This window comes from Streptomyces sp. NPDC098101 (assembly GCF_044760185.1).
Taxonomy (GTDB): domain Bacteria; phylum Actinomycetota; class Actinomycetes; order Streptomycetales; family Streptomycetaceae; genus Streptomyces.
Genome location: NZ_JBIWAS010000001.1, coordinates 388,092 through 443,541, shown reverse-complemented (window position 1 = coordinate 443,541; position 55,450 = coordinate 388,092). Strand labels below are relative to the sequence as shown.

54 protein-coding genes (1 of these 54 running past the window's edge) are annotated in these 55,450 nt (G+C 73.5%); 17 read left to right on the top strand and 37 right to left on the bottom strand.

The features are described from left to right. The 3 genes from ACIQVI_RS01800 to ACIQVI_RS01790 form a co-directional block, all read left to right on the top strand. Positions 1-153 carry the 3' portion of a hypothetical protein gene (locus ACIQVI_RS01800; protein WP_351969267.1) on the top strand. 600 nt of this gene lie to the left of the window's left edge, so only the last 153 of its 753 coding nucleotides appear in the window; its start codon lies beyond the left edge, outside the window; its stop codon occupies positions 151-153. A 123-nt stretch (positions 154-276) separates the two neighbouring features. Beyond that, entirely contained in the window at positions 277-1,539 is a 1,263-nt protein-coding gene (locus tag ACIQVI_RS01795; RefSeq protein ID WP_403589893.1) for a hypothetical protein, read from the top strand. 104 nt (positions 1,540-1,643) lie between these two features. Beyond that, positions 1,644-3,200, top strand: a complete 1,557-nt coding sequence (locus ACIQVI_RS01790) for an alpha/beta fold hydrolase (RefSeq protein ID WP_403589891.1) — start codon at positions 1,644-1,646, stop codon at positions 3,198-3,200. Positions 3,201-3,240: 40 nt separating this feature from the next. Here ACIQVI_RS01790 and ACIQVI_RS01785 read toward each other — a convergent pair whose 3' ends face one another. From ACIQVI_RS01785 to ACIQVI_RS01745, 9 genes are all read right to left on the bottom strand, one after another. Next, a complete protein-coding gene (locus ACIQVI_RS01785; RefSeq protein ID WP_351969270.1) occupies positions 3,241-4,101 on the bottom strand; it encodes an amino acid ABC transporter permease in 861 nt (286 codons plus the stop codon). Next, positions 4,098-4,742 carry an amino acid ABC transporter permease gene (locus tag ACIQVI_RS01780; protein WP_121833145.1) on the bottom strand — a complete coding sequence of 215 codons (645 nt, stop codon included), beginning with the start codon at positions 4,740-4,742 and terminating at the stop codon, positions 4,098-4,100. Before ACIQVI_RS01780 ends, ACIQVI_RS01785 begins: the two co-directional genes overlap by 4 nt. Before the next feature lie 19 nt (positions 4,743-4,761). Then, on the bottom strand, positions 4,762-5,679 hold the full coding sequence (locus ACIQVI_RS01775) for a glutamate ABC transporter substrate-binding protein (protein WP_351969271.1): 918 nt from the start codon (positions 5,677-5,679) through the stop codon (positions 4,762-4,764). A 13-nt stretch (positions 5,680-5,692) separates the two neighbouring features. Then, the gene (locus tag ACIQVI_RS01770; protein ID WP_121833147.1) at positions 5,693-6,439 is read right to left on the bottom strand and encodes an amino acid ABC transporter ATP-binding protein; all 747 of its coding nucleotides are present in this window, start codon (positions 6,437-6,439) and stop codon (positions 5,693-5,695) included. Positions 6,440-6,596: 157 nt separating this feature from the next. Continuing rightward, the gene (locus ACIQVI_RS01765) at positions 6,597-7,043 is read right to left on the bottom strand and encodes a DUF6278 family protein (protein ID WP_403589889.1); all 447 of its coding nucleotides are present in this window, start codon (positions 7,041-7,043) and stop codon (positions 6,597-6,599) included. 95 nt (positions 7,044-7,138) lie between these two features. Continuing rightward, positions 7,139-7,918 (bottom strand): exodeoxyribonuclease III, encoded by a 780-nt coding sequence (locus tag ACIQVI_RS01760; RefSeq protein WP_403589888.1) that lies wholly within the window; start codon positions 7,916-7,918, stop codon positions 7,139-7,141. Positions 7,919-7,969: 51 nt separating this feature from the next. Next, entirely contained in the window at positions 7,970-8,602 is a 633-nt protein-coding gene (locus tag ACIQVI_RS01755; RefSeq protein ID WP_351969274.1) for an MBL fold metallo-hydrolase, read from the bottom strand. A 9-nt stretch (positions 8,603-8,611) separates the two neighbouring features. Further along, on the bottom strand, positions 8,612-9,871 hold the full coding sequence (locus ACIQVI_RS01750; RefSeq protein ID WP_351969275.1) for an alpha/beta fold hydrolase: 1,260 nt from the start codon (positions 9,869-9,871) through the stop codon (positions 8,612-8,614). 138 nt (positions 9,872-10,009) lie between these two features. Further along, the gene (locus tag ACIQVI_RS01745; protein WP_403589885.1) at positions 10,010-10,369 is read right to left on the bottom strand and encodes a zinc ribbon domain-containing protein YjdM; all 360 of its coding nucleotides are present in this window, start codon (positions 10,367-10,369) and stop codon (positions 10,010-10,012) included. Between the two features lie 178 nt (positions 10,370-10,547). On the opposite strand from ACIQVI_RS01745, the gene ACIQVI_RS01740 reads away from it, so the two are divergent. The 3 genes from ACIQVI_RS01740 to ACIQVI_RS01730 all read left to right on the top strand — a co-directional run bounded on the left by ACIQVI_RS01740 (position 10,548) and on the right by ACIQVI_RS01730 (position 13,145). Beyond that, positions 10,548-10,889 carry an ArsR/SmtB family transcription factor gene (locus ACIQVI_RS01740; protein ID WP_403589883.1) on the top strand — a complete coding sequence of 114 codons (342 nt, stop codon included), beginning with the start codon at positions 10,548-10,550 and terminating at the stop codon, positions 10,887-10,889. Between the two features lie 56 nt (positions 10,890-10,945). After that, positions 10,946-12,616, top strand: coding sequence for a SulP family inorganic anion transporter (locus ACIQVI_RS01735; RefSeq protein ID WP_403592191.1), 1,671 nt, complete (start codon positions 10,946-10,948; stop codon positions 12,614-12,616). A 118-nt stretch (positions 12,617-12,734) separates the two neighbouring features. After that, positions 12,735-13,145 (top strand): STAS domain-containing protein, encoded by a 411-nt coding sequence (locus ACIQVI_RS01730; RefSeq protein ID WP_351969287.1) that lies wholly within the window; start codon positions 12,735-12,737, stop codon positions 13,143-13,145. Positions 13,146-13,212: 67 nt separating this feature from the next. On the opposite strand, the gene ACIQVI_RS01725 is transcribed toward ACIQVI_RS01730, so the two are convergent. Both ACIQVI_RS01725 and ACIQVI_RS01720 read right to left on the bottom strand, forming a co-directional pair. Beyond that, positions 13,213-15,531 carry an FG-GAP repeat domain-containing protein gene (locus tag ACIQVI_RS01725; protein WP_403589880.1) on the bottom strand — a complete coding sequence of 773 codons (2,319 nt, stop codon included), beginning with the start codon at positions 15,529-15,531 and terminating at the stop codon, positions 13,213-13,215. 117 nt (positions 15,532-15,648) lie between these two features. Further along, positions 15,649-17,946 (bottom strand): FG-GAP repeat domain-containing protein, encoded by a 2,298-nt coding sequence (locus tag ACIQVI_RS01720; protein WP_403589878.1) that lies wholly within the window; start codon positions 17,944-17,946, stop codon positions 15,649-15,651. Positions 17,947-18,196: 250 nt separating this feature from the next. On the opposite strand from ACIQVI_RS01720, the gene ACIQVI_RS01715 reads away from it, so the two are divergent. Further along, positions 18,197-18,952, top strand: coding sequence for a hypothetical protein (locus ACIQVI_RS01715; RefSeq protein ID WP_403589876.1), 756 nt, complete (start codon positions 18,197-18,199; stop codon positions 18,950-18,952). Between the two features lie 76 nt (positions 18,953-19,028). Here ACIQVI_RS01715 and ACIQVI_RS01710 read toward each other — a convergent pair whose 3' ends face one another. Next, a complete protein-coding gene (locus ACIQVI_RS01710; protein ID WP_403589874.1) occupies positions 19,029-19,913 on the bottom strand; it encodes a winged helix-turn-helix transcriptional regulator in 885 nt (294 codons plus the stop codon). Between the two features lie 135 nt (positions 19,914-20,048). Between ACIQVI_RS01710 and ACIQVI_RS01705 the strand changes: the two genes are divergently transcribed. Further along, on the top strand, positions 20,049-21,305 hold the full coding sequence (locus tag ACIQVI_RS01705; RefSeq protein ID WP_403589872.1) for an MFS transporter: 1,257 nt from the start codon (positions 20,049-20,051) through the stop codon (positions 21,303-21,305). A gap of 34 nt (positions 21,306-21,339) precedes the next feature. Here ACIQVI_RS01705 and ACIQVI_RS01700 read toward each other — a convergent pair whose 3' ends face one another. The 7 genes from ACIQVI_RS01700 to ACIQVI_RS01670 form a co-directional block, all read right to left on the bottom strand. Then, positions 21,340-21,528, bottom strand: coding sequence for a hypothetical protein (locus ACIQVI_RS01700; RefSeq protein WP_403589870.1), 189 nt, complete (start codon positions 21,526-21,528; stop codon positions 21,340-21,342). A 36-nt stretch (positions 21,529-21,564) separates the two neighbouring features. Further along, the gene (locus ACIQVI_RS01695; RefSeq protein ID WP_403589868.1) at positions 21,565-22,551 is read right to left on the bottom strand and encodes a TerC family protein; all 987 of its coding nucleotides are present in this window, start codon (positions 22,549-22,551) and stop codon (positions 21,565-21,567) included. Between the two features lie 115 nt (positions 22,552-22,666). Continuing rightward, a complete protein-coding gene (locus ACIQVI_RS01690; protein WP_351971937.1) occupies positions 22,667-23,197 on the bottom strand; it encodes a hypothetical protein in 531 nt (176 codons plus the stop codon). A gap of 41 nt (positions 23,198-23,238) precedes the next feature. After that, the gene (locus ACIQVI_RS01685; RefSeq protein ID WP_121832477.1) at positions 23,239-24,414 is read right to left on the bottom strand and encodes an ROK family glucokinase; all 1,176 of its coding nucleotides are present in this window, start codon (positions 24,412-24,414) and stop codon (positions 23,239-23,241) included. Positions 24,415-24,451: 37 nt separating this feature from the next. Beyond that, the gene (locus ACIQVI_RS01680) at positions 24,452-25,246 is read right to left on the bottom strand and encodes an ATP-binding cassette domain-containing protein (protein ID WP_351971938.1); all 795 of its coding nucleotides are present in this window, start codon (positions 25,244-25,246) and stop codon (positions 24,452-24,454) included. 14 nt (positions 25,247-25,260) lie between these two features. After that, on the bottom strand, positions 25,261-26,313 hold the full coding sequence (locus ACIQVI_RS01675; protein ID WP_403589866.1) for an ABC transporter permease: 1,053 nt from the start codon (positions 26,311-26,313) through the stop codon (positions 25,261-25,263). Continuing rightward, on the bottom strand, positions 26,310-27,329 hold the full coding sequence (locus tag ACIQVI_RS01670) for a sugar ABC transporter substrate-binding protein (protein ID WP_351971929.1): 1,020 nt from the start codon (positions 27,327-27,329) through the stop codon (positions 26,310-26,312). Before ACIQVI_RS01670 ends, ACIQVI_RS01675 begins: the two co-directional genes overlap by 4 nt. Before the next feature lie 251 nt (positions 27,330-27,580). On the opposite strand from ACIQVI_RS01670, the gene ACIQVI_RS01665 reads away from it, so the two are divergent. Next, entirely contained in the window at positions 27,581-28,579 is a 999-nt protein-coding gene (locus ACIQVI_RS01665; protein WP_403589864.1) for a Gfo/Idh/MocA family oxidoreductase, read from the top strand. 53 nt (positions 28,580-28,632) lie between these two features. Here the strand turns inward: ACIQVI_RS01665 and ACIQVI_RS01660 are convergent, their stop codons facing one another. Then, complete coding sequence (locus ACIQVI_RS01660; protein WP_351971931.1) at positions 28,633-29,304, bottom strand: response regulator transcription factor; 672 nt, start codon at positions 29,302-29,304, stop codon at positions 28,633-28,635. Further along, positions 29,301-30,512 carry a histidine kinase gene (locus ACIQVI_RS01655; RefSeq protein ID WP_351971932.1) on the bottom strand — a complete coding sequence of 404 codons (1,212 nt, stop codon included), beginning with the start codon at positions 30,510-30,512 and terminating at the stop codon, positions 29,301-29,303. The genes ACIQVI_RS01660 and ACIQVI_RS01655 overlap by 4 nt, the downstream gene beginning before the upstream one ends. Positions 30,513-30,657: 145 nt before the next feature. Here ACIQVI_RS01655 and ACIQVI_RS01650 point away from each other — a divergent pair, with 145 nt between their 5' ends. Continuing rightward, positions 30,658-30,879 carry a hypothetical protein gene (locus ACIQVI_RS01650; protein ID WP_030219746.1) on the top strand — a complete coding sequence of 74 codons (222 nt, stop codon included), beginning with the start codon at positions 30,658-30,660 and terminating at the stop codon, positions 30,877-30,879. Positions 30,880-30,888: 9 nt separating this feature from the next. Here the strand turns inward: ACIQVI_RS01650 and ACIQVI_RS01645 are convergent, their stop codons facing one another. The 3 genes from ACIQVI_RS01645 to ACIQVI_RS01635 all read right to left on the bottom strand — a co-directional run bounded on the left by ACIQVI_RS01645 (position 30,889) and on the right by ACIQVI_RS01635 (position 32,999). Next, complete coding sequence (locus tag ACIQVI_RS01645) at positions 30,889-31,257, bottom strand: hypothetical protein (protein WP_403589861.1); 369 nt, start codon at positions 31,255-31,257, stop codon at positions 30,889-30,891. A gap of 11 nt (positions 31,258-31,268) precedes the next feature. Beyond that, positions 31,269-32,282: a DMT family transporter gene (locus tag ACIQVI_RS01640; protein WP_403589859.1), complete on the bottom strand. Its 1,014-nt coding sequence runs from the start codon at positions 32,280-32,282 to the stop codon at positions 31,269-31,271. 108 nt (positions 32,283-32,390) lie between these two features. Further along, positions 32,391-32,999 (bottom strand): dihydrofolate reductase family protein, encoded by a 609-nt coding sequence (locus ACIQVI_RS01635; RefSeq protein ID WP_351971935.1) that lies wholly within the window; start codon positions 32,997-32,999, stop codon positions 32,391-32,393. Positions 33,000-33,228: 229 nt separating this feature from the next. On the opposite strand from ACIQVI_RS01635, the gene ACIQVI_RS01630 reads away from it, so the two are divergent. Next, positions 33,229-33,969, top strand: a complete 741-nt coding sequence (locus ACIQVI_RS01630; protein ID WP_351971936.1) for an SDR family oxidoreductase — start codon at positions 33,229-33,231, stop codon at positions 33,967-33,969. 240 nt (positions 33,970-34,209) lie between these two features. On the opposite strand, the gene alc is transcribed toward ACIQVI_RS01630, so the two are convergent. Next, positions 34,210-35,328 (bottom strand): allantoicase, encoded by a 1,119-nt coding sequence (alc, locus tag ACIQVI_RS01625; protein WP_403589857.1) that lies wholly within the window; start codon positions 35,326-35,328, stop codon positions 34,210-34,212. A 3-nt stretch (positions 35,329-35,331) separates the two neighbouring features. Continuing rightward, on the bottom strand, positions 35,332-36,666 hold the full coding sequence (gene allB / locus ACIQVI_RS01620) for an allantoinase AllB (RefSeq protein WP_403589855.1): 1,335 nt from the start codon (positions 36,664-36,666) through the stop codon (positions 35,332-35,334). A gap of 358 nt (positions 36,667-37,024) precedes the next feature. Between allB and ACIQVI_RS01615 the strand changes: the two genes are divergently transcribed. Further along, entirely contained in the window at positions 37,025-37,831 is an 807-nt protein-coding gene (locus ACIQVI_RS01615; protein ID WP_121832443.1) for an IclR family transcriptional regulator, read from the top strand. Between the two features lie 70 nt (positions 37,832-37,901). Here the strand turns inward: ACIQVI_RS01615 and ACIQVI_RS01610 are convergent, their stop codons facing one another. Together ACIQVI_RS01610 and ACIQVI_RS01605 are read right to left on the bottom strand one after the other, a co-directional pair. Continuing rightward, on the bottom strand, positions 37,902-38,582 hold the full coding sequence (locus ACIQVI_RS01610; protein WP_403589853.1) for an ABC transporter ATP-binding protein: 681 nt from the start codon (positions 38,580-38,582) through the stop codon (positions 37,902-37,904). Between the two features lie 67 nt (positions 38,583-38,649). Then, positions 38,650-39,729 (bottom strand): ABC transporter permease, encoded by a 1,080-nt coding sequence (locus ACIQVI_RS01605; protein WP_403589851.1) that lies wholly within the window; start codon positions 39,727-39,729, stop codon positions 38,650-38,652. Positions 39,730-39,841: 112 nt separating this feature from the next. Here ACIQVI_RS01605 and ACIQVI_RS01600 point away from each other — a divergent pair, with 112 nt between their 5' ends. Next, positions 39,842-41,038: a sensor histidine kinase gene (locus ACIQVI_RS01600; RefSeq protein ID WP_403589849.1), complete on the top strand. Its 1,197-nt coding sequence runs from the start codon at positions 39,842-39,844 to the stop codon at positions 41,036-41,038. Further along, positions 41,035-41,661, top strand: a complete 627-nt coding sequence (locus ACIQVI_RS01595; protein WP_403589847.1) for a response regulator — start codon at positions 41,035-41,037, stop codon at positions 41,659-41,661. The genes ACIQVI_RS01600 and ACIQVI_RS01595 overlap by 4 nt, the downstream gene beginning before the upstream one ends. A gap of 33 nt (positions 41,662-41,694) precedes the next feature. Here ACIQVI_RS01595 and ACIQVI_RS01590 read toward each other — a convergent pair whose 3' ends face one another. Then, on the bottom strand, positions 41,695-42,021 hold the full coding sequence (locus ACIQVI_RS01590; protein ID WP_351974112.1) for a DUF5955 family protein: 327 nt from the start codon (positions 42,019-42,021) through the stop codon (positions 41,695-41,697). A gap of 197 nt (positions 42,022-42,218) precedes the next feature. On the opposite strand from ACIQVI_RS01590, the gene ACIQVI_RS01585 reads away from it, so the two are divergent. Both ACIQVI_RS01585 and aceB read left to right on the top strand, forming a co-directional pair. After that, entirely contained in the window at positions 42,219-42,857 is a 639-nt protein-coding gene (locus ACIQVI_RS01585; RefSeq protein ID WP_403589845.1) for an NTP transferase domain-containing protein, read from the top strand. Positions 42,858-43,083: 226 nt separating this feature from the next. Beyond that, the gene (gene aceB, locus ACIQVI_RS01580; RefSeq protein ID WP_403589843.1) at positions 43,084-44,706 is read left to right on the top strand and encodes a malate synthase A; all 1,623 of its coding nucleotides are present in this window, start codon (positions 43,084-43,086) and stop codon (positions 44,704-44,706) included. 130 nt (positions 44,707-44,836) lie between these two features. Here aceB and ACIQVI_RS01575 read toward each other — a convergent pair whose 3' ends face one another. Then, the gene (locus tag ACIQVI_RS01575) at positions 44,837-46,633 is read right to left on the bottom strand and encodes a hypothetical protein (RefSeq protein ID WP_403589841.1); all 1,797 of its coding nucleotides are present in this window, start codon (positions 46,631-46,633) and stop codon (positions 44,837-44,839) included. An 81-nt stretch (positions 46,634-46,714) separates the two neighbouring features. Continuing rightward, positions 46,715-47,686: a fibronectin type III domain-containing protein gene (locus ACIQVI_RS01570; RefSeq protein ID WP_351973430.1), complete on the bottom strand. Its 972-nt coding sequence runs from the start codon at positions 47,684-47,686 to the stop codon at positions 46,715-46,717. A gap of 143 nt (positions 47,687-47,829) precedes the next feature. Here ACIQVI_RS01570 and ACIQVI_RS01565 point away from each other — a divergent pair, with 143 nt between their 5' ends. After that, complete coding sequence (locus ACIQVI_RS01565; RefSeq protein ID WP_403589839.1) at positions 47,830-48,423, top strand: hypothetical protein; 594 nt, start codon at positions 47,830-47,832, stop codon at positions 48,421-48,423. A gap of 40 nt (positions 48,424-48,463) precedes the next feature. Here ACIQVI_RS01565 and ACIQVI_RS01560 read toward each other — a convergent pair whose 3' ends face one another. The 6 genes from ACIQVI_RS01560 to uraH all read right to left on the bottom strand — a co-directional run bounded on the left by ACIQVI_RS01560 (position 48,464) and on the right by uraH (position 55,423). Beyond that, on the bottom strand, positions 48,464-49,102 hold the full coding sequence (locus tag ACIQVI_RS01560) for an aspartate/glutamate racemase family protein (RefSeq protein WP_403592188.1): 639 nt from the start codon (positions 49,100-49,102) through the stop codon (positions 48,464-48,466). 239 nt (positions 49,103-49,341) lie between these two features. After that, on the bottom strand, positions 49,342-50,790 hold the full coding sequence (locus ACIQVI_RS01555; protein ID WP_403589837.1) for a nucleobase:cation symporter-2 family protein: 1,449 nt from the start codon (positions 50,788-50,790) through the stop codon (positions 49,342-49,344). A gap of 378 nt (positions 50,791-51,168) precedes the next feature. After that, entirely contained in the window at positions 51,169-52,560 is a 1,392-nt protein-coding gene (locus ACIQVI_RS01550) for an 8-oxoguanine deaminase (protein WP_403589835.1), read from the bottom strand. A gap of 48 nt (positions 52,561-52,608) precedes the next feature. Continuing rightward, entirely contained in the window at positions 52,609-54,015 is a 1,407-nt protein-coding gene (locus ACIQVI_RS01545; RefSeq protein WP_351970388.1) for a nucleobase:cation symporter-2 family protein, read from the bottom strand. Between the two features lie 74 nt (positions 54,016-54,089). Then, a complete protein-coding gene (gene pucL / locus ACIQVI_RS01540) occupies positions 54,090-55,013 on the bottom strand; it encodes a factor-independent urate hydroxylase (RefSeq protein ID WP_351970389.1) in 924 nt (307 codons plus the stop codon). Between the two features lie 5 nt (positions 55,014-55,018). Beyond that, a complete protein-coding gene (uraH, locus tag ACIQVI_RS01535) occupies positions 55,019-55,423 on the bottom strand; it encodes a hydroxyisourate hydrolase (protein ID WP_030219689.1) in 405 nt (134 codons plus the stop codon). Positions 55,424-55,450: the final 27 nt, after the last annotated feature.

Below are 55,450 nucleotides of genomic sequence, written 5' to 3'. Positions count from 1 at the left end.
CGCGGCGGCTCGTTCGTGCTGCTCCTGAAGGTGGTCAACTCGGAGGCGTACGGCCCCGACGTGGTGGAGCTGGTGGCCGACGTGACGCGCGCGGCCCGTACGGCTCCCCCGGCGCCCGAGCCCTCCGCCGCCGAACCGGCGGCAGCGGCCTGACCGGAGGGGTCCGAGGGGGTGAAGACGTCACCATCATGACAGGTCAGAGGCGTTTTTCGTAGGACCGAACGCACAGTTCGCGCGCCTTGTCCGGCCCCTCCCCCGGCTTCCAGAATCTCCGTCATGAATCACTCCGGGAACATCAGTCAGAACATCGATCAGGACGCGGTCCTGCGGGCGAGGACGATGCTGCTCGGATCGGGGCGGCTCGGCCTGCCCCAGGAGGTCGAGGCGTACCGGGTCCTCGCGAAGGTGAGCCCGGCGGCGTATCTGCCGAAGCTGGTCGGGGCGCTGGGCCGGTACGGGTACGAGGTGGGGCGCAGGCGCGGCCCGGAGCGGGAACTGGTGCTGTACGCGGAGGCCGTGGACGCGGCCCGCCGCATCCGCGCCGACCACCCGAGGAGGACGGTCCTGCTCCTCGGGGCCCTGGGGGACTACGAACGCACGCTCTTCGAGCTGGGTCGGCGGGCCGAGGGGCGCGCGGTCTGCGAGGAGATGGCCGAGGCCGGGCGGGTCGGCTTCGAGCGGGGACAGGCGGCGCACCCGGTGCACGGAAGCGGTCGGCTGGCCGTCGTACTGGCCGAGGAGGGGCGCCACGGGGAGGGGGCGGGCCTGCGGATGCGGTATGCCGGTGCGGAGACGGAGGTCTCCTTCTGGTCGGCGGTCGCGCGGACGGCGGAGCTGGAGGCGGCCGGGCGGCGCGAGGAGGCGGCGGCGGTCTTCACCGGGCTCGTGGACGACACGCGGCGGGAGACGGAGAGCGACTCCGCCGCACTGGCCCACCTGGTGTGGGAACTCGTCCACCGCTCCCGGATGCTGGACGCCGCCGGACGGCACGGGCAGGCCGGTGCGGACCGGCGGGAGGCCCTGACGGTCCTCGACCGGCTCGCGGAGTCCGGCGAGCCCAGGAGCTGGAGCAACATCCTCTCCTGGTGGACCACTCTGTACGCCCTGTCGGCCCGGACGGTGGAGCCTCCCGCGTCGCCGGAGGCCCCGGCACCGGCGTTCGGCATCCACCTCCACCACTGGTCGCGGGACGTGCGGAAGGCCTACTTCGACGGCATCCCCGCCCTGGAGGCCGAGGCCGCGCGCCTGGCGGAGGCGGGACGGCTCACCGAACTCGCGGCCGCGCACCACCGGCTGACCGTGCGGTCCGCCCTCTTCCACGAGAACCGCACCCATCGGATCGAGGAACCCCTCCGCCCCCTCTTCGACGAGGAGGTGGCGCTCGCCCGGCGCGTAGCAGAAGGACTCCCCCGGGCCCTGACCGACCGGGCGATGTTCCTCGTCGCGGCCAAGCGGTACGAGGAGGCGCGGGCGGACTTCGCGGAGGCCGTGGGCCTGCTCGACGGCGCCGACCGGACGCCAATCGTTACCGCCACGTAACTTACCGGGGAGTTACCTCGGGTAAGTCCCCGCCGTTACCGTCGGGTCACTTTCACTGCCCCCCATCGCCGACCACCCATCGGCGTCCCCAGTGAGGAGTGCCCGTGCGCACATCCCTGGTCCTCGCCGTCTCGGCCGCCCTCGTGGCCGGGACGGCCCTCGGGCTCGCCCCCGCCGCCCAGGCCGTGGAGACCGCCGACTCCACCGGCATCCGTTTCGTCGACATCGCGGGAGAGGGCGGCACCGTCCTCAAGGCGAACGTCCTCGCTCCCGCCGGGGCCGCCGGCGCCCGCCACCCCCTGATCGTGCTGCCCACCAGCTGGGCCATGCCCCAGATCGAGTACCTGGTCCAGGCGCGGAAGCTCGCCGACTCCGGCTACGTCGTGGTGAGTTACAACTCGCGCGGCTTCTGGCAGTCCGGCGGGGAGATCGAGACCGCGGGCCCCAAGGACGTCGCCGACGCCTCCAAGGTGATCGACTGGGCCCTGGCCAACACCGCCGCCGACCCCGACCGGGTGGGCATGGGCGGCGTCTCGTACGGCGCCGGGATCAGCCTGCTCGCCGCCGCGCACGACCCGAGGGTCAAGGCCGTCGCCGCGCTCAGCGGCTGGGCCGACCTCATCGAGTCCATCTACAGCGGCCGGACCCAGCACCTCCAGGCCGCCGCCCTGCTCGGCGGCGCCGGGGCCCTCACCGGCCGCCCGGGGCCCGAACTCAAGCAGATCCTGAGCGACTTCCTCTCCTCGAACCTGGCCAAGGAGGAGGACATGATCGCCTGGGGCCGCACCCGCTCCCCGGCGACCTACCTGGACCGCATCAACGCCAACGGCGCCGCGATCATGCTCGGCAACGCCTGGGGCGACACCATCTTCCCGCCCAACCAGTACGCGAGCTTCTACGAGAAGCTCACCGGCCCCAAGCGCCTGGAGTTCCGTCCGGGCGACCACGCCACCGCCGAGCTCACCGGCCTCTTCGGGCTGCCCAACGACACCTGGACCAACGCCCGGCGCTGGTTCGACCGTTACCTCAAGGGCGCCGACAACGGCATCGACCGCGAGCAGCCCGTCCAGCTCAAGTCCCGCTCGACGGGCGGCTACGAGGGCTACCCGGACTGGAAGTCCGTGCACGCGAACCAGCGCAAGTTCGACCTCGGCGGCACGCAGCGGGTGTGGGCGAACGTCGACTCCGGCGCCAACGGCGGGATCACCCTGCTCACCAACGCCCTGGACCAGTTCCTCCGCACCCCGCCCGTGGTCTCCGTACCCCTCCTCCCCCGCTCCTTCGCCGGCGTGTGGCAGTCCGAGCGGTACGACGCCCCGCAGCGGGTGCGCGGCACCGTGAAGGCGCACACCACGGTCGCCTCCACCAAGGAGAGCGGCACCCTCGTCGCGTACCTCTACGACGTGGGCCCGCTCGGCGTCGGCAAGCTGGTCACCAACGCCCCGTACACCTTCCACGGCAAGACGCCGGGGCAGCCGTTCGCCGTCGACCTGGAGCTGTTCTCCACGGCGTACGACGTGCCCGCCGGGCACCGGCTGGCGCTGGTCGTCGACACCGTCGACCCGCTCTACATCGAGCACAACCCGACCGGCGCGCAGCTGACCTTCTCCTCCCCGGCCGCCGACCCGTCGTACGTGTCGGTGCCGCTGCGGAAGGAGTGATCTCCGGCTGCCGCCGGGCGGGTGCGGCCCGTGCCCCCCGTTACCGCCCTCCCGGCGGCGGCCCTCCCGGTCCGGCCGGAGCGACGTCCACGGCCTTCGCCCTCGGGTCGCGGCGCTCCCGGCGGGCCACCCGGGTGGCACACCAGGAGAGCACCATGCACATCCCGATGTAGATCGGCGAGATGACGAGCACGACGGGGATGAACGGCAGGTCGTAGTCCAGGTTGGACGCGATCAGCTTGCCCGCGTGCAGGAACTCCTCGTAGGTGATGAGGAATCCGAGCGAGGTGTCCTTCAGGGCCACCACCAGCTGGCTGATGATGGCGGGCAGCATCGCGCGGACGGCCTGGGGCACCAGGACGTGGGTCATCACCTGCGTCTTGCGCATTCCGAGCGCGTACGCGGCCTCGCCCTGGCCGCGCGCCACGGAGTGGACGCCGGTGCGGAACACCTCGGCGAGCACGGAGCCGTTGTAGAGGGTCAGTCCGGCGACCAGGGCGGGCAGCGGCTGCACCTTCAGCGCCACGAAGATGAAGAAGATCATCACGAGGACGGGCATGGCGCGGAAGAACTCCACGAAGAGGGTGGAGACCCAGCGCAGGACGCGGTGTTCGGAGAGGCGGCCGGCGGCCAGGACGGCGCCGAGGGCGAGCGAGAGCACCGACGCGCAGGCGAAGGCCTTCAGAGTGTTGCCGAGACCCCTGAGCAGCAGCTCCTGGATGCCCTCGTAGAGGAAGGGCGACCACTTGACGGAGGTGAACTGGCCCGTGTCGAAGAGGAGGTAGAGGATCCAGCCGGCCAGGGCGAGGATCACGACGGTGGAGAGGAGGCCGTAGAGGAGGTGGCGCCGCCGGGCGCTCGGCCCGGGGATGTCGTAGAGGGCGGTGGACTCGGTGGTCATCGGGCGACTCCCCAGCGCTTCTCCATGACGTGGAAGAGGGCGCTGATGGTGAGGGTGATGATCAGGTAGCCGACGGCGATCCAGACGAAGGTCCAGACGATGTTGTAGCCGAGCTCGCTCAGCGTCTTGTAGGTGCCGAGGAGTTCGGTGACGCTGAACGCCCCGGCGATCGCCGAGTTCTTGGCGAGGGCGATCAGGGTCGAGCCGATGGGCGGGATGACGGTGCGGAAGGCCTGCGGCAGGACGACCGTGCCGAGGGTCTGGGCGAAGGTCATGCCCAGGCTGCGGGCCGCCTCGCCCTGGCCGCGCGGCACGGTGTTGATGCCGGAGCGCAGCACCTCGCAGACGAAGGCCGAGGTGTAGCAGCCGAGGGCGAGGACCGCGAACAGCTGGAAGGGCAGGACGAGTCCGAAGCGGGGCAGCCCCAGCATGACCGCGAAGAAGAGCAGGGTCAGCGGGGTGTTGCGCAGGACGGTCACCCAGACCGTGCCGAAGACCCGGAAGGAGCCGACGGGCGCGACCCGGAAGGAGGCCATGACGAAGCCCAGGACGAGGGCGAGCGCCGAGGCGTAGACGGTGAGTTCGACGGTGCCGAGGAACCCCTTTCCGTAGAGCGAGAAGTTGTCGGTCAGGACGTCCATGTCGGGAGGCTCCTGCGGATCAGCCCGCGGGGTAGCGGTCGATGGCGGGCGGCGGCGGGGCGGGGACCCCGGAGAGGCCGAGGGTGGCGTCGTAGGCCTTCTTCCAGTCGCCGTTCTTCTGGTGGGCGGCGATGGCGTCGTCCAGGGCGAACCGCAGGGCGTCGTCGCCGCGCGGGACGCCGATGCCGTACGGCTCCTTCGAGAACGGCTTCCCGGCCACCTTGAGCTCGTCGGGGACCTTGGCCGCGTAGCCCATGAGGATCGTGTCGTCGGTGGTGACCGCGTCGACCTGGAAGGTCAGCAGGTTGTCCACGCAGACCGAGTACGTGTCGTAGGCGACGAGTTCGGCCTTCGGGTAGTCCTTCTCGATCCGCTGGTACGGGGTGGAGCCCGCGGCCGAGCAGACCCGCTTGCCGTCCAGGTCCTGGGGTCCTCCGATGCCGTCCTCGTCGGTGCGGACCAGGAGGGACTGGCCGGCCTGGTAGTAGGGCCCGGCGAAGCCGACGAGCTTCTTGCGGTTGTCGTTGATGGTGTAGGTGCCGACGTAGTAGTCGATCTGGCCGTTCTGCAGGGCGGTCTCGCGGTTGGCCGAGGCGATCGTGCGGAACTCGACACGGGCCGGGTCGAAGCCGAGGGAGGCCGCCATCATCTTGGCGATCTCGATGTCGAAGCCGGAGTAGCGGCCGGAGGCGGGGTCCTTCTCGCCCATGTAGGGCTGGTCCTCCTTGGCGCCGACGACGAGCCGGCCGCGCTTCTTCGCCCGGTTCCAGGTGGCGGAGCCGGGCAGGGTGAAGTCCGCTCTCACCCGGTAGACCGGGAGTTGGTCGGGCTGCGGGCCCTTGACGGGCGGGCTGCCCTCCCGGCCACAGCCGCCGAGCGCCGCCGTCGCGGCGAGCAGCAGGGCGAGCGCGGCCAGGGTCCGGTGCGTACGCTGCATGGTTCCCGTCCGGTCAGTGCTTGAGGATCTTGGAGAGGAAGTCCTTGGCGCGCTCGCTGCGCGGGGCGGTGAAGAACTCCTCCGGCGCGCGGTCCTCCACGATCTTCCCGTCGGCCATGAAGACGACGCGGTTGGCGGCGGAGCGCGCGAAGCCCATCTCGTGGGTGACGACCACCATCGTCATGCCGTCGCGGGCGAGTTGCTGCATGACCTCCAGGACCTCGTTGATCATCTCGGGGTCGAGGGCCGAGGTCGGCTCGTCGAAGAGGAGCGCCTTGGGGTCCATGGCGAGGGCGCGGGCGATGGCCACGCGCTGCTGCTGGCCGCCGGAGAGCTGGGCCGGGAACTTGTCGGCGTGCCCGGCGAGTCCGACCCGGGCGAGGAGTTCGCGCGAACGCCGGTCGGCCTCCTCCTTCTTGCGCTTGCGGACCTTGATCTGCGCGAGGGAGACGTTCGCGAGGACGGTCTTGTGCGCGAAGAGGTTGAAGGACTGGAAGACCATGCCGACCTCGGCCCGCAGCCGGGCGAGCGCCTTGCCCTCCTCGGGGAGCGGCTGTCCGTCGATGAGGATCTCGCCCGACTCGACGCTCTCCAGGCGGTTCATCGCCCGGCAGAGGGTGGACTTGCCGGAGCCGGAGGGTCCGATGACGACGACCACCTCCCCGCGGCCGACGGTGAGGTCGATGGACTGGAGGACGTGCAACGTGCCGAAGTGCTTGTTGACGCCACGCAGTTCGATCAGCGGATCGACGACGGCCATACGCTGCCCTGCCCCATTCCTCAGCGGTGTCGCGGTTCCCGTGGGTGTCGCGGTCCACGCAAACTATCCACCGGAAAAAGGACTTCAGGGACGACACGCATGAAACAGGTATTAGCCGTATTTACTGCGGAAGGGGGGCGGCCGACAGGCGTACGGGTCAGTACTCGGCGGCCTCCGCGTACACCTGGGAGAGCTGCGGCGCACCCGTCATCGCCCAGTCGAGACCGGCCTCGACGACCTGGATCTCCCGGCCGGAGGCGAGCCGCACCACCGGGCCGCCGCCGGGCCGCATCTGCCAGCGGGCGGCCGGGACGTCACGGACGATCACCGTGCCGAGGTAGAGCCCCGCGTCGTTCCCGAACCAGGGCAGCTCCTCCGGGTCGTCCCGCCAGCGGGGCGGCAGCTGGTCGAGCTCCTGGAGGGAGCGCGGGGTGTCGTCGAGCACCACCCCGGCCTCCGCGGCCCGGGTGCGCAGCAGCTCGCACTCGGCGAACAGCTCGGCCATCCCGTCCGGGGCGCGGTCGAAAGCGGCGGCGGCCGGCGGGTCGGCCGGGGGGTCGAGATGGTGCCGTTTGCGCCAGCTGTCCAGAAACGGGATGTTCATCCGAACAGCGTCGCACCGCCACCCGCCGGTCCACCACTCGGCGCGCGGAGATCGTTTCCGGGCGCCGGGCCCCGGGCGGCGGGCCCCGGGCCGGGCTACACGTCGAGGTCGACGACGACGGGGGCGTGGTCCGACGCGCCCTTGCCCTTGCGCTCCTCGCGGTCCACGTAGCTGTCCGTGACCGCGTCGGCGAAGGGCTTGTTGCCGTAGACCAGGTCGATGCGCATCCCCTTGTTCTTCGGGAAGCCGAGCTGGCGGTAGTCCCAGTAGGTGAAGGGGTGGTCGTACTTGAGGGGGCGCGGGACCACGTCGCGCAGGCCGGTCTCGCGCAGGCTCGCGAGCGCGGCCCGCTCCGGCTCCGTCACGTGCGTGGCGCCCTCGAAGACGGCGATGTCCCAGACGTCCTCGTCGGCCGGCGCGATGTTGTAGTCGCCGAGGACCGCGAAGGGGCGGTCGCCCGCCGCGTCCTCCCCGACGGCCGCCTTGAGCGCCTCCAGCCAGCGCAGCTTGTAGGCGTAGTGCTCGTGGGCCACCTCGCGGCCGTTCGGCACGTACACCGACCAGACGCGGACCGGGCCGCAGGTCGCGGAGACCGCCCGGGGCTCCTGCGCCCCGTCGTACTCCGGGCCGCCGGGCAGGCCCGTGACCACGTCGTCGAGGCCGACCCGGGAGAGCAGCGCGACGCCGTTCCACCGGCCGGTGGCGTTGACCGCCGACTCGTAGCCCAGTTCCCGCAGTTCCCCGGCGGGGAACTGCTCGGCGGTGCACTTGGTCTCCTGGATGCACAGCACGTCGGTGCCGCTGCTCTCCAGCCAGGCCAGGAGACGGGGCAGCCGGGCGGTGATCGAGTTGACGTTCCAGGTGGCGATGCGCATGGGCGCAAGCCTACTGGCGGGCACCGACAACGGCCGGTCCTCCGGGCCGGCTCAGACGTCGGCGGAGTGCCCCGGGGCGAGCCGGGAGTGGTCGGTGCCGCCGAGTTCGCCGATCTGGCGGTCGTAGATGGGCCGGGCGAGGTCGGTGAGCAGGGCGTCGTGGATGTCGTACGCCCGGCGCGGCTTCACCTCGCGCACGTAGTCGATGACCTCGGAGATCTTGTTCCAGGGGGCCATGACGGGCAGCAGGAGCGTGTCGACGGGGTGGTCGGGCACGGTGAGCGCGTCGCCGGGGTGGAAGACGGAGCCGTCGACGAGGTAGCCCACGTTGGTGATGCGCGGGATGTCCGGGTGGATCACCGCGTGCAGCTCGCCGTGGACCCGGACGTCGAACCCGGCGGCCGTGAAGGCGTCGCCGTGGCCGACGGTGTGCACCCGGCCGGGGAAGGCCGCCGAGATCCGCTCGGCGACGCTGCGCAGCGTCCAGATCTCGGCGGCCGGGTTCGCCTCCAGGGCGGCCCGCAGCCGGCCCTCGTCGAAGTGGTCGGGGTGCTCGTGGGTGACGAGCAGCGCGTCGGCCCCGACGACCGCGTCCTCCTCGGTGAACCCGCCGGGATCGAGGACGAGCGTCCGCCCGTCCTTCTCCAGGCGGACGCAGGCGTGGGACTTCTTCGTCAGCTTCACACGACCAGGCTACGCCGGGGGCGTGGTCTCCTCCGCGATGACGCGGGTGACGACCCGCAGGGCGGTCTCGGCGGCCGGGAGGCCGCAGTACACGCCCGCGTGGAGCACGATCTCGCGGATCTCGTCGGGCGAGAGGCCGTTGCGGAGGGCGGCCCGGGTGTGGTCCGCGAGGGCCTCCCGGTGGCCCCCGGCGAGGAGGGCGGTGAGGGTGACGGCGCTGCGGGTGCGCCGGTCCAGGCCCTCGCGGCTCCAGACCTCGCCCCACTCGTAGCGGTGGACGAGCCCCTGGAGGGTGCCGTCGGGGTCCTCGGCGAGGGCCCGGTCCACCTGGGCGTCGCCGAGCACCTCGCGGCGCAGCCCGAGCCCCTTCTCGTACGGGTCGGGGCGTCCGTCCCCGGCGGGCTCGGCGGCCGGGGCGGGGGCCGCGGGCTCGGCGGCGGGCGCCGGTCCGGCGGGGAGCGGCGGCACGGTCAGGGTGCCGCTGGTGTCCTGGACGGTCCCGGCGAAGTGGTCGAGGAGCAGGTCGGTGACGGCGGCGGGCTGCTCGACGGGGGCCAGGTGGGAGGCGCCGGGGACGACGGCGAGCCGGGCGTCGGCGATGCCGGCGACCAGGGTGCGGGCCTCGGCGGGCCCGGTGACCTGGTCCTCGGAGCCGACGAGCACGAGCGCGGGGACGCCGACGCGGCCGAGGGCCTCGCGGACGTCGAAGACGGCGAGGGCCTCGCAGGCGGCGATGTAGCAGGCGGGGTCGGTCGTACGGACCATCTGCACGGCCCAGTCGACGATGGCGGGCTGCGCGCCGGCGAAGAGCGGGGTGAACCACTGCTCGGGGGCGGTGCGGGCCATCGGCTCCAGGCCGTTGGCCCGCACGATGACGCCCCGCTGCCGGAACTCGTCGGCGGTGCCGAACCGGGGCGAGGTGGCGACCAGGGCGAGCGAGGCGACCCGGTGGGGCGCCCGCAGCGCGAGGTCGAGCCCGACGGCCCCGCCGAGGGAGCAGCCCGCGTACCCGAAGCGCTGGATCCCGAGCGCGTCGAGGGTGGCGAGCAGCCGGTCGCCCAGCTCGGCGACGGAGCCGAAGGGCTGCGCGGGCGCGCCGCCGTGTCCGGGGAGGTCGAAGCGTACGATCCGCCAGTCCCGCGTGAGGTCGGGGATCTGCCGGTCCCACATGTGGAACGTGGTGCCCAGGGAGGGCCCCAGGACCAGGACCGGGGCGTCCTCTCGCCCGTCGACGCGGTACTGCAGGGTGTTCGGTGGTGTCTCGCTCACCCGCTAGACCCTCTCATCTCTCACGGTTGCTCACGGCGCCGGGTCGAACCTAGCGGGTCCCGGCCCCGGCCGGGCGCCGGATCCGGAACACGGTCGCCCCTGCCGCGGGTCCGTGAGGGCCGTCCCCCGTGTCCTCCGTCAGGCCTTCTTGACGACGCTCGACTTGAGCTGCATGGAGCCGAAGCCCTCGACGCGGCAGTCGATGTCGTGGCCGTCGACGCCGTCGACGAGGCGGATGTTGCGGACCTTGGTGCCGGCCTTGATGCCCTGGGGGCTGCCCTTGACCTTCAGGGCCTTGATCACGGTGACCGTGTCGCCGTCGGCGAGGACGTTGCCGACGGCGTCCTTGACGACCTTCGCGCCCGCGTCCCCGGCAGCGGCGCCGTCGGCGGCCGGCGCCCATTCGTGGCCGCACTCGGGGCACACGAGCAGGGCGCCCGTCTCGTACGCGTAGACGCCGGAGCACTGGGGGCAGGGCGGCAGCTGGTTCTCGGGCACGGGGAGGATCCATTCCACTTCGACAGTTAGAGGAGTTCATAATTGCATAATTTTGAAATTCGTTGGATGCTCTACCGGCCGCACCCGTGGACAGCCGCGAGCGCGGCACCCGGCCCGCGCACACGATCACCGATCACCGATCACCGATCACGGGCCCGACGACGAGGAAGGGGAGACCGTGCCGGTTCCGCTGTACCAGACCAAGGCCGAGTTCTTCCGGATGCTGGGGCACCCGGTCCGCATCCGGGTCCTCGAACTGCTCCAGGACGGGCCGACGCCGGTGCGCGACCTCCTCGCGGAGCTCGACGTCGAGGCGCCTGCCCTCTCCCAGCAGCTCGCCGTCCTGCGCCGGTCCGGGATCGTGACCGCGAGCCGCGAGGGCTCCACCGTGGTCTACACGCTGGCCGGCGGCGACGTCGCCGACCTCATGCAGGCCGCGCGCCGCATCCTCACCGAGATGCTGTCCGGCCGGAACGAGCTCCTCGCCGAGCTCCAGGAGACCGGGGCGGCGGAGCGGTGAACCCCCTGTGGAAGCGGGTGCGTTCCCTCCTGCCCACCCGTGCGGACCTCGCCGTCATGGGGCGCGACCCGCGCCGCGACCTGCTCGCGGGGCTCACGGTCGCCGTCGTGGCGCTTCCGCTGGCCCTCGGATTCGGCGAGACCTCCGGGCTCGGTGCCGAGGCGGGGCTCGCGACCGCCGTCGTGGCCGGCGCGCTCGCCGCCGTCTTCGGCGGCTCGAACCTCCAGGTCTCCGGCCCGACCGGCGCGATGACCGTCGTACTGGTCCCGATCGTCGCCCAGTACGGCGCGGGCGGCGTGCTGACCGTCGGCCTCCTCGCCGGTCTCCTCTGCGTCGGCCTCGCCGCGGCCCGGGCCGGGCGGTACATGGCCTACGTCCCCGCCTCCGTGATCGAGGGCTTCACGCTGGGGATCGCGCTCGTCATCGGCCTCCAGCAGGTGCCCAACGCCCTCGGCGTGGCCGAGCCCGAGGGCGACCGGGTCCTGGAGGTGACGTGGCACGCGGTCGAGGGGTTCGTCCGGGCCCCGAACTGGACCGCCCTCGGCCTCGCGCTGGGCGTCGCCGCCGTCATGCTCGTCGGCTCCCGGTGGCGGCCGGCGGTCCCGTTCTCGATCGTGGCGGTGATCGCCGCCACGGCCGCGGCGCAGGTCTTCCACCTGGACGCGGCGGAACCCATCGGAGACCTTCCGGCCGGACTGCCCGTCCCCTCCCTCGGCTTCCTCGACGTCTCCGCGCTGGGCTCGCTGATCGCTCCGGCGGTGGCGGTGGCCGCGCTCGCCGCGCTGGAGTCGCTGCTCTCGGCGCAGGTCGCCGACGGCATGACCGTGGGACAGCGGCACGATCCGGACCGGGAGCTGTTCGGGCAGGGCCTGGCGAACATCGCCGCACCGCTGTTCGGCGGCGTGCCCGCGACCGGCGCCATCGCCCGTACCGCCGTCAACGTCCGCTCCGGGGCCTCCTCCCGGCTCGCCGCGCTCACCCACGCGGCGGTCCTCGCGGTGATCGTCTTCGCCGCCGCCCCGCTCGTGTCGAAGATCCCCCTCGCGGCGCTGGCCGGCGTCCTGCTCGCCACCGCCGTACGGATGATCGAGGTCGGCTCCCTGCGGGCGATGGCGCGCGCCACCCGGTCCGACGCCGCCGTCCTGGTGCTCACCGCCCTGGCGACGCTCGTCCTCGACCTCGTCTACGCGGTGGTCATCGGCATGGCCGTCGCCGGCTTGCTGGCCCTGCGCGCCGTCGCCGAGCAGGCCCGCCTGGACCGGGTGGACTTCCGTGCCGACCTGCCCGGCGAGCACTCCGACGAGGAGCACGCCCTGCTGGCCGAGCACATCGTCGCCTACCGGATCGACGGCCCCCTCTTCTTCGCCGCCGCCCACCGCTTCCTGCTGGAACTGTCCGAGGTCGCCGACGTCCGGGTGGTCGTCCTGCGGCTGTCGCGGGTGACGACGATGGACGCCACCGGCGCGCTCGTCCTCAAGGACGCGATCGAGAAGCTCCACCGGCGGGGCATCGCCGTCATGGCCTCGGGCGTACGGCCCGGCCAGCGCCGGGTCCTCGCATCGGTCGGCACGCTCGACGCGCTGCGCCGGGAGGGACGGGTGTACGCCACGACCCCCGAGGCCATCGCCGGAGCCCGCGCCCACCTCCAGGAGGAGGGCTTGCTGCGGGCGCGCCCCGGGCGGAAGGCGTCCGCCGCACGCGAGAGCCCCCGTACGGGGCCCCGGTGACCGCACGGCCGGAGCGGCCGCCCCGGCCCCCCGTCCCGACCGTGCCGGCGGCCCCGGCGTGCGGGGCCCCGTCCCCCGCGAGATCCCCGCGTCCCCCCGCGAGACCGAAGGCGAGTCCATGACCATCGAGTGGCGATACACCGTCCATGAGGAGCTGGGAGTCCTGTCCCTCGCGGGCTTCCTCGGCGCCGAAGCCGTCGACCGCTTCACCGGGGCGGTCGGCTGGGCGCTGGCCCGCGGCACGGGCCCCGTCGTCCTGGACCTGACGAGCCTGCGCGGCTGGTCGGTCGGCGGCCAGCTCGCCGTCGCCACGGCCGCCCGCCGGCTCGCGGCCGAGGACCGCCGGCTCGAACTCGCCGCGATCCCCGCCGACGGCTCCCTCGTCCCCGACGGCTCCCACCCGCCCGTCCTCGTCCACCCCGACCTGCCCACCGCCCTCGCCGCCCACGGCGTCCCGGCCGGGGGCCGGCGCGAGTGGCGCAGCGACGAGTGGCCCGGCACCGGCCCCGCCGACCGCCCTCGGGTGTAGGGCCCGCGCGGCGATGCCGGTGCGCGGGCCCGGGCCGGAGAGAGGCGTGGCAGAGGGCGAATGACCGTCAGAACACCTTGTTGTAGGGGCTGTTCGGTTCGGTGCCCAGGACCGGGCTGGCCGTCCGGGCCTTGAAGGGGGTCTTCCAGTCGCCCGTACCGGCGTAGAAGTACGAGGTGTTCCCCGTGCCACGGGCGTACAGGTCGGGCTTGTCGTCGCCGTTGGCGTCGCCGATGCCGACGATGTCGGTGTACGGGCCCCAGCCGCCGCCGATCTCCGTCCGGGGCGCGAAGGTGCCGTCCCCCTTGCCGAGGTACAGCCACAGCTTTCCGGCCGCGTCGCGGGCGACGAGGTCGCCGGCCGGGCCGCCGCCGATGTTCCCGGTGGCGGCGATGCGGTGGTAGATCCCCCAGCCGTGGCCGATCTTCTTGCGCTGGGCGAACGGGGTGGAGGCGGTGCCGGTGGACTCGTACAGGTACAGGTCGCCGGCCTTGTCGACGGCGACGAGGTCGGGCGTCTTGTCACCGTTCAGGTCGCTGCCGCCGGTCAGCTCCGTGTACGTGTTCCAGCCGCCGCCGACCCTCTGTCGGGGCATGAGCGCCTCGTCGGAGAGCGGCCCGGCACCGTGGTGGATCCAGAGCACGCCGCTCTTGTCGCGGGTGACGAAGTCGCCCGCCTCACCACCCGTGTTGCCGATGGACTCGATCCGGTCGTAGTCGGCCCAGCCGGTCCCGGCCCGCTTGCGCGGTGCGGCGGCCGTCAGGGTCTTCGCGGACGCGTCGTAGGCGGTGTCGATCTGCCACACGTCGCCCCCGGCGTCCCGGGCGAGCAGGTCGGGGGTGCGGTTGTCGTTGAGGTCGTGGGGGTCGGCCGTGTGCCGGGCGGAGAACTCGCCGGAGGCGTTCAGGTCGGGGCCGATGCCGTTCTGCGGGACGGCCCGGAACGACCAGTCGTAGACGCCGTTGTACGCGGCCTTGCCCAGCTTCGACTTCGCGGCGATCTCCGCCCAGGACAGGCCGAAGGTCTGGTGGTCGTAGGTGTAGGCGCCGGCGGACTCGCGGTAGAGGCGCATCGTGAGCTCGAAGGTCTCGCCGGACCTCCGGTGGGTCAGCTTGAGGTGCACGTCGGCGTTGACCCGGGACATCCGCCACTTCAGGTGGGTCTTGGCGGGGTCGGCGTCGAGGTCGAGCGCGTGGAGGTCGGTTCCGAGGTAGGTCAGTTCGGTCGGCCGGCCGTCGGAGGCGACGAGTTCGGCGGCCGGCCTGCCGTCCTCGCCGAGGGCGATCCGGTAGAGGCCCTCGCCCTTCCCGACGAGGCCGCCGCGCACCAGCAGGGTCCCGTCGGGAGCGGGCACGGCGTCGGTCATGTGGTCGAGGAGCCCGATCGTCTCGTCCGTGGTCGCGGACCTGGCCGTGAACGCCTGGATCACGCCGACCGGCGGGGAGTCCATGTCCCGGTCGAGCCCGATCGGCGTGCCGTACGTGACCCAGTCACCCAGCACGCCGACGTTGGTCCCGCCGCCGAACTGCTTCCCCACGGCGACGCGCCGCACTTCCTCGGTGGTCCGGTCGGCGATGGCCAGGGTCACGGCGGAGCCGGTGCCCTCCGGCCAGGCCGCGTGCGTGTCGGAGAGGCCGTGGGTGCTGCCGGGGAGGCTGCCCTCCAGGACGGAGTGGGCCGGACCGGCCGTGGCGGTGGCCACGTCCACCATGATCAGCCGGGGGTCGGAGGCGGTCTCGGAGCGCACGACGACGTCGACCAGCGCGGCCCCGGAGCGGGAGGCCTTGACGGAGCCGATGAACGCGCCTTCGGGCAGGTCGGACACCTTCCGGGCGGACCGCGGATCGCCCGTCGCGTCGAGGAGGAGCAGTTCCTCGGCGCCTTCCTCGTTCGTTCCTGCGGCGAAGAGCGTGTCGCCGACGAGGCCCGCGAACCGGTAGTCGGCGCCGAGCTCGGTGAAGTCGACGTCGACGGGGGCGGCGCCCGTGGTCATGTTCCGCAGCGTGATGTGCCGGGACAGGCCGTTCCACCGGCCCTCCTCGGAGGTCATGAGGATGTCCGAGGTCTCCGTGAAGAAGACCTGGGCGCGTGTCGACCCCGTCGCGGGCAGCGTGGTCGTCGTGCCGTCCGCGTACGCCGTCCAGCGGAGTTGGTGGGCGTCGCCGACGAGGGCCCGGTTCAGGAAGCCGGCCCGGCCGGCGCCGAGGAGGACGCCTCCGGGATCGGCGATCGGGGTCGTCGCCTCGGCCGCCGCCTCGGCCGCCGCCGCGAAGGAGGCGGGGGCCGCCGTCGCCGGGGCGGCGAGGAGCCCCGCGCCGAGGGTGACCGCGAGGACGGTGGTGACGGCGGCGGTGAAACAACGCCGTTTGCTGCGTGCCGAGTTCAAGAGGTCCCCCCATGAGATGCGAAACAGCGCGCGAACGTGCGCGCGCTGTTCGATCAGACTCTTGATCGGCATCATGGGTTGTAGGGGCGGGGGCGACTTTCTTGCGGGCGTGCGGCGTCAGGAGACGCTGTTGTAGCCGGCGCCCTCGCCGATCAGGGCCTCGCTGGACGTGCGGGGTGCGAAGGGCTTGTTGTAGTCGCCCGTTCCGGCGTGGAAGTACGAGGTGCCGGCGGGGCCGTATCCGTACAGGTCGGGGCGTCCGTCCTTGTCGCCGTCGCCGATGCCGACGATCTCGCTGTACTGGTTCCAGCCCCCGCCGATCTTCCGTCGGGGTGCGAAGGTGCCGTCGCCCCTGCCGAGGTACAGCCAGAGGACGCCGTCCTTGTCGCGGGCGACGAGGTCACCCGTAGCGTTGCCGCCGAGGTTCCCCGTGGCGGTGATCTGGTTGTAGACGCCCCAGCCGTGGCCGATCTTCTCGCGGGCGGCGAAGGGGGCGCCCGTACCGCCGTTCGCCCTGTACAGCCAGAGGTCGCCCGCCTTGTCGGTGGCGACGAGATCGGGGCGGCCGTCACCGGTGAGGTCGCTGCCGCCGGTGAACCGGGTGTACGTGTTCCACCCGCCGCCGATCCTCGTCCTCGCGGCGAGTGCCCCGCCGGAGCCGGTCCCGGTGCCCGAGTACAGCCACAGCACGCCGCTCCTGTCGCGGGCGACGAAGTCGGCCGCGGTGCTCCGGCCGCCGATGTCGCCGACGGACTCGATCCGGTCGTAGATGTTCCAGCCGTGTCCGGCCTGCTTGCGGGAGTCGGGGGTCGTGAGACGCGAGGGGGTCCCGCCGGCCTGGGTGTCGACCTGCCACAGCAGGCCCTGGGCGTCCCGGGCGAGCAGGTCCGGGGCGCCGTTGTCGTCGAGGTCGTGCGGCTTCGGCGTGCGGACGACCTCGAAGCTGCCCGAGGCGGTGATCTCCGGGCCGATGCCGTTCTGCGGGACGGCCCGCAGCGACCAGTCGTAGTCGCCGTTCGGGGCGGCCTTGCCGAGGGGCGTGGGGGACCCGAGGCTCTCCGACCAGTCCAGGACGAGGTTCTGGCCGAAGAAGCCGACGTGGGGGTGGTCGGGCTTGTACTCCTGGACGTACGTCCGGCCCGTGCGGCGGTGGGTCAGCTTCAGGTACACGTCGGTGTTGACCCGGGACAGCTTCCACTTCAGGAGCGTCCGGCCGCCGCTGCGGTCCAGGTCGAACACGTCGGGCATGTCGTCGCCGAGGTACGTGAGCCTCGTGGGCTCACCGGTGGAGGCGACCAGTTCGGCGGTCGGCCTGCCGTCGCCGCCGGGGGCGATCCGGTAGAGGCCCTCGCCCTTCTCGACGGTGCCGCCGCGCACGAGGAGCGTCCCGCCGGGACCGGGCACGGCGGAGGACATGTAGGCGAGCAGCGGGATCGTCTCGCCGGTCTCCAGGGACCGGGCCCTGAAGGGCTCTGTCTTCCCCCGGCTGAGGAGGTCGTCGGGACTGGCGTACGTGACCCAGTCGCCCACCAGGCCGACGTTGATCCCGTACTCGCCCCGACGGATCAGGGGGGCGCGCCGGACCTGGCCGGTGGCGCGGTCGGCGATCGCCAGCGTTCCCGTGTACGGGTCGTCGGCGTACTCGGGCCAGGCGATGAGGGATTCCGACACGGCGAGGGTGTCCCCGGGGTAGCCGGCGACGCCGCGCCTGTCGACGGTCGTGGTCGGGCCCGTCACCGCCGCGGTCGCCAGGTCCAGGGTGACCATGTGGCGCGTGGGGGCTCCGTCCGGGCCCGTGGAGTACGCGAGGACGGCGGTCCCCGGCGACGTACAGGCCTCGAGGGACACGGACCGCGTGTCCGCCGGGAGGCCGGCCACCCTGCGGGCCGACCCGGGGTCGCCCGTCGCGTCGAGGAGCAGCAGTTCCCGCGTCCCGTCCGGGCGCGTGCCGAGGGCCATCAGGGTGGAGCCGGCGAGCCCCGCGAAGCGGTGGTCCGCGCCGAGCGCGGTGAGGTCGACCCCGACGGGCTCGGCGCCCGTGGCCATGTCCCGCAGGGTGAACGTGCGGGGTGCCCAGGCGTCGGAGCCCGGGGCGGGCGTCACGAGGACGTCGGTGTCGCAGACGTCGGTGAGGGTGCCCCGGGGCAGCTCGGTCGTCGCGCCGTCCGCGTACCGCGTCCAGCGCAGGGTCCCCGAGTGGGTCATGCTGTCGCTGGTGACGAAGCCGGTCCTGCCCGCCATGACGATCTGCGTACCCGCCGGGTACGGCACCGGGGCGGCGGAGGCCGTGGACGCGGCGGTCGCGGCGGGAGCGGCGGTCGCGGGTGCGGTCAGGACGCCCGCGCCGAGCGTGACGGCGAGGACGGTGGTGATCGCGGCGGAGACGTGGTGACGGGCCGGTCGTGCGGGCTTCAAGGTTCCCCCCGGGGAAACGGACAGCGCTCGATTGTTCGAGAACGTCCGATCAGACTCCCGACCGGGCAGGGGGGTTGTACGTGGTGCCACCGTCACGTCGGGCCCGCCCCTGTCACCGGATCCTCGCACTCCACTTCGCCGGCCGGACCGAGGGCTCCGGCGGCTTCCACGAGCAGCTCCCGGAGCCGGCCCGGCCCTCCGGACGGGCCCCGGTCGGTCGGCTCCGCCGGAACGCGGCTACCGTGCACGGATGTCGTACCGACTCGACGCCGTCGTGGGTGACTTCGACCGCTTGCGCAGCCGGGCCGGGGGCGTGCCCGGGGCGGTGGTCGCCCCGCTCGGGCGGCGCATGGGCCTGCTGCCGCTTTCCGCCGCGCTGCGCGGCGATCTGCCGCGTGTGCTCCGCGTGCTCTCGCGGGGCGGGCCGGTGGCCCATGTGGAGGCGGACTTCTGGGGCGGCGACGGGGAGCAGACCGCCGCCCTGTGGCGGGCGGGCGTGCGGGAGTGGGGGCCGGTGCGCGCCTCGGAGTTCAGCGGTCCGCGGCGGGACTGGCCGATCAACGCGGCGCTCGCGCGGCTCGGTGTGGCGCCGGCCGGTCCCGGCGCGCCGGACCACCGCGACCTGTTCGCGGAAGTGGGGCTCGGCCGGGGACGGGACGAGGAGGACTGGCACCGGGCCGCCCTGGAGGCCCGCGACGCGGCCGACTACGACGCGTGGCACGCGAGGGACCGGGTCGAGCGGGAGGCCGAGGAGCGCGCCGCGGCCGAGCGGGCCGCCCGCGAGCGGCTGTCCGGGGTTCCCGTGCCCCTCGACGGCAAGGAGGTCATCGCCCTGCTCGGCATACCCCAGGGCCCCGCGGTGGGGGCGGCCGTCCGGCACCTCCAGCGGCTCCGCGTCGAGCGCGGCCCCCTGTCCCGCGAAGAGGCCGAGACCGCGCTGCGCGCCTGGGCGGCGGAGCAGGACCTGTCCCCCGTACGCCCGGAGGACGCGCCGGGCCGTCCGTAGGCGCGGGCGGGAGGTCTCGGCCCGCCGCCTCGGCGTCGGCGCCGGACTGGGCCGTCCGTAGGCGCGGGCGGGAGGTCTACGGACGCGCCGTCAGGCGCCGTGCCTCCGCCAGCGCCTCGGCCACCGCGGCCGGGATGTCCGTCACCGGGAAGCGGGCGTGCCGCACCACGCGGTCGTGGTCCACCACCAGGACGGCCCGCTTCAGGCGCAGCAGCTGTCCGGCGCGGAAGGTGGGCAGCCGCAGGGCGGCGGCGAGGCGCAGGTCGACGTCCGAGAGGAGGAGGAAGGGGAGGCCCTCCCCGACCGCGAACGTCCGCTGCTCGTCGGGGCGTTGGGTGCTGACGCCGTACACCTCCGCGCCCGCCGCGCGGAAGTCCTCGTACGCGTCCCGGAAGAGCCGGTTCTCCAGGGTGCAGCCGACGGTGCCGGGGATGCCCGACCAGCCCTCCGGCAGGGGGCCGGGGGCCCCGGTCGCCGGATAGCAGAACAGGACGGTGGCCGCGCTCCCGGCCACCGGGTCCACCGGCGCGCCGTCCCGGTGGCCCGGCAGCTCCAGGGGCGGCAGCCGCTCGCCCACCAGGCCCGCGACGCGCCTCGCCTCCGCGCCCGCCTCGTCGGCGGTGCCGCTGAGCGAGCCGTCGCCGAAGACCCAGCGGTCCGCCCAGTCCTGCATCGACAGGAGCACCGGCAGCAGCCCCCGGCCCCGCTCCGTCAGCCGGTACTCGTACCGCACCGGCCTGTCCTGGTACGGGACCTTCTCCAGGACCTCCGTCTCCACGAGGTGCGCCAGGCGCTCGGTGAGCACCTTCCGGGAGATGCCCAGCTCCTCCTGGAGCGCGTCGAACCGGTGGTGTCCGCGCGCGGCCTCCCGGAGCAGGAGCAGGCTCCACCAGTCGCCTACCACCGCCGCCGCCTGCGCGATCGCGCACGCCGCGTCCCTCTCGGGCACCGACCTCGTCACAGCGTCCCCCTCCTCCGCGCACGGCGACCGCTCGTCGGAACCATCTTGCGCCATGCGGTCGGTTCCCGATAGAAACTCACCCGGAACAAGTGAGTTCCCAAAAGAGACTGACTAGACCCAGGGGGTGGGCGCCGGATGGGCGGAACACGAACGGTCCCGGAACACGACCGACGCGACGACGCGCGGAAGGCCTCGCCGCCGGACGTCTTCTGGCGCTTCTGGGCCGCCTCCACGGTCAGCGGCGCGGGCACCGCCGTCACCGCCCTCGCCCTGCCGCTCGTCGCCCTCACCGTCCTCGACGCCACCGCCTTCGAGGTCGCCCTGCTCGCCGCCGCCGGACAGGTCTCCTGGCTGCTCCTCAGCCTCCCGGCCGGCGTCGTCGCCCAGCGCGTGCCGCTGCGCCGGCTCCAGGTCGCGCTCGACCTCGTGCGGTGCGCGGCGCTCGGATCGCTGCCGCTCGCCTGGTGGCTCGGCACCCTCACGTATCCGCACCTGCTGTGCGCGGCGCTCGTCACCGGCGCGGCGACGGTGCTGTTCGACATCGGCAACTCGACCTTCCTGCCCGCCGTCGTCCCGGCCCGGCAGCTGGCCGCCCGCAACAGCGTCATGTCCGGCACGCACGCCGTCACCGACACCGGCGGGCCCTCCCTCGGCGGCGTCCTGATCGGCGCGACCGGCCCGGTCGGCGCGCTCGTCGTGGACGCCGCCAGCTACCTGGCCTCCGCCGTGCTGCTGCGCACCCTTCCCGAGAGCCGCCCCGCTCCCCGCACCGGCGAGAGCGCGCTCCGGCTGATGCGCGAGGGCCGGCGGTACGTCACCGGGCACCCGGTCATGCGGCCCTGCATGATCTGGGCGACCGCCGCCAACTTCCTCAGCGCGGCCCTCCTCGCCCTCACGCCCCTCTACCTGGTCCGCGAGGCCGGCCTGGACGCCGTACAGCTCGGTCTCGTCCTCGCCATGGACGGGGTCGGCGCGCTCGCCGGCGCGGCCGTCGCGGTCCGGGTGACCGGGCGCCTCGGCACCGCGCGGGGCGTCATCGTGTCCGACCTGGCCGGCGGCGCGCTGCTGCTGCTCGCCCCGCTGACCACGTCGGCGGGGAACGCGTACTGGTTCGCCCTGGCCAACGCGGGCTTCGCCTTCGGCAGCGTCATCGGCTCGATCACCACCCGCACCTACCGGCAGACCCAGTCGCCCCCGGAGCTGCTGTCCCGCGTGATGGCCACGGTCCGCTTCGTCTCCTGGGGCGCGCTGCCGCTCGGCGCGGTCACCGCCGGCCTCCTCGCCACCTGCGCCGGTGTCCACACCGCCCTCTGGACGGTCTGCGCCGCCGCTCCGCTGCCCGCGCTCTACCTCTTCTGCACCGGGGTGGGCCGCCACCGCGACCTCACCTGACGCCCCTGCCCCGGGGCGGGGGCGTCCGCGCCGCTCACCGGTCCGAGGCGTGTTTGTGCCGGGGGTCCAGCCGGTAGTCGGGGCAGTCGCGGTTCTGGCAGGCGCCCGGGCCGGGTACGGGGACGAAGACGCCGAGGGTCTTGTGGCGGTGCAGGACGGCCGGGACCTCCTGCTTGCAGGATTGGCACACGTACACGTCGACTTCGCGCTCTTTTTTGACCATATCTTTACTGTATGTCCGAATTTATACGCGCGGAAGTCAGGCGTCCCGGTCCGGTGGACCGGCGGGGGGACCGGACTTCTCCGAGGACGCGGGAGGAGGCCTTCTGAGGCTGAGCACCACGGACCCCGCCAGGACGACCACGATGACCGCGAGGCTGACCGGCGAGGGGATCTCCGGGATGTCGGAGCTGATCGTCTTGTGGGACGCCTGGAGGACGAGCTTGACGCCGATGAAGGCGAGGATGATCGCCAGGCCCTTGCTCAGGTAGTGGAAGCGGTCCAGGAGCCCGGCGAGCATGAAGTAGAGGGCCCGCAGGCCGAGGATGGCGAACGCGTTGCTGGTGTAGACGATGAAGGCGTCGTCGCTGACCGCGAGGACCGCCGGGACGCTGTCGACGGCGAAGACCAGGTCGGCGGCCTCGATCGCGGCGACCACCGCGAGCAGCGGGGTCGCCACCCTCTTGCCCGCCTCCTTGACGAAGAACTTCGCCCCGGCGTACTCGTCCCGCACCGGGACGACCTTGCGGAGCATCCGCACGGCGAAGCTCCTGCCCGGGTCGAAGTTCTCCTCCTCGTCCTTCAGGAGTTTGTAGGCGCTGTAGAAGAGCACGAGGGCGAAGACGAACAGCACGGCGGTGAAACGGCCGACCACGGCCACGCCGAGGGAGAGGAAGATCCCGCGGAAGACGAGCGCGCCGATGACGCCGAAGAACAGCACGCGGTGCTGATAGGCGCGGGGAACCTTGAAGTACGCGAAGATCACGGCGAAGACGAACAGGTTGTCGACCGACAGGCTCTTCTCCAGCAGCCAGGCCGTCGTGTACTCGGTTCCGGCGGTGGTGCCGAGGACGAGGAAGACGACCGCGCCGAAGATCAGGGCGAGGCCCACCCACAGACCGCTCCACGCGGCGGCCTCCTTGAAGCCGATGACGTGCGCGGTGCGGTGGGCCAGCAGGTCCACCGCCAGCGACACCACCACCGTCGCGGCGAACGCCGCCCACAACCAGAACGGAACATCGAGCACGCCGAACACCCTCACCGTGGCCGTGCGGAACACGCCGACCCCCCTTAACAGGAGTGTCTGGCATCACGCCCCCGACAGCACGCGGAGCGGGCGGGCACGGCGGGCGGGCGCGGGCTCAGGGACTGGTCGTCGAGACCGCGTACACCCGGGGAAAGGCCGGTTCCGTGAGGTCGACCGTGATGTCCGTGGTGGGGCGGGGCTCCTCGCGGGTGACGGTGGTGCCCGACCAGGCCGGGGTGGCCGGGAAGGTCCAGGCGGCGATGGAGCGGTCCCGCTCGCTGATGGTGATCCGGCCCGGGGTGAGCTGGGCGCGGGCGGCGCCGGACTCGGCGAGGAAGACGTCGAGGCCGGCGGCGGTCGTCGTGAACCGGACGTAGAGCCGGCTGGTCTTCCAGTTGCTGGTCTCGTAGTAGGCGACGTCCCAGGCGCCGGCGGGGATCGGGACCTCGAAGACCCGGCGCTTCATCTGGGAGGGCCAGTTGTCCTGGAGGCCCGCCGCCGAGGACTCGCGTTCCTTGTCGCGGCCGCTGTCGCGGCTCTGGCCCGCGGAGATGACGAGGTAGCCGGCGGGGATGCCGACGAGGAGCACGATGATGACGGCCGTCAGCCAGCGGCGGCGGATCATGTGCCGGCGGTCCTCGGGCATCCGGTCCAGCGGCGGGCGAGGCGGGGGCGGGGCGGTCGGGATCACGACGGGGGGTCCTCGGGGGTGCGGGCGGTCCGGGCCGAGGTCCCGCTGCGCAGGGCCTGGGCGTAGCGCTCGTACCGCTCGTACCGCTCGACGCGGCGCCGGTTGGCGCGGCGGAAGCGGCGGGCGACGAGCCGGGCGAGGTCGGCGGCGCCGACCATGCCGGCCTCGGGGCCGAGCTGGGCGCGGACGAGCCGGGCCTCGGGGCGGTAGCCGCGGCCGGTGAGGTGGCGGCGGAAGGAGTCCCGGGCGGGGCCGATGAGCAGGTCGTCGGCGGCGGAGACGCCCCCGCCGATGACGAAGCAGGAGGGGTCGAGGGCGGCGGCGAGGTTGGCGATGCCGACGCCGAGCCACTGGCCGATGTCCTGGAGCAGCTCGACGCACATGGCGTCGCCCTCGCGGGCGAGCTCGGTGATCAGCGGGCCGGTGATGTCGGGGACGTGGCCCTTGACCCGCTCGATGATGCCGTACGCGACCGGGGAGTCGGCGGCGGCCAGCTCGCGGGCCTCGCGGACCAGCGCGTTGCCCGAGCTGTACTGCTCCCAGCAGCCGCGGTTGCCGCAGGGGCAGCGGTGGCCGCCGGGGACGACCTGCATGTGGCCGAACTCGCCCGCGACGCCGTACTTGCCCCGCTTGACCTGGCCGTCCTCCAGGATGGCGCCGCCGATGCCGGTGCCGAGGGTGATCATGACGAGGTGGTCCTCGCCGCGCCCGGCGCCGAAGCGCCACTCGGCCCAGGCGGCGGTGTTGGCGTCGTTGTCCACCATGACGGGGACGGCGAGGCGGCCCTGGAGGGCGTCCCGGAGGGGCTCGTTGCGCCAGGCCAGGTGGGGGGCGAAGAGGACCCTGGCCCGGTCGGCGTCGACCCAGCCGGCCGCGCCGATGCCGACGGCGTGCACGTCGTGCCGGTCGGAGAGGTCCAGGACCAGTTCGACGATGGTGTCCTCGACGACCTTGGGGCTCTTGGACTTGTCCGGGGTCTCCGTGCGGAGCTTCTCCAGGATGTTGCCGTCGGCGTCGACGACCCCCGCCATCACCTTCGTGCCGCCGATGTCGATGCCGACGGTCGGCACCCGGGGGGCCGTCAGGTGGGAGCGCCGTTCCCGGGTCCCCACGGTCCGCAGCACGGTGCCGCGGGCGGAGCCGCGGTGGGCGAGGTCACGGTAGGTACTCATCGGCTCCGATTCTGCCAGGTGGGGTGTACGGGGGCCGTTACGTCGCCGGGGGGCGTTCCAGTTCGTGGCGGAGGTCCTCCAGCTCGGTGCCGCCGGCCATCTGCCGGGTCAACTCGTCGAGGGTGACGGAGCCCTTGGTGTGGCTGCCGGCCATCGTGCCGCGCTTGAGGAGGACGAAGCGGTCGCCGACGAGGTGGGCGTGGTGGGGGTTGTGGGTGATGAGGACCACGCCGAGGCCCTGGTCGCGGGCGGCGGCCACGTACTTCAGGACGACCCCGGACTGCTTGACGCCGAGGGCCGCGGTCGGCTCGTCGAGGACGAGGACCTTGGCGCCGAAGTGGACGGCGCGGGCGATCGCCACGCACTGGCGCTCGCCGCCGGAGAGGGTGCCGATGGGCTGGTCGACGTCGCGCAGGTCGATGCCCATGCGGAGCAGGGCCTCGCGGGTGGTGGTACGCATGAGCGCGACGTCGAGCCGCTTGAGGGGGCCCCGGCCCTTCGTCGGCTCGGAGCCGAGGAAGAAGTTCCGCCAGACCGGCATGAGCGGGACGACGGCGAGGTCCTGGTAGACGGTGGCGATGCCCCGGTCGAGGGCGTCGCGCGGATTGGCCAGGACGACCTCCTCGCCCTCGATGCGGAAGGTTCCGGCGTCGTGCCGGTGCAGCCCGGCGACGATCTTGATGAGGGTGGACTTGCCGGCGCCGTTGTCGCCGAGGACGCAGGTGATCTCGCCCGCGCGGACCTCCAGGGAGACCCCTTCGAGGGCGCGGATGTTGCCGTAGTACTTGCTGACGTCGTCGAGCTCGACGAGGGGCGCGGGCTCGGTCGTCACAGAGGTGCCGGTCGTCACTTGGTGGCCTCCACGCGCTTGCGGATCCAGGCGTTCAGGAGGGTCGCGAGCAGCAGCATCGCGCCCAGGAAGAACTTGAACCAGTCCGGGTTCCACTCGGCGTACACGATGCCCTTGCTGGTCATGCCGAAGATCAGGGCGCCGACCGCCGAGCCGATGGCCGAGCCGTACCCGCCGGTGATCAGGCAGCCGCCGATGACGGCCGCGATGATGTAGATCAGCTCGTTGCCGACGCCCTCGCCCGACTGGACGACGTCGAAGGAGAAGAGCAGGTGCTGGCCGGAGACCCAGGCGCAGAAGGCCACGCCCGCGTAGAGGCCGATCCTGGTGCGGTGGACGGGGACGCCGACCGCGCGGGCCGCGTCGGCGCCGCCGCCGACCGCGAAGATCCAGTTGCCGAAGCGGGTGCGGAGCAGGATCCAGGTGGCGAGCGCGACCAGGCCGAACCACCACAGGATGGTGACCTTGAACTCGACGCCGCCGAGGGTCAGCTGCGAGGCGAAGAGCGCACGGGCGGAGGGGAAGCCCTCCATGTCGGCGATGGTCTTGGTGGAGACGGTGCCGCTGATCAGCTTGGTGAGGCCCAGGTTCAGGCCGGTCAGCATGAGGAAGGTGCCGAGCGTGATGATGAAGCTGGGCAGCTCGGTGCGGGTCAGCATGACGCCGTTGAAGACGCCGATCGCCAGGGTGACGAGCAGCGAGACGCCGACGCCGACCCAGACGTTCGCCGTCATCTGGTAGCTGAACATCGAGGAGACCAGCGCGGAGCTGGTGACCATGACGCCGGCGGAGAGGTCGAACTCGCCGCCGATCATCAGGAGGGCCACGGGGACGGCCATGATGCCGATGGTGGAGGCCGCGTAGAGGACGGTGCCGAGGCTGGAGGCGCGCAGGAAGCTGTCGGCGAAGAGCGCGAAGAAGACGAAGACGGCGGCCGCGCCGACGACCGAGCCCAGCTCGGGGCGGGCGAGCAGCTTCTTCAGCGGGGTGGTGCGCAGGAGGCGTTCGTCGACGTGGTCGATGCCGGACGGCGGGGCGGTGGAGCTCATCGGGTGCCCCGATCCGCGTAGGCGACGAGGTCGGCGGCGTTCTCCTTGGTGATGATCTGGGGGCCGGTGAGGACCGGCTTGCCGCCGCCGAGGACGTCGGCGTTGTAGCGGTACAGCCAGAGCAGGTCGACGGCCTCGTACCCCTGGAGGTAGGGCTGCTGGTCGACGGCGAAGCCGAGGGTGCCGGCCTTCAGGGCGGTGGCGACCTTGGCGTTGAGGTCGAAGGTGTCGATCTCGGCCTTGCTGCCGGCGCTCTTCGCGGCCTGGACGGCGGTGTCGGCGAAGGGGGCGCCGAGGGTGACGACGGCGTCGACGTCCTTGTCGGCCTGGAGCTTGGCCTCGACGGAGGCCTTCACGTCGGGCATGTTGGTGCCGTCGACGTACAGGTTGACGAGTTCGCCGCCAAAGGTCTTCTTCGCTCCGGCGCAGCGCTGCTCGTGGCCGACGTTGCCCTGCTCGTGCAGGACGCAGAGCGCCTTCTTCTTCCCGCGCCGGTCGAGCTCCTCGCCGACGGCCTCGCCCGCGACGGTCTCGTCCTGCCCGATGTGGGTGAGGGCGCCGTAGGCCTTGGACTGCTCGGCGCCGGAGTTCACGGTGATCACCGGGATGCCGGCCTTGACGGCCTTCTCGACGGCGGCCTTCATGGCGTCGGGCTTGGCGAGGGTGACGATCAGGCCGTCGACGCCCTTGGCGATGTACGAGTCGACCAGCTGCGCCTGCTGCTGCGCCTCGTCGTGGTGGGCGTAGAGGAAGTTGATGTTGTCCTTGACGGCGGCCTGCCGGGCGCCCTTCTGGACGATGTCCCAGAAGGTGTCGCCGTCGCCCGAATGGGTCACCATCGCGAAGGTCCAGCGGGGGGTGTCGACGGCCGCCCTGCCCTGGGCCTGCGCGGCCTTGCGGGCGTCCTCCGCCCGCTTGCCGCCGGTGCTGCTGCATCCGGCGAGCGCCGTCGTCAGCGCGAGTGCGAGCACGGCGCCGACCGCGGCGCGTACCCCTCCTGTCCGAAGCCTGGTCACGAGGCCGTGCCCTCCTTTGTGTCCTTTGCACGCATTGCAGGCGTGCATTGCAGTATCGGTCATGCGGGTCGGCAGGCTCGCCGCGGGGCCCGGTGCCGGGGCGGCCGGGTCGCCCGCCGGGGGCGCGAGGGGGGAGCGTAGTCCCGGGTGCGGAGGACGGGAAGCCGACGGCGGGAGGGTGCGGGCGGGCGGGGCGGCCCGCTGTCCTGGCCTGCCTTGACAGGGGGTACGGGCACCCCCACGGTGGGCCCATGCGCATCGGACTCATCGGTACGGGACGGATCGGGAGCTTCCACGCGGGGGTGCTGGCCCGGCACCCGGAGGTCGGGTCCCTGGTCGTCACGGACGCGGATCCCGCGCGGGCGGCCGGGGTGGCGGAGGCGCTCGGGGCGGAGGCGGCGCCGGACGTGACCGCGCTGCTCGGGAGCGCCCCGGACGCGGTGGTGATCGCCTCGGCGACGGCGGCGCACGCGGAGCTGATCGCCCGCGCCGCCGGGGCGGGCCTGCCGGCCTTCTGCGAGAAGCCGATCGCCCTGGACGTGCCGGGGACGCTCGCCGCGCTCGACGCGGTGGCGGCGGCGGGCACCGAGCTCCAGCTGGGGTTCATGCGCCGCTTCGACGCGGGCTACCGGGCGGCCCGCGAGGCGGTGCGGTCGGGGCGGCTCGGCCGGCTGCACACCGTACGGGCGGTGACCTCCGACCCGGAGCCGCCGCCCGCCGCGTACCTGCCGCTCTCCGGCGGCCTCTTCCGCGACTGTCTGGTGCACGACTTCGACGCGGTGCGCTGGGTGACCGGGCGGGAGGTCGTCGAGGTGTACGCGACGGGCTCGGACGCGGGCCCGTCGATGTTCCGGGAGGCGGGGGACGTGTCCTCGGCCGCCGCGCTCCTCACCCTGGACGACGGCACGCTGGTGACGGCGACCGCGACCCGGTGCAACGGCGCCGGGTACGACGTGCGGATGGAGCTGGCGGGCGAGCGGGACCAGATCGGGGTGGGCCTGGACGAGCGCACCCCGCTCGTCTCGGTGGAGCCGCAGGGGCCGCCCGCGCCGGAGAAGCCGTGGCCCGGCTTCCTGGAGCGGTTCGCCCCGGCGTACGAGGCGGAGCTGGACGCCTTCGTACGGCTCGCGCGCGGCGCGGCGCCCAATCCCTGCGACGGGCGGGAGGCCCTGGCGGCGCTGCGGATCGCGGAGGCGTGCGAGCGCTCGCGGCGGGAGCGGCGGCCGGTGCGGGTGGGGGACTCCGGCTGACGCCCGGGAGGGGGCGGGCCGGTCCGGCGAGGGGTGTTCCTCCGAGGGCCGTCCTACGCGCCCTCCTCCTCGTCCAGGAGGCCCGCGTCGTGGACGAGGAGGGCGATCTGGACGCGGTTGTTGAGGCCGAGCTTGGCCAGGATCCGGGAGACGTACGTCTTGACGGTGGGCACGCCCATGTACAGCTCGGCCGCGATCTCCGCGTTGGAGCGGCCGTGGCCGACGGCGACGGCCACCTCCCGTTCCCGGTCGGCGAGTCCGGCGAGCCGGTCGGCCGCCGTGGCGCGCCGGGGCTGCCCCGGCCGGCCCGCGACGTGGGTCATGAGCTGGCGGGTGACGGCCGGGGAGAGGACGGGGTCCCCGGCGGCGACCCGGCGGACGGCGGCGTCGATCTCGGCGGGCGGGGTGTCCTTGAGGACGAAGCCGGCGGCTCCGGCCCGCAGGGCGCGCAGGACCTGTTCGTCGGCGTGGAAGGTGGTGAGGACGACGACCTCGGGGGCGTCGGGCCGGGCGCGCAGGAGTTCGGTGGCGGTGAGGCCGTCGACGTGCGGCATCCGGATGTCCATGAGGACGACGTCGGGGGCGTGCCGGGCGACGAGTTCGGGGACGTCCCGGCCGTCGGCGCCCTCGCCGACGATGGTCAGGCCGTCGGCTCCGCCGAGCATGAGGGTGAGGCCCGCGCGGACCAGGGGGTCGTCGTCGACGATGAGCAGCCGGATGGTCATGGGGGCCACGGTAGCCAGGCGTGCAGGGCGAACCCGCCGTCGGGGGCCGGGCCGTGGGCGAGGCGGCCGCCGGCGAGGGCGGCGCGCTCGGTGAGTCCGATGAGGCCCTGGCCGGAGCCGGGGACGTGCGGGACGGGTCCGGCGGGGGCCGGGTTGTGGACGTCGACGGTGAGCCCTTCGCCGGGGCGGCCGCGGACGGTGACGGTGACGGGGGTGCCGGGGGCGTGCTTGCGGGCGTTGGTGAGGCCCTCCTGCGCGATGCGGTAGACGGTGCGGCCGGTGGCGGCGGGGACCGCGGCCGGGTCGTCGACGGTGGTGTCGAGGACGACCTCCGCGCCGGCCTCGCGGGACTCCTCGACCAGCGCGCCGAGGGTGGCGAGGGTGGGCTGCGGCCGGTTCCCCTCGCCGTCCTCGTCGGGGGCGCGCAGGACGCCGATGATCTCGCGGAGGTCCTGGAGGGCCTCGTGGGCGCTGTCGCGGATGACTCCGGCGGCGCGGGCGATCTGCTCGGGCGGGGCGTCGGGCCGGAACTCCAGGGCTCCGGCATGCACGCTGAGCAGGGTGAGCCGGTGGGCGAGGACGTCGTGCATCTCGCGGGCGATGGCCTCGCGGGCGAGCCGCTGGGCCTGGGCGGCGCGCAGCTCGGCCTCGGCCTCGGCGCGGCGGGCGCGCTCCCTGAGGGCCTCGACGAGCTGGCGCCGGGAGCGGACGAGCATCCCCCAGGCGGTGACGAGCAGGACGAGGACGAAGCCCAGGACGAGGGAGAGCGTGCGGTTGGTGGTGGGGTCGGGGCGGAGGAAGACCTGGACGACCGAGGTGGCGACGGCGAGCGCGCAGATCCAGGCGACCTCCCGGAAGGGACGGCGTACGGCGACGCTGAACAGGCTCGCGAGGAGGGCGCCTGCGGCGACCGGCGCCACCACGTTCGCCAGGGAGAGGGCGACCGCGAGCCCGACCGGCCACCGGCGGCGCAGCCAGAGCGCGCAGCAGGCGAGGGCTCCGGCGAGCTGGTCGAAGAGGATGACGGGCTCGCTGGTGTACTGCGCGCTGGTGTCGGCGGCGACGAGCCCGACGAGGGCGGCGAGCAGGAAGAGCGAGGTGTCCACGATCCAGTCGCGGACGGTACGACGGGGCCGGGCCGCCCCGCTCCCGCCCGGTTCGACCAGGTGGGAGGGGAGCAGCCAGCGCTGCCGGTCCGTGCGGGTCATGTCCGCAATGTACGCAGCCGGGGCGCCCGGCCGGGCATCGGCGGGCCGGGTCGCTACCGAAGTCGCGGAGGTCGGTACTTCGGTAGCGGCGGGCGGGGACCGGGGTCGGACGCGGGCGCTCCCCCGCCCCGGTCATGATCGGGACATGAAGAGATTCCTGGAGACCGTCGGTGCCGTGATCGCCCTGGCCGGTGTGTGCGGAGTGGTCCGCGAGCTGACGGACGGCTGGTTCCGGTTCATGGGCCTGACCCGGTTCCTGACGGAGAACGTGTGGTTCCTGGAGGGGCGGGAGCTGTTCGCGAACATCGTGATAGCGGTGCTCGGCGGGGTCGTTTTGATCGTCTCGGACCGGGTGCCGAAGTCCTGAGCGGGGTCCTCAGGCCTTGGCGGAGTCCAGGCGGGTGACCTCGGCGAGGTAGTCGGCGGTGCGCTGCGCGGCGGAGCCGCTGGTGTAGAGGGCGGCACCGGCGACGGCGAAGGGCAGGGAGCCGCCGAGGAGGGCGACGAGCCCGGGCCAGTCGCGCTCCTCGACGCACGACTCGTGGTGGACGTATTCGCTGGTGAGGAGGGCGGGGCAGGGGCTGCCGCGGCCGTCGCCGTCCTCGTACGGGGTGACGAGGTGGACGGCGAACCAGATCCAGAGGAGGCCGGCGACGGCGAGCAGGCCGATCCCCCAGCCCTGGGCGCGGCGGGCACGGGCCCTGAACTCGTTGGTGTGGACGAGGGAACGCGTGGACGAGGACATGGACGGAGAACCTACCTCGTGTCCTCGCCGGCCCCGACGGCCCGGTCGGCCTTGTCCGTTCGGCCGGTCTTGTCCGTCAGGTCGGCCCCGTCCGTCCGGTCGGCTCCGTCGGCGGCGCGGCGGCCCCAGGTGGTGCCCGCGAGGACGAGGACCGCGCCCGCGAGGCCGAGGGCGCCGGGGCGGTCCCTGGCCAGGGCGATGCCCGCGGCGGCGGCCCAGAGGGGTTCGGTGCCGAGGAGGAGGCTGACCCGGGACGGGGAGGTGCGGCGGACCGCCCACATCTGCACGAAGAAGGCGAAGAGCGTGCAGAAGACGGAGAGGAAGACCAGCCCGGCCCATTCTCGCGGGCCGAAGTCGAGGGCCGTGGCCCAGGGGGAGGCGCCGGTGCCGGGGAAGAGGGCGATGACGGCGAACACGGCGACGGCGGAGCCGAGCTGGACGGTGGTGAGGGAGAGCGAGTCGGCCGAGCGGACCGCCGCGATCCGGGACATGGCCAGGACGTGGACGGTACGGGCGAGGGCGGCGAGCAGCATGAGCAGGTCGCCGGTGGAGGGGGCGGTGAAGCCGCCGCCCTGGGTGAGCAGGACGACGCCCGTGACGGAGAGCCCGGCGGCGGCGAGGAAGGCGCGCGTCGGCCGGACGCCGGTGACGGCGGCCTCGGCGAGCGGGGTGAAGATCATGGTGAGGCTGATGATCAGGCCCGCGTTGGTGGCGGAGGTGTGGACGACGCCGTAGGTCTCCAGGAGGAAGATCCCGCCGAGGATCAGCCCGAGGGTTCCGGCGCCGCGCCACTGGGCGGCGGTCAGGGCGCGGAGCCTGCTCCATCCGGCGGCGACGAGGACGGGCAGCACCACCGCGAACCGCAGGACGAGGACGGCGACGACCGTGTGGGTGGTGGTGATGCCCTTGGCCGCGAGGTAGCTGGCGCCCCAGAAGACGGCGACCAGCAGGACGGGCAGGTCGGTGAGCCAGGTCCGGCGCGGGGCGCCGAGGGGCAGGGGGGCGGCGAACGACGGAGCCGACATCGGGCCGTTTCTCCAAGTCTTCGGACGGGGTGGAGACTTCGGCGGCTCGCACGCGGAGGATCACCGTACCCGGGGCGGCCCGTGGTGGCTACATCTTTCCGTGGCCGGTCAGTAGCTGCCGTACGCGGGGCGTCCTTCGAGCTCGTACGTGTGGATGGCGACGCCCGCGCCGGTGGTGCGCGACCCGGCGGGGCGGAAGGCGGTGGGGCGGACCCCGTCGGTGAAGAGGCGGCGGCCCGTGCCCAGGACGACCGGGAAGACGAGCAGGTGGAGGGTGTCGATGAGGTCGTGGTCGAGGAGGGTGCGGGCGAGGCCGGCGCTGCCGTGCATCTGGATCTCGCCGTCGAGCCGCTCCTTGAGTTCCGCGACCTCCCGGGCGACGTCGCCGCGGAGCAGGGTGGTCCCGGCCCAGTCGGCCTCGGTGAGGGTGGTGGTGGCGACGTACTTGGGGAGGGCGTTCAGCTTGGTCGCGACCGGGTCGCCGGGGTCGGTCCGCTTCGGCCAGTAGCCGGCGAAGATGTCGTAGGTGCGGCGGCCGAGGAGGAAGGCGGTCGGCCGGGTGAAGACCTCGTCGACGAACCGCCCGAAGTCCTCGTCCCCGTACGGCACGGACCAGCCGCCGTGCTCGAAGCCGTCGCTGCGGTCCTCGTCGGGGCCGCCGGGGGCCTGGACGACGCCGTCGAGGGTGAGGAACTGGGTGAGGCTGAGGGTGGCCATGGCGGGTGCCCCTTCCGTGTCTCCGGACCGTCTTCCACGGCTCCGGGCCGTCGTATCCGCGTCTGCGTCTGCGTCTGCGGACCATCGTGTTCCGAAAGCTCCGACCGCGCCGCCGGGCGGAACTCATCGGTCCGCCGGCGGGGTCGGCGTCCGATTGCCGCCAGCGTCCGCCCGCTCCTCCGACTTTTATTGAACCCGCAACCACTTAGTTCTTCCACGGAGGTTCGGGATGTTCACGACGCACGGCACGGCGGTCCTGGTGACGGGCGGCAGCAGGGGGATCGGCGCGGCGACGGCGGTACGGCTCGCCCAAGAGGGCGCGGACGTGGCCTTCACCTACGTACGGGACGAGGAGCGGGCCGCGGAGGTCGCGGCCCGGATCGAGGCGACGGGCCGGAAGGCGCTGCCGCTGCGGGCCGACGCGGCCGACCCCGGGGACGCGGCGGGCGCGGTCGCGTGGGCGGCGGACGCCCTGGGACGGCTCGACGTCCTGGTGAACAACGCGGGCGTCGGGGTCCTCGGCCCGCTGGAGTCGCTGACCCTCGCGGACGTGGACCGGGTCCTCGCCGTGAACGTCCGGGCGGTCTTCCTCGCCTGCCAGGCGGCGGCGGTCCGGCTGCCGGACGGCGGCCGGATCGTCACGATCGGCAGCTGCATGACCCAGCGGGTGCCGGGCCCCGGCGGGGCCCTGTACGCGATGAGCAAGACCGCCCTGACGGGCCTCACGAAGGGGCTCGCCCGCGAGCTGGGCGGCCGGGGGATCACGGCGAACCTCGTCCACCCCGGCCCCGTGGACACCGACATGAACCCGGCGGACGGCCCGCTCGCGGAGGGCCAGACGGCCCTCACGGCCCTCGGCCGCTTCGGCACCCCGGACGAGGTGGCGTCGATGGTCGCCTTCCTGGCGGGCCCGGAGGGGCGGTACGTGACGGGGGCGGAGTTCTCGGTGGACGGGGGACACGCGGCGTAACGGCCGACCAGGGGCGGCAAGGACGTGGCGGATCCGGTCCGGGTCCGCCGGCGCCACGCGCTTTCCGGACTCCCGGCCGGGAGTCCGGGGACGTGCGCGAGGGCGCACCGGTGCTGTCGGGTCGGTGCGCCCTCGGGGGCCGGGCGGGGTGTCGTGTCCCGCCCGGGTCGTGGGGGCCGGGCGGGTCGCCCGGCGGGGGCGGGGGCCCGGGGCGCCCTGTCGGCGGGGCGCCCCGGGAGGTCAGCCGCCCAGTTCCTGGTGGCGGGCGGTCAGCCGCGCCGTACCGGCCTCCGTGAGGGAGCCGAAGAGGCGGAGGCGGGAGATGCCGCCGTCCGGGTAGATGTCGATCCGGACGCGGGAGCCGACCGCCGGGGCGTCCAGGACGAAGCGGTGGTTGGTGTCGGGCTGGAGGCGGGTCCGGGGCAGGACCTCGGTCCACTCCTCCGAGCCCTCGGCCGCGACGGAGAGGGCGGCCCAGCCCGCGCTGTTGCCCTTGAGGTAGGCGGTGTCGATCTCGACGGCGCGGATCTCGGACTCGGCGACCAGGGCGTAGCGGATCCAGTCGTTGCCCTTGTCGCGGCGGCGGCGGGTCTCCCAGCCGTCGTCCATCTTGTGGGAGCGGCCCGGCTGGATGGTGTTGGTGGCCGGGGAGTAGAAGCGGTCGGAGGCGTCCTCCACCTGACCGCCGTTCTCCAGGGCCGCGAGGTCGAAGGTGCCGAGGACGCCCAGCCACACCGGGTCGGGGGCGACCTCTCCGTACACGCGGAGGCGGGCGATGCCGCCGTCGGGGTGCTGGTTGACGCGCAGGTGCGTGAAGCGCTGCTCGACGTCGACGGCGAAGCCGTTGGCCGCGTGGCCGCCGACGGCGGTGCGCGGGACGAGCACCGTCCACTTCACGTCGTCGGCGAGGAGGTCCTCGGGCGAGGGCGAGCCGGCGACGGAGGCGGCCTCGACGGAGACGGCCTGCGGGTAGTTGCCGCGGAAGTGGGCGGTGTCGAGGACGATGCCGCGGATCACGCCGGGGGCGCCGAGCCGTACGAGGGCCCAGTCGTGGTCGTCCTCGGTGGGGTGCGGCTGCTGCGCGGAGACGCCACGACGACGGCGGGTCTCCCAGCCGTCCATGATCTTGCCCTTGTGGCCGAAGTGCTCGGGGTCGAACTCGGCGGCACCGGGCTTGAGCAGGTTCTCGCGCTCCGCGAAGAACTCGTCGTTGGCCGCGGTCACGCCCGCGCCGAGCCGCCGGTCCGCGAGGTCCGCGTACTGGGTGAAGGGGAAGTCGGCCGTGCGGTAGTCGGCGTACGGGTCGCCGCCGCCGTAGGGGCTGGCGTCGCCGGTGAAGGAGGGTATGCCGGTGCTCACGGGTCAGTTGTTCCTTTCGAGGAGGCGGCCGGAGGGCTCGGCGAGGACACCGCGGTCGGCGATCCGCTCGCCGCGCAGCCAGGTGGAGGTGACGACGCCGTGCAGGGTCCGGCCCGCGTAGGCGGTGATCCGGTTGCGGTGCTGGAGCTCGGCCGGGTCGACGGTGAAGGTGGCCTCGGGGTCGAGGACGGCGAAGTCGGCGTCGCGGCCGGCCTCGATGGCGCCCTTGCGGTCGAGTCCGGCGAGCCGGGCGGGGCCCTCGGACATCCAGCGGACGACGTCCGTCAGGTCGTGGCCGCGGCGGCGGGCCTCGGTCCAGATGGCGGGCAGGCCGAGCTGGAGGGAGGAGATCCCGCCCCACGCGGAGGCGAAGTCGGGGGTCTTGAGGTCGGCGGTGGACGGCGAGTGGTCGGACACGACGCAGTCGATGGTGCCGTCCGCGAGCCCCTGCCACAGCGCGTCCTGGTTGGCGGCCTCGCGGATCGGCGGGCAGCACTTGAACTCGGTGGCGCCGTCCGGGATCTCCTCGGCGGTGAGCGTGAGGAAGTGCGGACAGGACTCGACGGTGATCTTCACGCCCTCGGCCCGGGCGGCGGCGATGGCCGGAAGGGCGTCGGAGGAGGAGAGGTGCAGGACGTGGACGCGGGCGTCGAGCCTGCGGGCCTGGCCGATCAGGTTCCCGATGGCCGTGTTCTCGGCGTCCCGGGGCCGGGAGGCGAGGAAGTCGGCGTACGCGCCGCCGGAGCGCTGCGGCGCGGCGGCGAGGTGGTGCGGGTCCTCGGCGTGCACGATCATCAGGCCGCCGAAGCCGGAGATCTCGGCGAGCGAGGTCGCGAGGCGCTCCTGGTCGAGCTCGGGGAACTCCTCCACGCCGGAGGGCGACAGGAAGCACTTGAAGCCGAAGACTCCGGCGTCGTGGAGCGGCCGCAGGTCCTTGACGTTGTCGGGCAGGGCGCCGCCCCAGAAGCCGACGTCGACGTGGGCCTTGGCGCGGGCGACGTCCTGCTTGACCCGCAGGTTCTCCACGGTGGTGGTCGGCGGCAGCGAGTTGAGCGGCATGTCGAGCAGGGTGGTGATGCCGCCGGCGGCGGCCGCGCGGGTGGCGGTCCAGAAGCCCTCCCACTCGGTGCGGCCGGGGTCGTTCACGTGCACGTGGGTGTCGACGAGTCCGGGCAGGACGACGTCGTCGCCGACGTCCTCCAGCCGGGCGCCGGCGGGCACCTCGGCGTCGTACGGCAGCACGGCCGCGATCGTCCCTCCGGAGACGGCGATCGACGCCGGGCGCGTCCCCTCGGGGGTGATGACGCGCGTCGAGCGCAGGACCAGGTTGACGTCCACCCGTACCCCTTCTTCCACTGCTCCTGGAGGGAGCCGTCCCTGCTCGGGGCGGGCTCCACGGAGAAATTCAACGAACTGTTGAAGGAGTCTTCACTTCCGGACGACATGTCGTCAAGGGCACACTTCCAGCATCCGGGACCGCCGAACCCGGCTTGGACGTTTCCACAGAGTGGAATGTAAATTTCGTACAGTAGAACGTAGCTCCGCACATGCGGGGCCGTCCCGGGCCTCTCCGGGCCCTCTCCGACACCGGACAAACACCCCCTGACCGGCGCCGACGCCGGGACCGGGGCCGTGTGCCCCGGCCGGTGGCCCGGTAGGCTGCTGCCTTGCCCGCCCGCCCCGAAAGGACCGTGACGTGCCGACGTCCAGCGCCAGCACCACCGACGCCGCCAAACCCGCCGCGAGCGGGGGCGTCCAGTCCCTCGAGCGCGCCTTCGACCTCCTGGAGCGGATGGCCGACGCCGGGGGCGAGGTCGGGCTGAGCGAGCTCTCCGCCAGCAGCGGGCTCCCGCTCCCCACCATCCATCGCCTGATGCGCACCCTCGTCGCCTGCGGCTACGTGCGCCAGCAGCCCAACCGGCGGTACGCGCTCGGCCCCCGGCTCATCCGGCTCGGCGAGTCCGCCTCCCGCCTCCTCGGCACCTGGGCCCGGCCGTACCTCGCCCGGCTCGTCGAGGAGACCGGCGAGACGGCGAACATGGCGCTGCTCGACGGCGACGAGATCGTGTACGTGGCGCAGGTGCCGTCCAAGCACTCGATGCGCATGTTCACCGAGGTCGGCCGGCGGGTCCTGCCGCACTCGACCGGCGTCGGCAAGGCGCTCCTCGCGCACACCCCGCCGGAGGAGGTGCGCGCGCTGCTCGCCCGCACCGGGATGCCGGCCGCGACCGAGAAGACCATCACCACGCCCGAGGGCTTCCTCGACGCGCTCGTCGCGGTCCGCGAGGCGGGGTACGCGGTCGACGACAACGAGCAGGAGATAGGGGTCCGCTGCCTCGCGGTCTCCGTGCCGGACTCCCCCACCGCCGCCGCCATCTCCATCTCGGGCCCGGCGGGCCGGGTCACCGAGGCCGCCACCGAGAAGATCGTCCCGATCCTCCAGGAAGTGGCGCGCGACCTGTCGGCGGCGCTGGCGAACACGGCGGGCAACGGCCAGGGCTGACCCGTCACCGCGCGCGAGGGCGCCCGGAACCGCACCTGGTTCCGGGCGCCCTCGCGCGTGCCGGGAGGCGTCACACCGGTACGGCCTCCGAGAGCCGTCCGTCCCGGACCGTGACCGTGCGGTCCGTCCCGGCCGCATGGGTCCGGTCGTGGGTGACCAGGACCGTCGCCGTCCCCCGCTCCCGCGTCAGGCGGGCGAGGAGGTCCACGACCGCCGCCCCGCGCTCGTGGTCGAGGGCGCTGGTCGGTTCGTCGACCAGGAGGACGGACGGCTCGTTCATCAGGGCCCGCGCGATGTTGACCCGCTGCCGCTGGCCACCCGACAGCTGGTGCGGCCGGCGCCCGGCCAGGTCCGCGAGGCCCACCGCGTCGAGCAGGTCCAGGGCCCGGCCCCGTACCGCCTTCGGGGAGCGGCCCGACAGGTGGGCCATCACCCGCACCTGCTCCGCCGCGCTCAGCGAGGGCAGCAGGTTGGGCTGCTGGAAGACGATCCCGACGTGCTCGCGCCGCAGCCGCGCCTTGGCGGCCGGGGTGAGCGCCCCCGTGTCCGTACCGGCGACGACGACCCGCCCCCGGTCCGGGGTGACGAGGGTGGCGGCCACCGCGAGCAGGCTGGACTTGCCGGACCCCGAGGGGCCGACGACCGCCGTGAGCGTCCCGGCGGGGACGGCGAGGGAGACGGCGTCGAGGGCGGTGAGCCGGCCGTCGCCGTCGGGGTAGGTGAGGGTGACGCCGTCGAGGACGAGGCTCATCGGGTGCTCCGGTGCGGGGTGAGGGGGTTCATCGGGCCGTGCGGCGTGGGGCGCTCCGGTGCGGGGCTCATCGGGCGCTGCCCAGGGCCGTGAGGGGGTCGACGGCGGTGATCCGCCGGACGGACAGGGCCGCGCCGAGCACGCCGAGGACGACGATGACGGCGGCAGGGCCGAGGACGGTGAGCGGTTCCAGGGCGAAGGGCACGTCCCCGCCGCCGACCAGGGCGCCGATGCCGGCCGCGAGCGCGGTGCCGAGCAGGGTCCCGGCGGCGAGCACGAGGACGGCCTGCCCGAGGGCGTCCTTCAGGAGGTACGGGGTGGAGGCGCCGAGCGCCTTGAGGACGGCGACGTCACCGGCGCGCTGGATGGTCCAGACGGTGAAGAAGGCCCCGACGACCAGCGCGGAGATCGCGAAGAGGAAGCCGCGCATGAGCTGGAGGGAGCCGTTCTCGGCCTGGTACGACCCGATGGCGGTGAGGGCGTCGCCGACGGTCCGCGCCTCGGTGCCGACGGCGGCGTCCCCGGCCGCCCAGTCGGTCCCGTCTCCGCCGCTCAGGGCGATGACCGTGGCCTGTTCCAGGGCCGTGGTGCCGCTGTGGCCGAGCCTCTGCCAGTCGTCGAGGGAGGTCCACACGACGGGCGTGTGGCTGTACGAGGCGTCGCCGGAGACCGCCGCGACGGTGGCCTCCAGGGGCCCGAGGCGGACCGCGTCACCGACGCCCGCGCCCAGCTCCCCGGCCGCCGGCCCGGACAGGACGACCTTCCCCGGGGCGACCGGGCCGGGCGCGAGCCCGGCCCCCGGTTCCGCGCCGAAGGCGGAGACGGCGGCGGTGCGGTCCCCGGCGGCGGCGACGAGCGTACGGATGCCGAGCGGCGCCGCGCCCGTCACCCCGGGCCGCTCCGCCCAGGCCCGCCACTGCTCCTCCGTCACCGTCGAGTCGGTGAAGGAGGCCGACCGGCCGGGCGGCGGCGCCGCGAAGGCCAGCCGGTCGGCGGGCAGGCCGGTGATCGCGGAGACGTTCTCCCGCGCGAGCCCGGCGGTCAGCCCGGACAACAGCCCCACGAGCAGGGTGATCAGCACGATCACCGTGCCCATGAGGGTGAACCGCCCCTTGGCGGATCTCAGGTCTCTCCATGCCACGAACATGCCGACCAGCCTGGTCCGCGCACCTCCTCGCGGGCATCGCGCGGCGGATGGCTCCACGATCGAACTTTCGGTTGAGCCGGTGCCGCCGCCCGCTGTCTACCCTGGAGGGATCATGACCGACCGCTCCTCCCTCCACCCCGCCCCTTTCGTGCTCCGCCTCTGCCTGCACCTCCTCATGGCGGGCCTGCTCGTCCTGGCGGCGGTCCGGGCGCACTCGGCCGCCGGGACGGTGGCGGCGGCGGTCACGGGAGCGGTCTACGCGGCGGGCTCGCACCTCCCGGCGGTACGGACCTCCCGGCGGGCGGCCGCCGTCTGGCTGGGGGTCCTGGGGGCGTCCTGGCTGGCGATGCTCTGCCTGACGCCGGAGGCGCTCTGGGTGGCCTTCCCGCTGTACTTCCTCCAGCTGCACCTGCTGCCCGCCCGCTGGTCGCTGCCGGCGGTGGCGCTGACGGCGGGCGCGGCGATCCTCTCGTACGTGGGGCACGGCGCCGCGCTCAACCCGGGGGTCTTCATCGGGCCGCTGCTCGGCGCGGCGGTCGCGGTGGCGACGGTCCTCGGCTACCAGGCCCTCTACCGGGAGAGCGAGCGGCGGCGCCGGCTCATCGAGGAGCTGATCGCGACCCGGGCGGAGCTGGCGGCGGCGGAGCGGCACGCGGGGACGCTGGCCGAACGGGAGCGGCTCGCGCGGGAGATCCACGACACGCTCGCGCAGGGCCTGTCCTCGATCCAGCTGCTGCTGCGGGCGGCCGAGCGCGCGCTGCCGCCGGACTCCCCCGCCGCCGGGCACATCGAGCGGGCGCGCCGGGCGGCGCAGGACGACCTGGCGGAGGCGCGGCGCTTCGTCCGGGCGCTCGCGCCGCCGGACCTGGAGCACGGCTCGCTCGCGGCGGCCCTGGAGCGGCTGTGCGAGCCGGGGGCGGAAGCGGGTCCGTACGGGCCCCGGGTCCGGTTCTCGGTGAGCGGGACGCCGGTGGAGCTGCCGACCCCGTACGAGGTGGCGCTGCTGCGGATCGCGCGGTCGGCCCTCGCGAACACGGTGCGGCACGCCTCGGCCTCGCGGGCGGAGATCACCCTGTCGTTCATGGGCGCGTCGGTGACCCTGGACGTGGTCGACGACGGGGAGGGCTTCGAGCCCGGTGCCGTACGCCCCTCGTCCGAGGGCGGTTTCGGGCTTCCGGCGATGCGGTCGCGGGCGGAGTCGCTCGGCGGCACGTTCACCGTGGAGTCCGCGCCCGGCCAGGGCACCGCCGTCGCCGTCTCCCTGCCGCTGCCCGACAGGGGTTCCCTTCCCTCCGGAGGTTCCGCATGACCATCCGTCTGCTGCTCGCCGACGACCATCCGGTGGTACGGGCCGGCCTGCGCGCGGTCCTCGACACCGAGCCGGACTTCGCGGTCGTCGCGGAGGCCGCCACCGCCGAGCGGGCGGTGGAACTGGCCGCCGCCGGGGGCGTGGACGTGGTCCTGATGGACCTCCAGTTCGGCGCGGGGGCGCACGGCTCGGAGGCGACGGCGGCGATCACGGCGGCGCCGGACGGGCCGAAGGTGCTGATCCTGACGACGTACGACACGGACGCGGACATCCTGGCGGCGGTGGAGGCGGGCGCCTCCGGCTACCTCCTGAAGGACGCGCCGCCGGAGGAGCTGGCGGCGGCGGTCCGGACGGCGGCGGCCGGGCAATCGGCCCTCGCGCCGGCGGTGGCGCACCGGCTGATGGACCGGATGCGGACCCCGGCGGAGGCGCTGACCAAGCGCGAGCTGGAGGTGCTCCAGCTGGTCGGCGAGGGCCTGTCGAACCTCCAGGTCAGCAAGGCGCTGTTCCTGAGCCAGGCGACGGTGAAGTCCCATCTGGTCCACATCTTCGCGAAGCTGGGCGTGGACTCCCGCACGGCGGCGGTGGCGGCGGCGACGGCCCGGCGGCTGATCAGACGGTGAGCTCCCGTCTCAGGGCGGCCGCTTGACGGTCCCTCAGTTCTCCGCGCCGCGCTCCGGCGGCGCGCCGAAGAGCTCGACGGCGCGGCGGACCCCGGCCAGGGCGTCGGCGAGGGCGCTGACGGAGCCGACGCAGCCCGCGACGATCAGCAGGGAGCGGCGCAGCCGCCGTACCTCCGGAGCGCCGCCGAGCACCATGGCGTCGAGCGCCGCGAGCTCCCCCTCGGCGATCTCCCGGTCGGCGAACTCGGCCCGGTGCGCGGCGAGTTCGCGCCGCAGCCGGGACACGGCCGACCTCAGCTCGGTCACCCTGGGGTCCACGCCCTCGATGCCCACCGGCCTCTGCTCCACGCTTCGCAACATGGTTCTCCCCCTCGCACGACACTGTGCGCAGAACTCCACACCCCGAGTACGCGGAAACGCTCCGGACCGACCCTCCGCACGATGGCCGGGCGCCGCGAGTCGGGCCAGTTAACTCCTTCGCCACCCCGCCGCGCCACCCCCCGCAAGGCTGATTCGCGCAACCGTGTGTTTCCGTCCGGATGCGGTATGCAGTCCTCATGACGACTCCGGAAGACCTCACTCCTCCGTCCGCCTCCGACCGTTCCCCCGTCGTGGCCGGTCTGCTGCTCGCCGCCGGGGGCGGCCGGCGGCTCGGGGGCCGGCCGAAGGCGCTGCTCACCCACCGGGGCCGCCCGCTGGTGGAGCACGCGGTGGGGGTGCTGCGCGCGGCCGGGTGCGAGGTGGTGCACGTGGTGCTCGGGGCGTCGGCGGACGCCGTGCGGGAGCGGGCGGAGCTGCCCGGCTGCGTCCTGGTGGAGAACCCGGAGTGGGCGGCGGGGATGGGCTCCTCGCTGCGGGCCGGGCTGGCGTCGCTCGCCGCCGATCCGCGCGGGGTGGACGCGGCGCTCGTGTTCCTGGTCGACCAGCCGGGGATCGGGGCGGAGGCGGTGGCCCGGGTGCGGGCGGCGTACGACTCGCGGGACTCGCTCGCGGCCGCCTCGTACGACGGGCGGCGGGGGCATCCGGTGCTGTTCGGCGCCGGGCGCTGGGCGGGGATCGCGGAGACGGCGGTGGGCGACCGGGGCGCGCGGGACTATCTGGCGGCGCACCGGGACGCGATCGTGCCGGTGGACTGCTCGGACGTGGCCGAGCCCTACGACATCGACACCGAGGCGGACCTGTCGCACTTGGAGTGAGCGGCCTGGCACTGAGCGCCGCTTTCTGTCGATCCGGAGAATCTCGACGTCAACAAACCATTGAACTTCCACCATGAGGAAACTAGTATCCACTGTTCAGAAGCGCCTGCCAGTCCGGAGGGCGCTCGCGGCCGTATCTCGGCTCCGGTGGCACTCCGTGCCGTCCCGTGACGCCCGGCGGCCGTCTGGCACCGCCCGCGAAGTCCGCTGAAGGAAGTGACAGTTCATGTCCGCACCAGCGCCGTCCCCCCTGGCCGTCGTCGATGCCGAGCCCCTGCCGCGCCAGGAAGAGGTGCTCACCGAGGCCGCCCTGGCCTTCGTCGCCGAACTGCACCGGCGGTTCACCCCGCGCCGGGACGAGCTCCTCGCCCGGCGGGCGGAGCGCCGCGCCGAGATCGCCCGCACGTCCACCCTGGACTTCCTCCCGGAGACCGCCGCGATCCGCGCCGACGACTCCTGGAAGGTCGCCCCGGCCCCGGCGGCCCTGAACGACCGCCGGGTCGAGATCACCGGCCCCACCGACCGCAAGATGACGATCAACGCGCTCAACTCCGGTGCGAAGGTGTGGCTCGCCGACTTCGAGGACGCCTCGGCGCCGACCTGGGAGAACGTGGTCCTGGGCCAGCTGAACCTGATCGACGCGTACACCCGGAACATCGACTTCACGGACCCGCGCTCCGGCAAGTCGTACGCCCTCAAGCCCGCCGACGAGCTGGCGACGGTCGTCATGCGGCCGCGCGGCTGGCACCTGGAGGAGCGTCACCTGGCCTTCGAGGGACGGCCGGTGCCCGGCGCGCTCGTCGACTTCGGCCTGTACTTCTTCCACAACGCCCGGCGCCTGATCGACCTCGGCAAGGGCCCGTACTTCTACCTGCCGAAGACGGAGTCGCACCTGGAGGCCCGCCTCTGGAACGAGATCTTCGTCTTCGCCCAGGACTACGTCGGCATCCCGCAGGGCACCGTCCGCGCCACGGTCCTCATCGAGACCATCACGGCCGCGTACGAGATGGAGGAGATCCTCTACGAGCTCCGCGACCACGCCGCGGGCCTCAACGCGGGCCGCTGGGACTACCTCTTCTCCATCGTCAAGAACTTCCGCGACGGCGGCGCCAAGTTCGTCCTGCCGGACCGCAACCTGGTCACGATGACGGCCCCGTTCATGCGCGCGTACACCGAACTCCTCGTGCGCACCTGCCACAAGCGCGGCGCGCACGCGATCGGCGGCATGGCGGCCTTCATCCCGTCCCGCAAGGACGCCGAGGTCAACAAGGTCGCGTTCGAGAAGGTCAAGGCCGACAAGGACCGCGAGGCCGGCGACGGCTTCGACGGCTCCTGGGTCGCCCACCCCGACCTGGTACCGATCGCGCTGGCCTCCTTCGACGCCGTCCTCGGCGAGAAGCCCAACCAGAAGGACCGCCTGCGCGAGGACGTCTCCGTCGCGGCCGGCGACCTGATCGCGATCGACTCGCTCGACGCGAAGCCCACCTACGACGGCCTGCGCAACGCCGTCCAGGTCGGCATCCGCTACATCGAGGCGTGGCTGCGCGGCCTCGGCGCCGTCGCCATCTTCAACCTGATGGAGGACGCGGCCACCGCCGAGATCTCCCGCTCCCAGATCTGGCAGTGGATCAACGCGGGCGTCGTCTTCGAGAACGGCGAGAAGGCCACCCCCGAGCTGGCCCGCCAGGTCGCCGCCGAGGAACTGGCCGCGATCCGCGCCGAGATCGGCGAGGAGGCCTTCGCGGCCGGAAAGTGGCAGCAGGCCCACGACCTGCTGCTCCGCGTCTCCCTCGACGCGGACTACGCGGACTTCCTGACGCTTCCCGCGTACGAGCAGCTGGTCGGCTGACTCGCCCCGTACGGCTGATCCGGCTGCCCGCACAGTCGCCGGACGGCTTTTCGGACGGGCCCCGCCCCCGGTGTCGCACAGCACCGGGAGCGGGGCCCGTTCCCTTTCCGCTTCCCCCGCCTCCCCCTCGTCAGGGCAGGGCGATGCCGAGCGGGCCGAGGACGCGTTCCGCCTCGTGGCGGTCCGCCTCGGCCATCGCGCGGACCAGGGCGGCCGAGCCGCCGGGCCAGGCGGCGGCCGTCGCGTCGAAGGCCGCGCGGCGGGACTCCAGGGGCCCCTTCTTGGCGGGCAGCGCGTCGAGGACGCGCAGGGCCCGGGCCGAGGTCGGCACCTGGACCGGGTCCGCCTCCTCGCCCCGCTCCTCCAGGGCCCGGAGGGCGTACGCGCCGATCACGGGGTCGCGGAGGGCGGCGCGCAGCGTCCCGGGCGGGGCGGTGCCGGTGTCCAGGGCGGTGAAGAGCCCCCGGACGGCGGCCGCTTCGGAGGTGCCGGCGTGGACGGTTCCGAGGGCGTCGAGCAGCTGGGTCCAGGCGTGGGCGGTGTCCACGCGCGCGTGGAGCCAGTCGGCGAGGACGCGCGCGGCGACGGACGCGGACCAGCCCCCGGCGGCGGCGACCAGGACGGGCGCGGGCCAGGCGGCGGCCCCGGCGGCGTCCGGCGCGGCGATCCCGCGCACGGCGAGCAGATAGCGCACGGCGCCCGCGCCGCGCGGGGTGAGGCCGAAGGCGTCGCCGCTCCGGAAGACCAGGCCGGTGGCGGCGAGCCGGTCGAGGACGGCGGCCAGGTCCCGGGCGGGTCCCGCGAGCCGGGCGCGGTCGGCCTCGTCCAGTTCCGGGGTGCCCAGGAGCCGGACGAGCTCCGGCACGGGCGGGACCTCGTACGCGTCGGGCGCGCCGTCCGGCACCGGGACGGGCAGGTCCTCCAGGGCCGGGTCGACGGTCCAGTCCTCGTACTCGGCGGCCTTGCGGGCGACGGACTCGGCGGAGCAGCCGCGCTGGTAGACCACGTAGAGGAGGTGCGGGGCCTCGCCCCCGTACGGCTCGAACTCCTCCTCCGCGAGCTCCTCGACGGCGGTGAGGAGGGCGTTCGCGTCGTCCTCGGGGTCGCCGGACTCGATCGCGGGCGGCGGGGGCACGGGGGCGGCGGGGTCGCCGTAGTGGTCGAGGTGCTCGTCGAGGAGGGCGTCGGCCAGGACGAGGTGGGGGAAGGCGTCGGGGCCGGGGGCGTAGTGCGCGTACGGTCCGGCGAGCTGTGCGGCCAGTCCGGCGGCGGTCCACCGGTCCTGGAGCGCGGTGGCCACCTGTCCGATGCCGGTCGCCACGGCGTGGTCGGTGAGCAGCGGCCCGATCGGCGGCGGGGCCTCGGCGTCCCGGACGTACGCGCGCGTGAGGGCCTCGGTGAGCAGGACGTCCGCGAGGGCGGTCCGCCCCATGAGGTCGGCCCGGCGCACGCCGTCGGGCAGGGGCGCGCCGTCGAGGGCGGCGAGCCTGCGGCGCACGTCCTCGGGGTCGGTGAGGTCGGCGCCGCAGCTCCGCAGGAGGGAGGCGTACCAGCGGTGCCAGGTAAGGTTCCCGGGGTCGTTCATGGCCCGTTCGAAGTCGGGCCCGGCCTCCGCGACCGCCCGGGCGATCCGCTCGGCGCCGTCCCCGTCGAAGCGGGCGGCGAGCGCCCCGAGCACGGCGGGGTAGAGCGCGAGCTCGCCGGGCGGCACGTACACGAACGCGGGCAGGTCCTCCACGAGGAGCTGCCGCACCAGCTCGGGCGTCGGCTCGGGCACGCCCGTCCCCCGGTCGGCGCCCCGGAGCGCGAGGAGCCCGAGCACCGCCTCCGCGGCCCGCGCGAACGCGGGCTCTCGGTGCTCGGGTGCTCCGCCGACGAGTTCGAGGAACCTGTCGAACCCGGTGTTGGTGAGAACGGTCTCGGCCACGCTTCCCAGGGTAGTTCCGGGTGGGCGCTTCCGGGCTGCAAGGACCAGGGGCCAGGTGTGTCGCCGCAGTTCGGGGGCGTTTCAGCGCACGACCACCGTCCTCGGGGCCGAGAAGTCGCCCCAGGTGCCGTCGGGGAGGCGGGCGCGGAGGGTGACGGTGTAGCGGGTGCCCGGGGGGTCGGTGACCGGGAAGGCGTAGGTGGCGCGGCCGGGGGGCGGTGCGGTGCCCCAGACGATGGTGGTGGTGAAGCGGCCGTTGAGGTGGAGTTCGTGGTGGGTGACCGGGGCGTCCGTCTTCGGCGGGGTCCAGGTGAGGGTGATCTCGCCGCCCTTGGCGGCGGTGGCGGTGAGGTCGGTGGGGGCGGTGTTCGGGGGCGCGCCCGGGGCCGGGGCGGTGGTGAGGTCGACCGCGTTGCTGTCCGGGGAGGAGTTCTCGGCGGCGTCGCGGGCGCGGACGGTGAACGCGTAGGCGGTGCCGGGGCGCAGGCCGGTGAGGCGGGCGTCGGTGGCGGTGCCCGGGACCGTGTGGACGCGGGTGTCGGCCTGGTAGACGTCGTACGCGGTGACCCGGGTGTCGTCCCGGGCCGGGGACCAGCGGAGGACGGCGGCGCGGCTGCCGTCGGGGGTGACGCGGAGGCCGGTCGGGGCGGTGGGGGGCGTGCGGTCCTCGGCGGCGGCCGGGAGCGTGGTGGCGGTGACGGTGGCGCTGGGCGGCGAGGCGTTGCCGGCGGCGTCGCGGGCGCGGACGGTGAAGCGGTGGGGGGTGGCCGGGGCGAGGCCGACGACGTCGGTCATGAGGGTGGTGGCGGGGAGGTCCTTGACCTTGCGGCCCTCGCGGTAGACCTCGTAGCCGGTGACGGCGCGGTCGTCGGTGGCCGCGCTCCACATGACGTGGACGGTGGTCGAACTGCCCGAGGTGGCGGTGACGCCGGTGGGTGCGGTGGGGGCGCGGGTGTCCTCCGGTTCGGCTCCGGCGGCGGAGCAGGCGGTGAGGGCGAGCGCGAGAAGTGCTGCCGGGGCGAGCGAGCGGCGTGGGGGGAACGGGCGTTGCACGGTGCGGCCTCCGTCCGTCGGAAAGGTCCAGACCTATATCGCACAGTCGGGGCGGGCTCGACAAGGGGGCGGCGAGGGGGCGTTGTCAGTGGGGTGCGCTTCACTGGAATCGTCACGCTCCGTAGTCGAGTTCTGGGGGAAACATGACGGACCGTACGACCTATGTGTCGCTCGCCGGGGTGCGCCGGCGCGGCTGGACCGACGCCATGGTCCGGGACCTGCTCGGCACGCCCGACGTGCAGGGGCGCGATCCGCGCCGCTGGTCCCTCGCGCCGGTGCGGCTCTATCTGCTCGCCCGGGTGGAGACCGTGGAGCGGACGCCCGAGTTCGCCGAGACCTCGGAGCTCTCGCGGGTCCGCTCCTCGGCCACCGGGGCGTACGCCGAGCGGCGGCGGGCCGCCGTCCTGACCGCGATCCGCGCGGAGCCGATCGAGGTGCCCCGGCTGCCCGGCCCCGAGCTGGAGCGCCGCGCCGTCCGCCACCGGCACCTGCTGGGGGCCCGGAGCCCGGGGGCACCGGAGCCGGGCGGGGCGCCCGCCGGGGCGCTCGTGCGGTGGCAGGTGAGCTATCTGCGGCACGCCCTCTCGCGGTACGAGGCGCTGCTCGACGGCCTGTACGGCGAGACCGGGCGCGGCGAGGCCGAACGGCTGCTGCGCAGGCGCCTGTACGAGACGATCGGCGTCGCGTATCCCTCCCTGGCCCGGGAGTGCCGGCGCCGGATCGCGGTGGAGGGGTGAGCGGGGCCGCCCGGCCCGGGGCCTCCGGCGGTCCCGGCCGTCACTCCGTCAGCAGGCGGGCCAGCGCCCGGCAGGCCGCCGGGATCGGGGCGACGATCCGGACGGCGCACCGGGCCCGGAGCTCCTCGGCCGCCTCGCCGAGCGGACCGCCGCCGATGACGACGGTGCGGGCCCCGTCCCGTTCGGCGCAGGCGCGGACCGCCCGCTCCAGGCGGTCGAGGAGCACGGCCGGTTCGGCGGAGAGGCGTTCGGGGGCGCCGGCGGTGAGCCGCAGTCCGGTGTACCGGTCGGAGAGGCCGAGTTCCGCCACCCGGGCGGTGAGGGCGTCGGCCAGGAGCGGGGTGGTGGTGGCGATCCCGAAGGGGGCGCCGTCGGCGGCCGCCTCCAGGAGCGCCGCCTCGCCCAGGCCGGTCACGGGGAGCCCGGTCGCCGCGCGCAGGGCCTCCAGGCCCGGGTCCCCGAAGGCGGCGACGAGCAGGGCGGCGCAGTCGCCCCCGGCGGTGGCGGCGGCCCCCGCGGCCACGACCTCGGGTGCGGCGGCCCGCAGGGCGGCCGGGTCGGTGAGCATGAGCGGCCCCCGGGCGACGGTCACACCCCGGACGGGGCGGGCGGGGCCCAGGGTGCGCCGGGCGATGGCGGTCATCATCGCGGTGGTGGCTGCGGAGGTGTTGGGGTTGATCAGGACGACGGTCCTGGCCGTCGTAAGGGGACGGGGCGGGATCGGGGTCGGGGTGCCGGTCGCAGTCGCAGTCGCAGTCTCAATCGCGGTCGCGGTCGCGGTGCCGGTCGCCCTTCCGATCCCGGTCCCCGTTCCGGTGCCGGTCGTCGTGGCAGTCCCCGTCATACGGGTACGCGCGGCGGCCCCGGCCCCCGCCGGGTGGGCGGGGGTCGGGGCGGCCGGTGGGGTGGGGTGCGGGTTCAGTGGACGTGCGCCGCCTTCGCGGTGCGGCTGCCGGAGATCTCCTCGCCGGGCTCCATCGGCGCGGTGACCTCGTCGTCGTCCTGGCGCCGGCCCAGGTGGTTGAAGACCACGTTGAGCAGGACGGCGGCGACGCAGCCGGTGGAGATGCCGGAGTCCAGGATGATCTTCGCGGTCTCCGGGAAGGCGTGGTAGAAGTTCGGCGCGGTGATCGGGATGATGCCGACCGCCAGCGAGACGGCCACGATCAGGACGTTGTTGTCCTTCTCCAGACCGGCCTTGACGAGGGTCTGGATGCCGCTGGCGGCGACCGAGCCGAAGAGGACGACGCCCGCGCCGCCGAGGACCGGCCGGGGCACGACCGAGATCAGCGAGGCGGCGACCGGCGAGAGGCCCATGAGGACCAGGAAGCCGCCGCCGCAGGCGACGACGAAGCGGCTGCGGATCCGGGTCATGGCGACCAGGCCGATGTTCTGGGCGAAGGCGCTGCACATGAAGCCGTTGAACAGGGGGCTGATCGCGGAGCCGAGGGTGTCGGCGCGCAGTCCGGCGGCGATGGTCTTCTCGTCGGCGGGCCGCTCGACGATCTCGCCGAGCGCCAGCATGTCGGCGGTCGACTCGGTCATGGAGACCAGCATGACCACGCACATGGAGATGATCGCGGCGAGGGCGAACTGCGGGGCGCCGAAGTGGAAGGGGGACGGGAAGCCGACGATGTCCGCCTCGGTCACCGGGGAGAAGTCGGTGACGCCGAACGGGATGGCGATGAGGGTGCCGATGACGAGTCCGACCAGGACGGCGACCTGCTTGAGGAAACCGCGGGTGAAGCGGCGCAGGAGCAGGACGACGACGAGGGTGATGCCGGCGAGGGTGAGGAAGGTCGTCGAACCGTAGTCCTTCGCCTGGGGGTTGGGTCCCTGGGCCCAGCCGAACGCGACCGGGAGGAGGGACACGCCTATGAGGGTGATGACGGTGCCGGTGACGACCGGCGGGAAGAACCGCACGAGCCGGGAGAACCAGGGGGCGGCGAGGAAGCCGAGGAGTCCGGCGACGATGATCGCGCCGAAGATCACGGGGAGCGCGTCGGCCTTGTTCTCGGTGGTGTCGACGATGGCGAGCATCGGGGCGACGCCGGCGAAGGTGACGCCGTTGACGAACGGCAGGCGGGCGCCGATCTTCCAGACGCCCAGGGTCTGGAGGAAGGTGGCGAGGCCGGCGGTGAAGAGGCTGGCGCCGGTGAGGAAGGTGAGTTCGGTGCCGGAGAGGCCGACGGCCGCTCCCACGATCAGGGGCGGGGCGACGACGCCCGCGTACATGGCGGCCACGTGCTGGAGGCCGCTGGTGAGCATCTTCACGGGGGGCAGCGTCTCGTCGACCGGATGCTTCTCGCGGTCTTCGGGGGCGGAGCCTGCGTCTTGTGCATTGCGAACCTGGGGCTTGGATGCCACGGCGGTTCCTCCGGTCGGTTACACGTCGGCGGTGACGCGGGTGTCTGGGAGGTGGTGCGATGCGGTGCGGGTGCGGGAGGTGCGGCTCGTCGCGGGGCGGGGCTCCGGCGGGCGGGGCCCCTGGAGCGGAGTCCCGGCGGGCGGGGTCCGGAGGGCGGTGCTTCGGGAGGCGGGGCGGGGCGGGCGGTGCGGTGCGGCCGTGGAGGGAGCGCGGCACCTGGGTGGGGTGCCCGGTGGGGGCGGGCGGGTGTCACCGTTCCGGGAGGTGCCGTACTGCTTCTGCGTACGCCACCTCCCGGTCCGGCTGCCGCGGATCCCGCTCGGATCCGCGGCGACCGGCCGAGGGCCGTCCCCCTCGGCCGGACTCCGTGGGGAGGGTCAGCCCTGGGCCGCGATGCGGGCCAGGCGCTGCGCCTCCGTGCGCGCGTCGCGCGCGATGGTGTCCTCGTCGACGGTGAGCAGCCGGTCGTTCTCGACGATCTGCCGGCCGTTGACGAAGGAGGCCGTGACCGGGGCCGCCGCGCCGAAGACGATGGCGGTGACCGGGTCGGCGATCGTGGAGTGGCCGAGGCCGTCGATCTTCCAGAGGACGAAGTCGGCGAGCTTGCCGGCTTCGAGGGAGCCGATGCTGTCGGCGCGGCCGAGGACCTGCGCGCCGCCGTAGGTGCCGAGGCGCAGGGCCTGGCGGGCGTTGAGCGCGGCCTCGCGGTGGGCGCCGAGGCGGTTGATGAGGAGCGCGTTGCGCAGCTCGGTGTGGAGCTCGCCGGACTCGTTGGAGGCGGTGCCGTCGACGCCGAGGCCGACGGGGACGCCCGCCTTCAGCATGTCCGGTACGCGGGCGATGCCGGCGGCGAGGCGCGCGTTGGAGGAGGGGCAGTGGGCCACGCCGGTCTTGGTGCGGGCGAAGGCGGCGATGTCGGAGTCGTTCATGTGGACGCAGTGCGCCATCCACACGTCCTCGCCGAGGAAGCCGGTGGACTCGAAGTAGTCCGTCGGGCCCATGCCGAAGAGCTCGTGGCAGAACTTCTCCTCCTCCACGGTCTCCGAGCCGTGGGTGTGCATCCGCACGCCCAGGCGGCGGCCGAGCGCGGCGCCCTCGCGGAGCAGCTCGGTGGAGATGGAGAAGGGGGAACAGGGGGCGACGGCGACCTGGGTCATCGCGTCGAAGGAGGCGTCGTGGTACTTCTTCACCGTCTCCTCGGTCGCGGCGAGCGCGCCCTCGGTGGTCTCGACGGCGAAGTCCGGCGGCAGGCCGCCGTCCTTCTCGCTGCGGTCCATGGAGCCTCGGGCGAGGGTGAAGCGGACGCCCATCTCGGAGGCGGCGCCGATGATGGCGCCGGAGAGGTCGCCGGAGTTCACCGGGTAGACGTAGTGGTGGTCCATGGCGGTGGTGACGCCGCCGCGGGCCATCATCGCCAGCGAGCCCCGGGCGGCCGCGCGCACCATCGGCTCGTCGATCCGCGCCCAGGTCGGGTAGAGCGCCACCAGCCAGTTGAAGAGGTTGTGGTCGGTCGCCAGGCCGCGGGTGATCCACTGGTAGAAGTGGTGGTGGGTGTTGACCAGGCCGGGCGTGACCAGGTGGCCGGTGGCGTCGATGCGCCGGACCACGTTCTCCAGGTTCGCGGGGGCCTTGCCGGCTCCGATGGACTCGATCCTGTTGCCGGCGACGACGAGGTACCCGGAGGCGTACTCGGTGTCGTCGGCGTCGACGGTCGCGATCGCCGCGTTCTCGACGACGATCCGCTGGGGGGCTGCCGAAGGTGCTGCCATGGCGGTGCTTCCTTCATTCCTCGGGGGTGGTGTGGGCACGGCAGGACCCTAGGAGGATTTGAGTGCCGGGGCCGCGTGACGGCTCCGGGTGCCGAGATGGTGGAAGAACAGGTTGAGCAGGACCGCGACGAGCGCGCCCGCGCTGATGCCGGAGCCGAGGACGGTCTGCGCCCAGGCCGGGAAGCCGGCGTAGAAGGTGGGCGCGGCGAGCGGGATGATGCCCGCTCCGAGCGCGACGGCCACCAGGATGATGTTGGAGCTGTCGTCGAGTCCGGCTTCCGAGAGGGTGCGGATGCCGCTGACCGCGATCGAGCCGAAGAGGACGATGCCGGCGCCGCCGAGGACGGGCATCGGGACCGTGGAGACGACCGCGCCGAGGACCGGGAAGGCGCCGAGGACCAGCAGGGCGCCGCCGGCGGCGGCGACCACGTACCGGGAGCGGACCCGGGTCAGCGAGACGACGCCGACGTTCTGGGCGAAGGCCGAGGTGGGGAAGCCGCCGAAGACGGGGCCGAGGAGGGTGGCGATGCCGTCGGTGCGCAGGCCGCGGGTGATGGTCCGGCCGTCGGTGCGCCGCTCGCAGATCTCGCCGAGGGCGAGCATCCCGGCGCTGGACTCCGTCATCAGGACCAGCATCACGATGCACAGGGAGAGGATCGCGGCGGGCTGGAACTCGGGGGCGCCGAAGGCGAAGGGGGCGGGCAGGGCGGCGACGGGCGCCTCGCGCAGGGCGCCGAAGTCGGCCATTCCGAAGGGGATCGCGGCGAGGGTGCCGACGAGGAGGCCGAGGAGCAGGGCGATCTGCTTGACGAAGCCCTTGCCGAAGCGCTGGAAGAGCAGGATGACGACGAGGGTGAAGCCGGCGAGTGCCAGGTACCTCATGGCGCCGAAGTCGGCGGCGGTCCGGTCGCCGCCCTGGGCCCAGGCGACGGGCACGGGCATCAGGGTGACCCCGATGAGGGTGATGACGACGCCGGTGACGAGCGGCGGGAAGAAGCGCAGGAGCCGGCCGAAGAAGGGGCCGACGGCGAGGCAGAAGACTCCGGCGACCATCACCGCGCCGTAGATGGCGGGCAGTTGGTGTCCGGGGGCGCTGGTCTCGGCGATGGCGAGCATCGGGGCGATGCCGGCGGACGAGGCGGCGTTGACGAACGGGAGCCGGTTGCCGGCGAAGCGTCCGGCGCCGAGGGTCTGCAGGACGGTCGCGCAGCCGGCGATCAGGAGGCCGGCGGCGATGAGCCGGGTCATTCCGGCCGCGTCGAGGCCGACGGCCTGGCCGACGATGAGCGGAGGGGTGACGACGCCGGCGTACATGGCGGCGATGTGCTGGAGCGCCGCGGGGACGAGCCGCGGGGCGGGGAGCTTCTCGTCCACCGGGTGGCAGGGGGCCGGGGAGGACGACGGGGTGGAACACGGGCCTTCGGCGGTTGCCGGCCCCTTTGCAGGCTGTGCCATGGGAAGGTTCCCTCCGGTCTGGTGCGGCCCCCGCCCGACTGCGGGCGGGCGGGGGCCGGTCACTCAGATGCCGCTTAGAGGTTGGTCATGTCGACCGGGATCTGCGCCGTGGCCCCGTCGCGCAGGACGGTGGCCTCGATGAGTCCGTACATGCGGTCGGCGGCGTAGTAGACCTCGTTGTCGTTCTTCAGGCCGAAGGGCTCGAGGTCGACCAGGAAGTGGTGCTTGTTCGGGAGCGAGAAGCGGACCTCGTCGATCTCCGAGCGGTGGTTGATGATCCGGGTGGCCATCTGGTACAGCGTCTGCTGGAGGGAGTACGAGTAGGTCTCCGCGAAGGCCTCGAGCATGTGCTTCTTCGTCTGCTCGTAGGACCGCTCCCAGTTGGGCATCCGCTGGTCGTCGTCGGTCCAGTTGAACCGCCACCGGCCGGAGACCTGGGTGGCCAGGATGCGGTCGTACGCCTCCTGGAGGGTCGTGTACTGGTCCTTGATGTAGCCCCAGAACTCCGAGTTGGTGGAGTTCATGACGACGAGGTCCTTGAGGCCGGAGATGACCTCCCACTTCTCGCCGTCGTAGGTGATCTGGGTGACCCGGGTCTCCTGGCCCTTGCGGGCGAAGGAGTGGTTGACCTCGTCGGAGCCGATGAACTTGGAGTTGGCGTCGGAGGAGGCGATGCGCTCCCAGGAGTACTCCTCGATCCGGATCCGGGCGCGCTCGATCGGCTCCTGGCTCGTCACGAAGTGGCGGGCCAGGTGGATGCCGAACTGCTCGGCGGACTCGATGCCGTACTCCTTGGCGAACGCGAAGACGGTGTTCTTCGTCGTGTCGGTGGGGAGGCAGTGGGCGTTGGAGCCGGTGAGGTGGACGTCGCTGAGGTCGCCGGAGAGGGCGACGGAGACGTTGAGGTCCTTGATGTGGTGGGTGGCGCCGTCCCGCGTGATCTTGACGACGCGGTTCTCTGCTTTGCCGTACTGGTTCTGGCCGAGAATCGTGGGCATGTCTGCTAGCTCCCTCGGTATACGGAGTAGCCGAACGGGTTGAGCAGCAGCGGTACGTGGTAGTGCTCGCCCGGGGTGACGGCGAACGTGATCGCCACCTCCGGGAAGAACGCACCGCTGTCCCTTACGCGGGGGGCGTCCTGCTGCGCCTCGGCTTGCTTCTTCGCACTGTGCTGGGTGGAGAAGTACGCCTCGGTCTCGAAGTCGAGGCGTACGTGGGTGGTTCCCTCCGGCAGGGCCGGCAGGTCCTTGCAGCGCCCGTCCGCGTCGGTGGCGGAGCCGCCGAGCGCGGTCCACTCCGCGTCGGAGCCGGCGCGGGCCGCGAGCGCGATGGCGACGCCCTCGGCGGGGCGGCCGATGCTGGTGTCCAGGATGTGCGTGGACACCGAGGCCGTGGTGTCGGTGCTCATGTACGGAGCTCTCTTCTCTCTTACGAG

Bases quoted from the DNA above. Each gene is read 5' to 3' on its own strand.
- ACIQVI_RS01675 (WP_403589866.1), bottom strand. From the start codon at position 26,313: ATGAGCTCCACCGCCCCGCCGTCCGGCATCGACCACGTCGACGAACGC.
- ACIQVI_RS01590 (WP_351974112.1), bottom strand. From the start codon at position 42,021: ATGTTGCGAAGCGTGGAGCAGAGGCCGGTGGGCATCGAGGGCGTGGAC.
- ACIQVI_RS01700 (WP_403589870.1), bottom strand. From the start codon at position 21,528: ATGGTCAAAAAAGAGCGCGAAGTCGACGTGTACGTGTGCCAATCCTGC.
- ACIQVI_RS01650 (WP_030219746.1), top strand. From the start codon at position 30,658: ATGAAGAGATTCCTGGAGACCGTCGGTGCCGTGATCGCCCTGGCCGGT.
- ACIQVI_RS01705 (WP_403589872.1), top strand. From the start codon at position 20,049: ATGGGCGGAACACGAACGGTCCCGGAACACGACCGACGCGACGACGCG.
- ACIQVI_RS01630 (WP_351971936.1), top strand. From the start codon at position 33,229: ATGTTCACGACGCACGGCACGGCGGTCCTGGTGACGGGCGGCAGCAGG.
- ACIQVI_RS01765 (WP_403589889.1), bottom strand. From the start codon at position 7,043: ATGAACATCCCGTTTCTGGACAGCTGGCGCAAACGGCACCATCTCGAC.
- ACIQVI_RS01545 (WP_351970388.1), bottom strand. From the start codon at position 54,015: ATGGCACAGCCTGCAAAGGGGCCGGCAACCGCCGAAGGCCCGTGTTCC.
- ACIQVI_RS01565 (WP_403589839.1), top strand. From the start codon at position 47,830: ATGACGGACCGTACGACCTATGTGTCGCTCGCCGGGGTGCGCCGGCGC.
- ACIQVI_RS01665 (WP_403589864.1), top strand. From the start codon at position 27,581: ATGCGCATCGGACTCATCGGTACGGGACGGATCGGGAGCTTCCACGCG.
- ACIQVI_RS01640 (WP_403589859.1), bottom strand. From the start codon at position 32,282: ATGTCGGCTCCGTCGTTCGCCGCCCCCCTGCCCCTCGGCGCCCCGCGC.
- ACIQVI_RS01635 (WP_351971935.1), bottom strand. From the start codon at position 32,999: ATGGCCACCCTCAGCCTCACCCAGTTCCTCACCCTCGACGGCGTCGTC.
- ACIQVI_RS01685 (WP_121832477.1), bottom strand. From the start codon at position 24,414: ATGAGTACCTACCGTGACCTCGCCCACCGCGGCTCCGCCCGCGGCACC.
- ACIQVI_RS01780 (WP_121833145.1), bottom strand. From the start codon at position 4,742: ATGGACGTCCTGACCGACAACTTCTCGCTCTACGGAAAGGGGTTCCTC.
- pucL (WP_351970389.1), bottom strand. From the start codon at position 55,013: ATGCCCACGATTCTCGGCCAGAACCAGTACGGCAAAGCAGAGAACCGC.
- ACIQVI_RS01610 (WP_403589853.1), bottom strand. From the start codon at position 38,582: ATGAGCCTCGTCCTCGACGGCGTCACCCTCACCTACCCCGACGGCGAC.
- ACIQVI_RS01550 (WP_403589835.1), bottom strand. From the start codon at position 52,560: ATGGCAGCACCTTCGGCAGCCCCCCAGCGGATCGTCGTCGAGAACGCG.
- ACIQVI_RS01600 (WP_403589849.1), top strand. From the start codon at position 39,842: ATGACCGACCGCTCCTCCCTCCACCCCGCCCCTTTCGTGCTCCGCCTC.
- ACIQVI_RS01760 (WP_403589888.1), bottom strand. From the start codon at position 7,918: ATGCGCATCGCCACCTGGAACGTCAACTCGATCACCGCCCGGCTGCCC.
- ACIQVI_RS01715 (WP_403589876.1), top strand. From the start codon at position 18,197: ATGTCGTACCGACTCGACGCCGTCGTGGGTGACTTCGACCGCTTGCGC.
- ACIQVI_RS01645 (WP_403589861.1), bottom strand. From the start codon at position 31,257: ATGTCCTCGTCCACGCGTTCCCTCGTCCACACCAACGAGTTCAGGGCC.
- ACIQVI_RS01775 (WP_351969271.1), bottom strand. From the start codon at position 5,679: ATGCAGCGTACGCACCGGACCCTGGCCGCGCTCGCCCTGCTGCTCGCC.
- ACIQVI_RS01690 (WP_351971937.1), bottom strand. From the start codon at position 23,197: ATGCCCGAGGACCGCCGGCACATGATCCGCCGCCGCTGGCTGACGGCC.
- uraH (WP_030219689.1), bottom strand. From the start codon at position 55,423: ATGAGCACCGACACCACGGCCTCGGTGTCCACGCACATCCTGGACACC.
- ACIQVI_RS01735 (WP_403592191.1), top strand. From the start codon at position 10,946: ATGGGGCGCGACCCGCGCCGCGACCTGCTCGCGGGGCTCACGGTCGCC.
- ACIQVI_RS01660 (WP_351971931.1), bottom strand. From the start codon at position 29,304: ATGACCATCCGGCTGCTCATCGTCGACGACGACCCCCTGGTCCGCGCG.
- aceB (WP_403589843.1), top strand. From the start codon at position 43,084: ATGTCCGCACCAGCGCCGTCCCCCCTGGCCGTCGTCGATGCCGAGCCC.
- ACIQVI_RS01730 (WP_351969287.1), top strand. From the start codon at position 12,735: ATGACCATCGAGTGGCGATACACCGTCCATGAGGAGCTGGGAGTCCTG.
- ACIQVI_RS01605 (WP_403589851.1), bottom strand. From the start codon at position 39,729: ATGTTCGTGGCATGGAGAGACCTGAGATCCGCCAAGGGGCGGTTCACC.
- ACIQVI_RS01595 (WP_403589847.1), top strand. From the start codon at position 41,035: ATGACCATCCGTCTGCTGCTCGCCGACGACCATCCGGTGGTACGGGCC.
- ACIQVI_RS01770 (WP_121833147.1), bottom strand. From the start codon at position 6,439: ATGGCCGTCGTCGATCCGCTGATCGAACTGCGTGGCGTCAACAAGCAC.
- ACIQVI_RS01795 (WP_403589893.1), top strand. From the start codon at position 277: ATGAATCACTCCGGGAACATCAGTCAGAACATCGATCAGGACGCGGTC.
- ACIQVI_RS01785 (WP_351969270.1), bottom strand. From the start codon at position 4,101: ATGACCACCGAGTCCACCGCCCTCTACGACATCCCCGGGCCGAGCGCC.
- ACIQVI_RS01585 (WP_403589845.1), top strand. From the start codon at position 42,219: ATGACGACTCCGGAAGACCTCACTCCTCCGTCCGCCTCCGACCGTTCC.
- ACIQVI_RS01655 (WP_351971932.1), bottom strand. From the start codon at position 30,512: ATGACCCGCACGGACCGGCAGCGCTGGCTGCTCCCCTCCCACCTGGTC.